Source organism: Actinomadura sp. 9N215 (genome assembly GCF_044326345.1).
In the GTDB taxonomy this organism is placed as follows: domain Bacteria; phylum Actinomycetota; class Actinomycetes; order Streptosporangiales; family Streptosporangiaceae; genus Spirillospora.
Genome location: NZ_JBIRBA010000025.1, coordinates 1 through 57,671, shown reverse-complemented (window position 1 = coordinate 57,671; position 57,671 = coordinate 1). Strand labels below are relative to the sequence as shown.

48 protein-coding genes are annotated in these 57,671 nt (G+C 70.5%); 27 read left to right on the top strand and 21 right to left on the bottom strand.

Annotated elements, in window-relative coordinates; all coding sequences use genetic code 11:
* Positions 1 to 24 precede the first annotated feature (24 nt).
* Positions 25 to 1,254, bottom strand: a complete 1,230-nt coding sequence (locus ACH34T_RS33260; protein WP_396024913.1) for a DUF222 domain-containing protein — start codon at positions 1,252 to 1,254, stop codon at positions 25 to 27.
* A gap of 957 nt (positions 1,255 to 2,211) precedes the next feature.
* Positions 2,212 to 4,467 (bottom strand): DNA helicase PcrA, encoded by a 2,256-nt coding sequence (gene pcrA / locus ACH34T_RS33255; RefSeq protein WP_396024912.1) that lies wholly within the window; start codon positions 4,465 to 4,467, stop codon positions 2,212 to 2,214.
* A gap of 688 nt (positions 4,468 to 5,155) precedes the next feature.
* Here pcrA and ACH34T_RS33250 point away from each other — a divergent pair.
* Positions 5,156 to 6,628, top strand: a complete 1,473-nt coding sequence (locus ACH34T_RS33250) for a hypothetical protein (protein WP_396024911.1) — start codon at positions 5,156 to 5,158, stop codon at positions 6,626 to 6,628.
* A gap of 41 nt (positions 6,629 to 6,669) precedes the next feature.
* The gene (locus ACH34T_RS33245; protein ID WP_396024910.1) at positions 6,670 to 6,993 is read left to right on the top strand and encodes a protealysin inhibitor emfourin; all 324 of its coding nucleotides are present in this window, start codon (positions 6,670 to 6,672) and stop codon (positions 6,991 to 6,993) included.
* 13 nt (positions 6,994 to 7,006) lie between these two features.
* Here ACH34T_RS33245 and dhaM read toward each other — a convergent pair whose 3' ends face one another.
* From dhaM to dhaK, 3 genes are read right to left on the bottom strand one after another with little or no spacing between them, the layout of a single operon-like run.
* Positions 7,007 to 7,390 carry a dihydroxyacetone kinase phosphoryl donor subunit DhaM gene (gene dhaM, locus ACH34T_RS33240; RefSeq protein WP_396024909.1) on the bottom strand — a complete coding sequence of 128 codons (384 nt, stop codon included), beginning with the start codon at positions 7,388 to 7,390 and terminating at the stop codon, positions 7,007 to 7,009.
* Between the two features lies 1 nt (position 7,391).
* Positions 7,392 to 8,015, bottom strand: coding sequence for a dihydroxyacetone kinase subunit DhaL (gene dhaL / locus ACH34T_RS33235; protein ID WP_396024908.1), 624 nt, complete (start codon positions 8,013 to 8,015; stop codon positions 7,392 to 7,394).
* The gene (gene dhaK, locus ACH34T_RS33230; RefSeq protein WP_396024907.1) at positions 8,012 to 9,007 is read right to left on the bottom strand and encodes a dihydroxyacetone kinase subunit DhaK; all 996 of its coding nucleotides are present in this window, start codon (positions 9,005 to 9,007) and stop codon (positions 8,012 to 8,014) included. The genes dhaL and dhaK overlap by 4 nt, the downstream gene beginning before the upstream one ends.
* A gap of 87 nt (positions 9,008 to 9,094) precedes the next feature.
* Between dhaK and ACH34T_RS33225 the strand changes: the two genes are divergently transcribed.
* From ACH34T_RS33225 to ACH34T_RS33210, 4 genes are all read left to right on the top strand, one after another.
* On the top strand, positions 9,095 to 10,081 hold the full coding sequence (locus ACH34T_RS33225) for a nucleoside hydrolase (protein WP_396024906.1): 987 nt from the start codon (positions 9,095 to 9,097) through the stop codon (positions 10,079 to 10,081).
* 108 nt (positions 10,082 to 10,189) lie between these two features.
* Positions 10,190 to 10,873 (top strand): PIG-L deacetylase family protein, encoded by a 684-nt coding sequence (locus ACH34T_RS33220; RefSeq protein ID WP_396024996.1) that lies wholly within the window; start codon positions 10,190 to 10,192, stop codon positions 10,871 to 10,873.
* 102 nt (positions 10,874 to 10,975) lie between these two features.
* Positions 10,976 to 11,485 carry an SRPBCC family protein gene (locus ACH34T_RS33215; RefSeq protein WP_396024905.1) on the top strand — a complete coding sequence of 170 codons (510 nt, stop codon included), beginning with the start codon at positions 10,976 to 10,978 and terminating at the stop codon, positions 11,483 to 11,485.
* Between the two features lie 119 nt (positions 11,486 to 11,604).
* Positions 11,605 to 12,516 carry a serine hydrolase gene (locus ACH34T_RS33210; RefSeq protein ID WP_396024904.1) on the top strand — a complete coding sequence of 304 codons (912 nt, stop codon included), beginning with the start codon at positions 11,605 to 11,607 and terminating at the stop codon, positions 12,514 to 12,516.
* A gap of 132 nt (positions 12,517 to 12,648) precedes the next feature.
* Here ACH34T_RS33210 and ACH34T_RS33205 read toward each other — a convergent pair whose 3' ends face one another.
* The 3 genes from ACH34T_RS33205 to ACH34T_RS33195 form a co-directional block, all read right to left on the bottom strand.
* Positions 12,649 to 13,350 (bottom strand): DUF4190 domain-containing protein, encoded by a 702-nt coding sequence (locus ACH34T_RS33205; RefSeq protein WP_396024903.1) that lies wholly within the window; start codon positions 13,348 to 13,350, stop codon positions 12,649 to 12,651.
* A gap of 452 nt (positions 13,351 to 13,802) precedes the next feature.
* Positions 13,803 to 14,444, bottom strand: a complete 642-nt coding sequence (locus tag ACH34T_RS33200) for a LuxR C-terminal-related transcriptional regulator (RefSeq protein ID WP_396024902.1) — start codon at positions 14,442 to 14,444, stop codon at positions 13,803 to 13,805.
* A gap of 70 nt (positions 14,445 to 14,514) precedes the next feature.
* Complete coding sequence (locus ACH34T_RS33195) at positions 14,515 to 15,678, bottom strand: PspC domain-containing protein (RefSeq protein ID WP_396024995.1); 1,164 nt, start codon at positions 15,676 to 15,678, stop codon at positions 14,515 to 14,517.
* A gap of 241 nt (positions 15,679 to 15,919) precedes the next feature.
* On the opposite strand from ACH34T_RS33195, the gene ACH34T_RS33190 reads away from it, so the two are divergent.
* The 3 genes from ACH34T_RS33190 (at position 15,920) to ACH34T_RS33180 (ending at position 18,642) form a co-directional block, all read left to right on the top strand.
* Positions 15,920 to 17,485, top strand: coding sequence for a PspC domain-containing protein (locus tag ACH34T_RS33190; RefSeq protein ID WP_396024901.1), 1,566 nt, complete (start codon positions 15,920 to 15,922; stop codon positions 17,483 to 17,485).
* A 16-nt stretch (positions 17,486 to 17,501) separates the two neighbouring features.
* Complete coding sequence (locus ACH34T_RS33185; RefSeq protein WP_396024900.1) at positions 17,502 to 17,720, top strand: hypothetical protein; 219 nt, start codon at positions 17,502 to 17,504, stop codon at positions 17,718 to 17,720.
* A 181-nt stretch (positions 17,721 to 17,901) separates the two neighbouring features.
* Positions 17,902 to 18,642: a TetR/AcrR family transcriptional regulator gene (locus tag ACH34T_RS33180; protein ID WP_396024899.1), complete on the top strand. Its 741-nt coding sequence runs from the start codon at positions 17,902 to 17,904 to the stop codon at positions 18,640 to 18,642.
* Between the two features lie 145 nt (positions 18,643 to 18,787).
* Here the strand turns inward: ACH34T_RS33180 and ACH34T_RS33175 are convergent, their stop codons facing one another.
* Positions 18,788 to 19,222, bottom strand: coding sequence for a cysteine dioxygenase (locus ACH34T_RS33175; protein ID WP_396024898.1), 435 nt, complete (start codon positions 19,220 to 19,222; stop codon positions 18,788 to 18,790).
* Between the two features lie 301 nt (positions 19,223 to 19,523).
* On the opposite strand from ACH34T_RS33175, the gene ACH34T_RS33170 reads away from it, so the two are divergent.
* The 9 genes from ACH34T_RS33170 to ACH34T_RS33130 all read left to right on the top strand — a co-directional run bounded on the left by ACH34T_RS33170 (position 19,524) and on the right by ACH34T_RS33130 (position 28,592).
* Positions 19,524 to 21,083 (top strand): alkaline phosphatase D family protein, encoded by a 1,560-nt coding sequence (locus ACH34T_RS33170; RefSeq protein ID WP_396024897.1) that lies wholly within the window; start codon positions 19,524 to 19,526, stop codon positions 21,081 to 21,083.
* 26 nt (positions 21,084 to 21,109) lie between these two features.
* On the top strand, positions 21,110 to 21,481 hold the full coding sequence (locus tag ACH34T_RS33165) for a hypothetical protein (protein ID WP_396024896.1): 372 nt from the start codon (positions 21,110 to 21,112) through the stop codon (positions 21,479 to 21,481).
* A 372-nt stretch (positions 21,482 to 21,853) separates the two neighbouring features.
* Complete coding sequence (locus ACH34T_RS33160) at positions 21,854 to 21,979, top strand: hypothetical protein (protein WP_396024895.1); 126 nt, start codon at positions 21,854 to 21,856, stop codon at positions 21,977 to 21,979.
* Complete coding sequence (locus tag ACH34T_RS33155) at positions 21,976 to 22,683, top strand: peptidoglycan-binding protein (RefSeq protein ID WP_396024894.1); 708 nt, start codon at positions 21,976 to 21,978, stop codon at positions 22,681 to 22,683. The genes ACH34T_RS33160 and ACH34T_RS33155 overlap by 4 nt, the downstream gene beginning before the upstream one ends.
* 335 nt (positions 22,684 to 23,018) lie before the next feature.
* Positions 23,019 to 23,510, top strand: coding sequence for a (2Fe-2S)-binding protein (locus tag ACH34T_RS33150; RefSeq protein WP_396024893.1), 492 nt, complete (start codon positions 23,019 to 23,021; stop codon positions 23,508 to 23,510).
* The gene (locus ACH34T_RS33145; RefSeq protein ID WP_396024892.1) at positions 23,507 to 25,951 is read left to right on the top strand and encodes a xanthine dehydrogenase family protein molybdopterin-binding subunit; all 2,445 of its coding nucleotides are present in this window, start codon (positions 23,507 to 23,509) and stop codon (positions 25,949 to 25,951) included. Before ACH34T_RS33150 ends, ACH34T_RS33145 begins: the two co-directional genes overlap by 4 nt.
* Positions 25,948 to 26,799 carry an FAD binding domain-containing protein gene (locus tag ACH34T_RS33140; RefSeq protein ID WP_396024891.1) on the top strand — a complete coding sequence of 284 codons (852 nt, stop codon included), beginning with the start codon at positions 25,948 to 25,950 and terminating at the stop codon, positions 26,797 to 26,799. The genes ACH34T_RS33145 and ACH34T_RS33140 overlap by 4 nt, the downstream gene beginning before the upstream one ends.
* Before the next feature lie 130 nt (positions 26,800 to 26,929).
* Positions 26,930 to 27,760: an SRPBCC domain-containing protein gene (locus tag ACH34T_RS33135; protein ID WP_396024890.1), complete on the top strand. Its 831-nt coding sequence runs from the start codon at positions 26,930 to 26,932 to the stop codon at positions 27,758 to 27,760.
* Between the two features lie 130 nt (positions 27,761 to 27,890).
* Positions 27,891 to 28,592, top strand: coding sequence for a class I SAM-dependent methyltransferase (locus ACH34T_RS33130; protein ID WP_396024889.1), 702 nt, complete (start codon positions 27,891 to 27,893; stop codon positions 28,590 to 28,592).
* Between the two features lie 33 nt (positions 28,593 to 28,625).
* On the opposite strand, the gene ACH34T_RS33125 is transcribed toward ACH34T_RS33130, so the two are convergent.
* The 4 genes from ACH34T_RS33125 to ACH34T_RS33110 form a co-directional block, all read right to left on the bottom strand.
* The gene (locus ACH34T_RS33125) at positions 28,626 to 29,840 is read right to left on the bottom strand and encodes a serpin family protein (protein ID WP_396024888.1); all 1,215 of its coding nucleotides are present in this window, start codon (positions 29,838 to 29,840) and stop codon (positions 28,626 to 28,628) included.
* A gap of 96 nt (positions 29,841 to 29,936) precedes the next feature.
* A complete protein-coding gene (locus tag ACH34T_RS33120) occupies positions 29,937 to 33,584 on the bottom strand; it encodes a CDP-glycerol glycerophosphotransferase family protein (RefSeq protein WP_396024887.1) in 3,648 nt (1,215 codons plus the stop codon).
* 35 nt (positions 33,585 to 33,619) lie between these two features.
* Positions 33,620 to 37,081, bottom strand: coding sequence for a CDP-glycerol glycerophosphotransferase family protein (locus ACH34T_RS33115; RefSeq protein WP_396024886.1), 3,462 nt, complete (start codon positions 37,079 to 37,081; stop codon positions 33,620 to 33,622).
* 214 nt (positions 37,082 to 37,295) lie between these two features.
* On the bottom strand, positions 37,296 to 38,240 hold the full coding sequence (locus ACH34T_RS33110) for a LysR substrate-binding domain-containing protein (RefSeq protein ID WP_396024885.1): 945 nt from the start codon (positions 38,238 to 38,240) through the stop codon (positions 37,296 to 37,298).
* 429 nt (positions 38,241 to 38,669) lie between these two features.
* Here ACH34T_RS33110 and ACH34T_RS33105 point away from each other — a divergent pair, with 429 nt between their 5' ends.
* Both ACH34T_RS33105 and ACH34T_RS33100 read left to right on the top strand, forming a co-directional pair.
* The gene (locus ACH34T_RS33105; RefSeq protein ID WP_396024884.1) at positions 38,670 to 39,224 is read left to right on the top strand and encodes a peroxiredoxin; all 555 of its coding nucleotides are present in this window, start codon (positions 38,670 to 38,672) and stop codon (positions 39,222 to 39,224) included.
* 67 nt (positions 39,225 to 39,291) lie between these two features.
* On the top strand, positions 39,292 to 39,834 hold the full coding sequence (locus tag ACH34T_RS33100) for a carboxymuconolactone decarboxylase family protein (RefSeq protein WP_396024883.1): 543 nt from the start codon (positions 39,292 to 39,294) through the stop codon (positions 39,832 to 39,834).
* Between the two features lie 40 nt (positions 39,835 to 39,874).
* Here ACH34T_RS33100 and guaA read toward each other — a convergent pair whose 3' ends face one another.
* Positions 39,875 to 41,458: a glutamine-hydrolyzing GMP synthase gene (gene guaA / locus ACH34T_RS33095; RefSeq protein ID WP_396024994.1), complete on the bottom strand. Its 1,584-nt coding sequence runs from the start codon at positions 41,456 to 41,458 to the stop codon at positions 39,875 to 39,877.
* A gap of 223 nt (positions 41,459 to 41,681) precedes the next feature.
* Between guaA and ACH34T_RS33090 the strand changes: the two genes are divergently transcribed.
* The gene (locus tag ACH34T_RS33090) at positions 41,682 to 42,737 is read left to right on the top strand and encodes a zinc metalloprotease (protein ID WP_396024882.1); all 1,056 of its coding nucleotides are present in this window, start codon (positions 41,682 to 41,684) and stop codon (positions 42,735 to 42,737) included.
* Positions 42,738 to 42,764: 27 nt separating this feature from the next.
* On the opposite strand, the gene ACH34T_RS33085 is transcribed toward ACH34T_RS33090, so the two are convergent.
* The gene (locus ACH34T_RS33085; protein ID WP_396024881.1) at positions 42,765 to 43,487 is read right to left on the bottom strand and encodes a DNA alkylation repair protein; all 723 of its coding nucleotides are present in this window, start codon (positions 43,485 to 43,487) and stop codon (positions 42,765 to 42,767) included.
* 169 nt (positions 43,488 to 43,656) lie between these two features.
* Here ACH34T_RS33085 and ACH34T_RS33080 point away from each other — a divergent pair, with 169 nt between their 5' ends.
* Positions 43,657 to 44,565 (top strand): zinc metalloprotease, encoded by a 909-nt coding sequence (locus ACH34T_RS33080; protein WP_396024880.1) that lies wholly within the window; start codon positions 43,657 to 43,659, stop codon positions 44,563 to 44,565.
* A 122-nt stretch (positions 44,566 to 44,687) separates the two neighbouring features.
* The gene (locus tag ACH34T_RS33075; protein ID WP_396024879.1) at positions 44,688 to 45,122 is read left to right on the top strand and encodes a hypothetical protein; all 435 of its coding nucleotides are present in this window, start codon (positions 44,688 to 44,690) and stop codon (positions 45,120 to 45,122) included.
* A gap of 104 nt (positions 45,123 to 45,226) precedes the next feature.
* Here ACH34T_RS33075 and ACH34T_RS33070 read toward each other — a convergent pair whose 3' ends face one another.
* On the bottom strand, positions 45,227 to 46,978 hold the full coding sequence (locus ACH34T_RS33070) for a GMC oxidoreductase (protein WP_396024878.1): 1,752 nt from the start codon (positions 46,976 to 46,978) through the stop codon (positions 45,227 to 45,229).
* A 9-nt stretch (positions 46,979 to 46,987) separates the two neighbouring features.
* Complete coding sequence (locus tag ACH34T_RS33065; RefSeq protein ID WP_396024877.1) at positions 46,988 to 48,568, bottom strand: succinic semialdehyde dehydrogenase; 1,581 nt, start codon at positions 48,566 to 48,568, stop codon at positions 46,988 to 46,990.
* Between the two features lie 244 nt (positions 48,569 to 48,812).
* Between ACH34T_RS33065 and ACH34T_RS33060 the strand changes: the two genes are divergently transcribed.
* Positions 48,813 to 49,460: a TetR/AcrR family transcriptional regulator gene (locus ACH34T_RS33060; protein WP_396024876.1), complete on the top strand. Its 648-nt coding sequence runs from the start codon at positions 48,813 to 48,815 to the stop codon at positions 49,458 to 49,460.
* 380 nt (positions 49,461 to 49,840) lie between these two features.
* On the opposite strand, the gene ACH34T_RS33055 is transcribed toward ACH34T_RS33060, so the two are convergent.
* The gene (locus ACH34T_RS33055; protein ID WP_396024875.1) at positions 49,841 to 50,404 is read right to left on the bottom strand and encodes a dihydrofolate reductase family protein; all 564 of its coding nucleotides are present in this window, start codon (positions 50,402 to 50,404) and stop codon (positions 49,841 to 49,843) included.
* Between the two features lie 210 nt (positions 50,405 to 50,614).
* Between ACH34T_RS33055 and ACH34T_RS33050 the strand changes: the two genes are divergently transcribed.
* From ACH34T_RS33050 to ACH34T_RS33040, 3 genes are all read left to right on the top strand, one after another.
* Positions 50,615 to 51,355: an IS5 family transposase gene (locus tag ACH34T_RS33050; RefSeq protein ID WP_396024874.1), complete on the top strand. Its 741-nt coding sequence runs from the start codon at positions 50,615 to 50,617 to the stop codon at positions 51,353 to 51,355.
* 266 nt (positions 51,356 to 51,621) lie between these two features.
* A complete protein-coding gene (locus ACH34T_RS33045) occupies positions 51,622 to 51,828 on the top strand; it encodes a hypothetical protein (protein ID WP_396024873.1) in 207 nt (68 codons plus the stop codon).
* Between the two features lie 3 nt (positions 51,829 to 51,831).
* A complete protein-coding gene (locus ACH34T_RS33040; protein WP_396024872.1) occupies positions 51,832 to 52,182 on the top strand; it encodes a DUF1036 domain-containing protein in 351 nt (116 codons plus the stop codon).
* An 18-nt stretch (positions 52,183 to 52,200) separates the two neighbouring features.
* Here ACH34T_RS33040 and ACH34T_RS33035 read toward each other — a convergent pair whose 3' ends face one another.
* The 3 genes from ACH34T_RS33035 to ACH34T_RS33025 all read right to left on the bottom strand — a co-directional run bounded on the left by ACH34T_RS33035 (position 52,201) and on the right by ACH34T_RS33025 (position 56,953).
* Positions 52,201 to 53,094, bottom strand: a complete 894-nt coding sequence (locus ACH34T_RS33035; protein WP_396024871.1) for an IS5 family transposase — start codon at positions 53,092 to 53,094, stop codon at positions 52,201 to 52,203.
* A gap of 105 nt (positions 53,095 to 53,199) precedes the next feature.
* Positions 53,200 to 54,933, bottom strand: coding sequence for a glycerol-3-phosphate dehydrogenase/oxidase (locus ACH34T_RS33030; protein ID WP_396024870.1), 1,734 nt, complete (start codon positions 54,931 to 54,933; stop codon positions 53,200 to 53,202).
* A 904-nt stretch (positions 54,934 to 55,837) separates the two neighbouring features.
* Entirely contained in the window at positions 55,838 to 56,953 is a 1,116-nt protein-coding gene (locus ACH34T_RS33025; protein ID WP_328374311.1) for a GuaB3 family IMP dehydrogenase-related protein, read from the bottom strand.
* Positions 56,954 to 57,671: the final 718 nt, after the last annotated feature.

Genomic DNA, 57,671 nt, shown 5'->3' with positions numbered 1-57,671 from the left:
GTCGACACTTGAACGCGAGTGTGGTCACGCGGCCTGGGCGAGTTCAGTGGGTGGGCCATTGGCGTCCGGTGGCGCGAGAACGCGGTAGACATATCGTCCGGTGGCGTCGCGGACGATATGTACCTGTTCGGCGTTCGTGTGTTTGAAACGATTGTGCCATCCGCAGCAGAGGGCGAGCTGGTCAATATCGGTGGGGCAGCCCATGGCCCAGCCGCCGACGTGGTCGACCTCGCACAGCGTGCCGGGCACTTCGCATCCCCGCACCGCACATGTCGAGTAGAGCGTTTCGAGGACCTGCCGTTGGCCGGGTGTGGCGAACCGGGCCCGATGCCCGAGGTACAGCGGCACATGCCCGCGCCCCAGAATCAGCGGCGAGACACCCGCATTGAGGGCAATGCGGCGGGCCTGCTCAGCGGGGATCGGCGTGCCGTCGGAGAGACGACCCGGGGTGGTGCCGCCCGTGAGGGTGTCCAGGTCGCAGATGATGGTGACCTTGGTGGCGCGGTGCCCGCCTGCCAGCACGCCGGTCAGGGCCGCAGCGGTGCGTTCCGACAGATCCCGGCGGTCGTCTGTTCCGGCGGGCTTGGCGAGCGGGCCGAGAGTGCCGTCCCAGACGGCGGCGTCCTCGGCGTTCAGCCAACCCTTCACGTAGCGGCCGCCGTCCAGTGAGCGCGTGGACGTGATCCAGGAGCGCTCGTAACCACGCTGGGAGTCTTCGTCTGCGGTCTCGGTGCCGTCGCGCTCGGCGATCACATCGCGGATGCGGCGACCGAACGAGGCGACTTTCCCAGCCGAGAAACCCTGGTCGACCATGTCGAGCAGTAGAGCCTCCGCCTTCGCGCAATCGTCGTCTTCAAGGCGAGCGACGGCGTCGGCCACGGTCGACGCATAGCCGTAGGTCAGTTCACCGGTCGCCAGGAGTTTGGCGACGCGGGGCAGCCGGTGCCGCTGCCGGGCGAGGGTGACCCGCTCCTTGGCCCGGGACTCCCTCATCCCAAGCCGCGACCGCAGCCACGCTTGCGTGGACGGCAGACCCCAGCGGCGCATTTCGCCGGAGGCGTCCACCCGGCCGACCAGTTCGGCGAGCGCGCTTTCCTGCCGATCAGAGGCCATTACCAGAGTCTCAGCAAGCTCCATGCAGGCCGCGGGAGAATCGGGCGCGCAACGTCCGGCGAGTTCGCGAGAGATCGCGGCAATAGCGCGCACCAATTCCATGGTGGACGCCACCCCCAGATCAACCTCAACTGAACCCATAACCCCAGAATACCAAACGACCACCCCACCCACCCCCAAATAAAGATGCACTTCTATCACCAAATAGACAGCCCGAGCCAAGCCAAATCAGACCCACACTCCAAACACCTCAAGGCCCCTAACCACCCAACCCCAGAACACAGGGAATTGGACGGTGGGGTGGCGCGTCGGGCAGGGGGCAGGCGGAGCCTGCCCGACGAAAGCTGCTCCCAGGGGCCGCAGAGGCTCCAAAGTCAAGGGTGGGACGAAGTCCCATCGCGAAGCGACGCGAAGCGCCCTTGACTTTGGAGGGGCGGCCCCGTACGCAGCGCCACCCCACCCGAACCTTAGAACTTAGAACAAGTCAAATTCAGCCAGGTTGACAGAAACAACGAGCCTCGGACTATCCCCATATCTCCTGCCTCGGTGCGGCCACGCCCCATCACCATTACCGCTAATAAGTAAGACGACCAGACTAAAATGTCGACCGCCAACCCAAGACAGGCACACGGACCAACGCATGGAATCCATGGCAACGCACAAGCCGCATGAAGCACACGGCCCCCGCACAGACACGCCGCGTGGAACGGACAAACCCGTCCCGTCGCCTCCCATATGGCCCGCACACACCGCATGCTCGCGCACACCACAAGGCCTACGCACCGCAAGGCCTATGCACTGGGTGGCCCGTGCACTGCGTGACCTCCGCAATGGACCGGGCACCGCGTGGAGCGGGCAGCGCATGGCCCGCGCACACTGCATGGCCTACGCAGCGCGTGGACCGGACAGCGCGTGGACCGGACAGCGCGTGGACCGGACAGCGCGTGGACCGGACAGCGCATGGGCCGCGCACACTGCATGGCTACGCAGCGCGTGGAGCGGGCAGCGCGTGGGCCGGGCAGCGGGTGGAGCTGGTGGGTCGCTGAGTTTTGGTTCTCGTTGTGCGGTGGCGGGTGGTGCTGGGGGGAGGGTGGTGCGTTAGAGCTTTTCGATGGTGGCGTAGCGGAGGACGAGGGTCCTTACGCCGTAGTCGCCGCCGAAGTCGACGCTGGCCTTCTGGCCGCCGTCGTAGACGGAGACGACGGTTCCGAGGCCGAAGGCGTCGTGGGTGACCTTGTCGCCGGGCGTGAGTGACGGAACAGGACGGTTGCCAGGCGACCGCACACCCGGCCGGGACGCCATTTGCGCCATGGCCGATCCGGACGTCGAAGATGCCTCGCGCTCCCATTCCACAAGCGTCTTCGGCACTTCCCCGAGGAACCGGGACGGCGGGTTGACCTGCGGCGCGCCCCAGGCGCTGCGCATCGTGGCGCGCGAAAGGTAGAGCCGCTGCCGGGCGCGAGTAATGCCCACGTAGGCGAGTCGGCGTTCCTCTTCGAGCTCCTTCGGGTTGCTCATGGCGCGGAGGTGCGGGAAAACGCCGTCCTCCATGCCCGTCAGGAAGACGACGGGGAACTCCAGACCCTTGGCGGTGTGCAGGGTCATGAGTGTGACGACGCCGCCCTCGGTCTGTTCGGGCTGTTCGCCGGGCGGTACCGGCCCGCCCTTGGCGCCGCCGGGAATGGAGTCGGCGTCGGCGACCAGGGCCACCTGTTCGAGGAATTCAGGAAGGCGGCCTTCTGCGGGCTCACCGTCCAACCGTTCCTCGAACTCGCGGGCGACGGCTTCGAGTTCGTGGAGGTTCTCGACGCGGGTCTCGTCCTGCGGGTCTTTGGACGCCTGCAGTTCGGCGAGGTATCCGCTCGCTTTCAGGATCTCGGCGACCAGGTCGGCCGGGGTGAGGGACTCGGCGGCGGCGCGGAGCTCGTCCAGCAGGACGACGAAGTCGCGGACGGCGTTGATCGAGCGGGTCGCCATGCCGGGCACGTCCTCTGGCACCCGCAGCGCCTGCCAGAACGAGATCCGCTCGCGGGACGCGTACGCCTCGACGCACGCCTCGGCGCGGTCGCCGATGCCGCGTTTCGGAACGTTCAGGATGCGGCGAAGGGAGACGGCGTCTTCGGGGTTGGCGAGGCAGCGCAGGTAGGCGAGCGCGTCGCGGATCTCCTTGCGCTCGTAGAACCGGACGCCGCCGACGACCTTGTACGGCAGCCCGACGCGGATGAAGACCTCTTCAAAGACGCGGGACTGTGCGTTGGTGCGATAGAAGACGGCTACGTCGGCAGGGCGTGCCTCGCCGTCGTCGCTGAGGCGGTCGACCTCGCGGGCGACGAACGCGGCCTCGTCGTGCTCGTTGTCGGCCACATAGCCGATGATCTTGTGGCCTTCGCCCTGGTCGGACCAGAGCTTCTTCGGCTTGCGGTCGGCGTTGCGCTCGATGACGGCGTTGGCGGCCGACAGGATCGTCTGCGTGGAGCGGTAGTTCTGTTCCAGCAGGATCGTGGTGGCGTCCGGGTAGTCGCGCTCGAACTCCAGGATGTTGCGGATGGTCGCGCCGCGGAAGGCGTAGATCGACTGGTCGGCGTCGCCGACGACGCACAGCTCGGCCGCGCCCACCCCCTCCACCGGGGCGGTCAGTTCCCGGACGAGCTCGTACTGCGCGTGGTTCGTGTCCTGGTACTCGTCCACGAGGACGTGCCGGAACCTGCGCCGGTAGTGCTCGGCGGCCTCCGGGAAGACCTGCAGCAGGTTGACCGTCATCATGATCAGGTCGTCGAAGTCCATGGCGGCGGCCTGCTGGAGGCGCGCCTGGTACATCTCGTACGCCTCGGCGAGCGTCTGCTCCATGTGCGTGGACGCCCGCGCCTTGAACGTCTCGTAGTCGATCAGCTCGTTCTTCAGGTTGGAGACCTGCGCGCTGAACGCCTTCGGCGGGTACCGCTTCGGGTCGAGGTCGAGCTCGCGGCAGACGAGCGCCATGAGGCGGTTCGCGTCGGCCTGGTCGTAGATCGAGAAGCTCGTCGGGAACCCGAGCCGCTTGGCCTCGCGCCGCAGGATCCGCACGCACGCCGAGTGGAACGTCATCACCCACATGGCGCGCGAGCGCGGCCCGACCAGCGCGTCCACCCGCTCCTTCATCTCGGCCGCGGCCTTGTTGGTGAAGGTGATCGCGAGGATCTGGCCGGGATGCGCCTCCCGCTCGCCGAGCAGGTAGGCGATGCGGTGCGTGAGCACCCGGGTCTTGCCCGACCCGGCGCCCGCGACGATCAGCAGCGGGCCGCCGGAGTGCAGGACGGCCTCACGCTGCTGCGGGTTGAGGCCGTCGAGCAAGGGGTTGGCTTCGGTCTTCGACATCATGTGCGAGTCTACGGCGCTGGACGGACGTTTTCGGCGTCTCCGCGAACCCGCGCCGCCTGCACGACCGCTCTCCTTTTCCCACCCGATGGCAACAAGTGGACGTCCCGCGGCTGCATGTGGACAGATGGCGAGCCTTTTGAGTCCCGTGGGTTGACTCGATCTCCTGACCAGCGCAGCGTTTGGCTGGACGGGGCGGACACGACTCGCCGAACCCGGCCCACCCAAACCCACCTGAACCTGACCCGGCCCCGGACCCCGGACCCCGGACGGCCTGGCCTGGACCCCCGGATCCCCGGACGGCCCGGGCCCAGCCGACCGACCGACCCGGAGCCAACCAACCCGGACCCCGGCCAATCGGACCCGGCCACCCCGGGCCCAACCCAGCCAGCGCCTGGTCAGCCGGGCCAAGCCGACCAGCGACTGGTCAGACCGGGCCAAGCGGGGCAGCGTCTGGATCAACCGGGGCCTGGTCAGGCCGACCTAGCTGGAACCAGCCGGCCCGGACCCCGGTCGGACTGGGCCAAGCCGGTGGCAGGGAGCCGTACGGCGTGCGCCATACAGAGAGCACCGCGAGAGCGGGGTAGGGCGAACGCCACGCACACAGGCAGGGTTCAGGCAGGCGTGTCCACCCTCGGGAGCGCAGGGTCAGCAGGGACTCGCGCACCGTAAAGGGGAGGTGGTTTCAATGAAGATCCACCAGCAGGACTTCCAAGAACGCCGAGACACGGGGACGACGCAGTTCGAGGTCCCGGCGCAGCGGCCCGGAGCGGGGTCCAGGACCTCGGCCGTGCAGGGGGCGGCCCCGGCGGCGTCGCAGCCTGTCCCGAGGCCGGTGCCCGTCCCGGTGCCGGCGCGGGCCGGTCACCGGTTCCTGATCTACAAGCAGGACCCGTCGGTCGTGGAGCTGGGCGCCCGGCTGACGTTCGTCCCGTCCGTGGTGCTGAACGGCCCGACGGACGCGCGGGTCCGGACGGAGCTGCAAGGCGTCACCCCGGTGGCGCGCAACGTCAACGGCGACTTCGTGTTCGCCGCGGGCAGCCCGCAGTTCGACTGCGCGCACACGTTCGCCGTCGTCCGGCAGGCGATGGCCATGTACGAGCGGCACAACGGCGGCAACCCGATCCCGTTCGCGTGGAACGTCGGCGGCAACACCGACCGCATCTCGGTGTTCCCGCGCGCCGGGGTGGGCGCGAACGCGTTCTACAGCCGGACAGCGAAGGCGCTGAAGTTCCTGTTCTTCACCCCGGAGGGGCAGCCGGAGACAAACGTCGTCCACACGTGCCGGTCGTTCGACATCGTCGCGCACGAGACGGGCCACGCGATCCTCGACGGCCTCAAGCCGGGCTGGCTGTCGGCGGACGGCCCGCCGCAGACGGGCGGGCTGCACGAGTCGTTCGGCGACATCACGGCGATCTTCCTGGCGCTGGCGCAGCCGGACCAGGCGGAGGCGCTCGTCGCGCTGACCAAGGCGAACCTGCACGACAAGTCGTTCCTGGCGGACGTCGCGGAGGAGTTCGGCCGGGCGCTCGGCATGCCGTCCGGGCTGCGCAACGCCGACAACGATCTCAAGCTGAGCCAGGTCGGCAACGAGGTGCACGCGATCTCGCAGGTGTTCACCGGCGCGATCTACGACGTGCTCGCGGACATCTTCGCCTTCGAGACGGACCGGCAGCGGCGCACCAAGGACCCGGCGGTCGTACTGATCGAGGCGTCCGCCGCGCTGTGCCGGCTGGTGTTCGACGCGATCGTCGCGTCCCCGGCGACCGGCGCGCGGTACGTGGACGTCGCGAACAAGATGCTGCAGATCTCGTCGGGCCGCGGCGACCCCGCGATCTACCGGACGTTCATCCGCAACCGGTTCGCCGTCCGGGAGATCACGACGGCGGCGACGCCGCTGACCGACCTGATGAGCGGGCGGATGAACATGACCGACGCCGACTACACCGGCGACGGACGGGACGTGACGGAGGTCGAGGCGCTCGACGAGCATTCGGCGAGCCTGCGGGCCGAGCAGGACAGGTCCCGCTGCTGCGGGACGATGCAGATGCCCGAATACCAGGTCATCGCACCGGAGAAGCTGGCCAAGCGCGGTTCGCTGGAGGACGATGACATCCTCCGGGAGGACCTCGACGAACTGCGCCGGGCCTTCAGCAAGTAGTCGTCCGGAGCGAACCGGCAGGCGGGGAGGTGTGGCGGCACATGCGCGTGAAGATCGAGAGCACCGGCGGGTTCGCCGGGCGGACCACGGTCGTCGCGCAGTACGACACCGCCGACCTCCCCGCAGGCCGGGCCGGACGCGTCCGCGCGGCGGTCGACGCCCTCGCCGCCGCGCAGGCCCGCGGCGACGAGGGCGAGATCGGCGCCGACCTTCCCGCCTACCGGATCACCGTCCAGGAACAGGACGAGGGCGCAGGCGCAGGCGAGGGCGCCGCCGAGGGGACGCGCGTGTACGAGGTGCGGGGCGATCCGACGGCGGGCGTCTCGTCCGTGCTCGGCATACTCCTCCAGGGCCCGTCCGAGTAGAGCAAGGCCGGGTTCAGGTTTTGCGGTGGTCGAAGGCGGACTCGGCGGCGGCGCGGACGGCGGCGAGGTCCGCGCCGGTCGCGGCCATGGAGGCGGCGGCGACCGCGCCCTCGACCAGCGGCGCGTCCGCGAGCAGGACGTTCTCGCCGTCGGCGTCCTCGATGAGCATCTTCGCGGTGAGGACGGAGCTGCCGAGGTCGGCGAGCAGCAGCACGCCGTCGCCGCCGTCCGCCGCGGCGACGGCGTGCTCGACGAGGTCGATGCTGGTGCCGAGCCGTCCTTCCGAGTCGCCTCCGGCGGGCTCGACGACGGCCTTGCCGACGCCCATCGCGCGGGCCACCTCGGCGACGCCCTCCGCGAGTGTCCGGCTGTGGGAGATGATGACGATCCCGACCATGTCATCCCTCCCCGGCGACGTCCGCGAGGGCGCGGAGGATCAGGGCGGTGGACGAGGCGCCGGGGTCCATGTGGCCGACGCTGCGCGGTCCCAGGTAGCTGGCCCGTCCTTTGCGGGCCTGCATCGGGACGGTCGCCTCCGCGCCCTCGGCCGCGGCCCCTGCGGCGGCGCGCACGCAGGCCGCGAGGCCGGAGCCGTCCGCGAGCGCCGCCTCGTAGGCCGCGACGGCGGGAGCGAGCGCGTCGATCATCGTCTTGTCGCCCTCGGCGGCCTTCCCCAGGTCCTGGACACCGTCGAGCGCGGCTCGGAGCGCCAAGCCGACACCAGCGGCGTCGACGGCGTCCGCGTCGGCGAGGGCTTTGCCTGCGCGGCGCAGTGCCGTCCCGTAGAGCGGCCCGGACGCGCCGCCGGTCTTGGACACGATGGCCCGGCCCGCCGCGATCAGCACCTTGCCCGGCGGAGCGTCGTCGGGGAGCGCCTCGACGGCGGCGCGGAAGCCGCGGTCGAGGTTGAGTCCGTGGTCGCCGTCGCCGATGGCCGCGTCCAGCCGGGTGAGCCGGTCGGCGTCGGCGGAGACGAGTTCGGCGGCGTGCCGGATCCAGGACGCGACGTCCGAGGCGTTCATCGGCCCCACCGGAGCCCGGGCGTGTCGACGGGCGCGTCCCAGAGGCGGGTCAGCTCGGGCGTCAGGCGGCACACGCTGATCATGCATCCGGCCATTTCCAGGCTGGTCACGTACGGCCCGACCAGGCGGCGGGCGACGGTCGCGCCGTGCCCGTCCAGCCATTCGGCCGCCGCCGCGTAGGCGACGTACTGCTCGATCAGCGGGGTCCCGCCCATGCCGTTGACCAGCACCAGCACCTCGGAACCCGACAACGGCATGTCGGCGTCGATCGCGCTCAACGCCGCGTCCACGATCTCCACCGCGGTGCCGATCTCAACGCGTTCGCGGCCCGGCTCGCCGTGGATGCCGATGCCGAGCTCCATCTCGTCCTCGCCCAGCTCGAACGTGGGCGTCCCGGCGGCCGGAACGGTGCAGGACGACAGCGCGACGCCGAACGACCGGCTGCGCTCGTTCACCTCCCGCGCCACCGCGGCCACGGCGGAGAGGTCCGCGCCCTCCTCGGCGAGCGCACCGGCGATCTTCTCGGCGAACAGCGTGGCGCCGGTGCCGCGCCGCCCGGCGGTGAACGTGCTGTCCTCGACGGCGACGTCGTCGTTCACGACGACGGACGTGACCTCGATGTCCTCGTCCTCGGCCAGCTCGGCGGCCAGCTGGAAGTTCATGACGTCGCCCGTGTAGTTCTTGACGAGATGGACGACGCCGGCGCCGCCGTCCACGGCCATCGTCGCCGCGATGATCTGGTCGGGCACCGGCGACGTGAAGACCTCGCCGCAGCAGGCCGCGTCGAGCATCCCGTGGCCGACGAACCCGGCGTGCAGCGGCTCGTGCCCGGACCCGCCGCCCGACACGAGGGCGACCTTCCCGGCGCGCGGCGCGTCCGCCCGCACGACCGTCCCGCCGTCCGGGTCGACCTTCAGCGAGGGATGCGCGGCGGCCAGGCCGCGCAGCGCGTCGGAGACCACGTCCGCCGGGGCGTTGATGAGTTTGCGCATGTCTCAGCTCTACCCCGGTGCGGCCCCACGTCCCAGGCCCAATCAGGGGAGCACCCTGGCAGGTACCCGGCCGGATAGGTTGCATCCGTGACAAAAGCACCCACATTTCTGTACGACTGCGACACCGGCATCGACGACGCGATGACCCTGCTGTATCTGGCGTCCCTCGTCCGGGCGGGCGAGGCGAGGCTGGTGGGGATCGGCACGGTCCACGGCAACGTCCATCCGCTGACCGGCGCGCTGAACACGCTTCGCGTGCTGGAAACGGCCGGGATCGAGACCGGCGAGCAGGGCGGTGTGCCCGTCGCGGTGGGCGCGGACCGGCCGATGGCGCAGGACGTCCACTTCGCGGTCGACTGGCACGGCACGGACGGCCTCGGCGACACGCACCTGCCCGAACCGGCGGGACGGCCCACTGCCGAGCCCGCCGCCGCGCAGATCGTCCGGCTGGCCCGGGCGATGCCCGGCGAGCTGACACTCCTCGCGACCGGCCCGCTGACGAACCTGGGCGCGGCGCTGCTGCTCGACGCGGAGCTGCCGTCGCTGATCAGGGAGGTCGTGGTCATGGGCGGCGCGTTCGACCATCCAGGCAACATCACGACGCACGCCGAGGCGAACATCTGGCACGACCCGGAGGCCGCCGACCTGGTGTTCGCGGCGGACTGGCCGATCGTGCTGGTGCCGCTGGACGCCACCCACCCGTCCGCCGTCCACGACGACTGGCTGGACCGGCTGGCCGCGCACGACACCCCCGTCGCCCGGTTCGCCGCCCGCGTCCTGGAGTTCTACATCGACGCGTACACGCCGACGCTCCGCCGCCGCGGCGCGGTCATCCACGACGCGCTCGCCGCGATGCTCGCCGTCGAACCGGATCTCGGCGAGTACGCGCATCGTCCGGTCCGGGTGGAGCTGCGCGGGGAGCTGACGCGCGGCACGACCGTGTGGGACGCCCGGTCGCTGCCCGCCGAGGACACCCGCCGTCCGGTCAAGGTCGCGGTCGGCAGTGACGTGCCGCGGTTCCAGGAGCGGCTGCTCGCGTCCCTCCAGTCCTTCCCGGGTCCTTCCCGGACGTGAGAGACCTCTCCTGATCTGGGGGTGTACCAGTTACCGTTCAGGGTCCTTATTGTTGAAACCGTGACCAATGTTCTGGACGACGGCGACCTGCGGCGGATCCTGGTCGTGATGGCGCATCCCGACGACGTCGACTTCGGCGCCGCGGGCACGGTGGCGGGCTGGACGGACCGGGGCGTCGAGGTCGTGTACCTCATGGTCACCGACGGCGACGCGGGCGGGTTCGACGACGGGATCACGCGCGCGGAGATGGCCGCGCTGCGGCGGGAGGAACAGCGCGCGGCGGCCAAGTGCGTCGGGGTGAGCGACGTCCGGTGGCTCGGCCGCCCGGACGGCCGGGTGGAGGCCACGCTGGACCTGCGCCGCGACATCGCGCGGGTGATCAGGCAGGTGCGGCCCGACCGGGTGCTGACGTCCAGCCCGGAGCGCAACTACGAGCGGATCTACCCGAGCCACCCGGACCACCGGGCGGTCGGCTCGGCCGCGCTCGACGCCGTCTACCCGGACGCGCGCAACCCGTACGCGTTCCCGGAACTGCTCGCCGACGAGGGCCTCGACGCCTGGACGGCCCGCGAGGTGTGGATCAGCGGCGGGCCCCTCGTGAACCACTACGTCGACGTCACGGAGCGGTTCGACCGGAAGGTGAACGCGCTGCGGGCGCACGCCAGCCAGACCGCGCACATGGGCGACGGTCTGACGGAGATGCTGCGCGGCTGGATGACGGGCAACGCCGTGGCAGCGGGGCTCCCGGACGGCCGGCTGGCCGAGTCTTTCCAGGTCATCGACACCGCCTGAGCCGCCTCGCACGGCAATCACCGTCCAAATACGTTTCCTCACAGGCCGTAATCGAGACTAGATCGGGCATGTACCCCATGTGACGGAACTCGGGGGGTTGACATGCCGCATGGGATCATCAGGGCACAGGAGGTCGAGGCCACGGCCACCTCCCGTGCCGCGCCGGAAGTGATCTTCAAGCATCTGTGCGTGGCGGAGGCGTGGGGCGAGTGGGGCGGGTTCTGGACCCGCGGACGCCGGGAGACCGCGGGCGAGGAGCATCCGAACGGGATCGGGGCCGTCCGGTACGTCCCGCCGCGGCGCGAGGAGGTCGTGGCCTGGGATCCGCCACGGCACTACGGCTACACCGCGCTTGTGCACTACACGGCGCTCGCTGCCGCCGTCGTCGTGCTCGCCGGGGCGCCGCGCCGTTTCCGGGCTGACATCACGCTGGAGCCGCACTCCGCGGGCACGCTGATCCGCTGGCGCGGCGCGTTCGACGGGTTCCCGGGCACCGGGCCGCTCACGCGCGCCGTGCTGCGCCGCCGGTTCGGCTCGTACGCCCGCCGGGTGGCGCGCCATTCCGAGCGCTGCGAACCCGGCTGCCCGGCCCGGCTGCCAGGCGCGCTCTAACCAGCGCCGCACCAGCCGCAGGGCCACTGGGCCCACTGGGTCGCTGGACGGCAAGAGCCGCGGCATCGCGGAAAGGCCCCGCATCTATCGCGGGAAGTCGCACGAATTCGGGGGGATCGATGCGACGTCGTCATATCATCGCGCTCGCTCTCGCGGCGGGCGCCACGGGGGCGGGGCTCACCGTCCACTGGCTCGTCGACTTCGACGGGCCGCAGCGCAAGGGCGTCGTCGTGGGCGCCACGGAGTCGATCGGCAAGCCGGGGGCCGGACAGGGGGCGGCCGTGGCCGGGGCCCGTCCGTTCGACGCGGCGCGGCTGCGGCAGGCCGTCCGGGCCTACGTCGGGACACGTCCGGGCAAGGCGGGGGTGATGGCCACCGATCTGCGCACCGGCCTGTCCTTCGGGGAGAACGAGAAGGGCGACTTCGTCAGCGCCAGCATCATGAAGGTCGACATCCTGGCCAGCCTCGTCCTGCAGCGGCAGCGCGACCGCCGGGGCCTGTCGGACGGCGAGCGCGACCTGGCGAGCCAGATGATCCGGGAGAGCGACAACTCGGCGGCGGACGCCCTGTACTCCGACGCCGGCCATGGCGCGGGCGTCCGGAAGTCCAACCAGCGGTTCGGGATGACGGACACGAAGCCGTTCGAGACGTCGTGGGGGTCGTCCTGGACGAGCCCGGCCGACCAGGTCCGGCTGCTCACCGGCCTGGCGTCGGACAGGAGCCCGATCGACGCGTCCGGCCGCCGGTACATCCTGGGCCTGATGGGCTCCGTCGTGGACGAGCAGGCGTGGGGGATCAGCGCGGCCGCGCTCCCGGGCGAGAAGGTGGCGCTGAAGAACGGGTGGACGCCGGTCCACGACCAGGGAAGCGGCTGGACGGTGAACAGCGTCGGCCGCATCACCGGACGCGATCACGACTTCCTCGTCGCGGTGTGCAGCGGCGAAAGCCCGACGATGGAGGCGGGCGTGTCCACGGTCGAGCACGTCGCGGACATGGTGGTGGACGCTCTGCGCGTCTCACGCCGCCCTTAGATTCGTAGGCTCCGGAGCGTCCAGAGGGGGTTCTGGGCTCCGGAGCGTCCGGAAGATCCTGAGGTTCCTGCGGATCCTGCGGGTCCTGCGGGTCCGGGCCAGGCGGCGGGCCGGCCGCCCAGCGAAGGGACGTCAGCCGCGGATCGGCCGGGTGAGCTTCTTGCCGTCGGTGGCGGACACGGCGACGCAGGTGACGTCGCGCTCGCCGGACGTCCACGACTCAAGCGTGGGGTAGTAATAGGAGGTGGCGAGCGAGTTGGCCGCCGGGTCGCGGCTGATCTTGCCCTGCGTGCGCTGCTTGCACCCGGCCGAGGCGAGCTGGCTCAGCTGGTTCTCGGACGGCAGCATGTCGTTGGGCAGCTTGAAGACGGCCAGCACCTCGCCGTCGTGCGGCCCGCCGCACGGGACGATCTTGACGGTCTCGACCTCGACCGGCGCGCCGGTCGCGGTGGTGGACGTGCCCTTGTTGTCGTTGATGCAGTCGCCGACCTTCATCTTCGTCACGTCCACCTTCTTCGGCTTGGTCTGGGTCACCGAAGGGCTCTTCCCGGCGTCGCCGGAGGACGTGGAGCCGGAGTCGCCGCCGGCGCGCAGCGCGTAGCCGACCCCGCCGCAGACCAGCCACAGGCACGACAGGATGATCCCGGCGATCGCGAGGCCGCGCCCCTTGCCGCCGCGGTCGCCGATCTGCCTGAGGGCGACGATCCCGAGGATGAGGCCGAGGACGCCGAAGCACCCGAGAAGGCCGGTGACGAAGGCGGCGATGGCCATGCCGTTGGTCTTACCGTCCTGGGACGGCGGCCCATACCCGGACGGGAGGGGCGGACCGGGCATGCCAGGGCCGGGCATACCGGGGCCAGGCATGCCGGGTCCGGGCGGGCCGGGCGGCGCAGGCGGGTAGGCACCGGGGCCACCCGGCGCGGGCGGAGGGTGGTAGGGAGAGTCAGGGGCGGGACCGGAATGTCCGGGTCCGGGGGGATAGGTCATGAAGAGGGACTGTCCCACAACCCGCGGCAGAGGCGATCATGATGCACCCAAAACTCATATGACGATTTGCTCACGCTTACCCCGAAAACGTTTACGCCATGTCACCGCCCGGGCATGCATAGTCGTTTGCCCCAGACCAGCCCGGTCGAGCGCAAGGCAAGGCAGGTCGACCGTGGCCAAGGCAAGTCGAGCGCAGGCAAGGCAGGTCGACCGTGGCCAAGGCAAGTCGAGCGCAGGCAAGGCAGGTCGACCGTGGGCAAGGCAGGTCGACTGCGGGCAAGGCGGGTCGGGTGCGGGTGTCAGACGAGGCGGCGGGCGGCGGCCCAGCGCGACAGCTCGTGCCGGTTCGACAGCTGGAGCTTTCGCAGGACGCTGCTCACGTGCGTCTCGACCGTCTTGACCGAGATGAACAGCTCCTTGGCGATCTCCTTGTAGGCGTAGCCGCGCGCGATCAGCCGCAGGACGTCCCGCTCCCGCTGGGTGATCTGGTCGAGCTCGGGGTCGACGGCGGGCACGTCCGTGGCGGCGAACGCGTCCAGGACGAACCCGGCGAGGCGCGGCGAGAACACGGCGTCGCCGTCCGCGACCCGGCCGATCGCGTCGGTCAGCTCGGGTCCGGAGATCGTCTTGGTGACGTAGCCGCGGGCGCCGCCCCGCACGACGCCGATCACGTCCTCGGCGGCGTCCGACACCGACAGCGCCAGGAACTTGGACGACACCGCGCCCTGCAGCCGCCGCAGCACCTCGATGCCGCCGCCGCCGGGCAGGTGCACGTCCAGCAGCACCACGTCCGGCTGCGCCGCCCGGATCACCGAGACGGCCTCGTCGACGTCGCCGGCCTCCCCGACGATCTCGACGCCGCCGCCGAGCTCCGCCTTGACGCCGGTCCGGAACATCTGATGGTCGTCGACCAGCACGACCCTCTTCAACGCCTCGCTCACACCCTGCTCCCTTGACTGGGGACGACCCCGTGAGCAGGGACGATCCGCCGCGCCCCCCGGTTCGCTCCGCTCACGACTTCTTGATCTCCAAGCGCACCTCGGTGCCCTCGCCCGGCGCGGTCCGGACGGTCGCCTTGCCGCCGTTGCGCTCCATACGTCCGATGATGGACCCTCGGACGCCCATCCGGTCGTCCGGGACCTGGTCGAGGTCGAATCCCTTGCCGCGGTCCCGGACGAAGATCGCGACCTCGTCGCCCGCCACCTCCGCGTACACCGACACCGACGACGCCTCGGCGTACTTCGCCGCGTTCACCATCGCCTCCCGCGCGGCCTGCAGCGTGGCGCCGAGCCGATCGTCCAGCGCCGTGTCGCCGACGCAGACGATCTCGATCGGGACGCCGTGGTCGTCCTCCACCTCCCCCGCGATCTCCCTGATCGCGGCGGCGAACGTCTGGTCGGGGTCGGCGCGCGGCTGGTAGAGCCAGGTCCGCAGCGTCCGCTCCTGGGACCGGGCGAGCCGCTGCACCTCGCGCGTGTCGTGCGCGTTCCGCTGGATGAGGGTCAGCGTGTGCAGTACCGAGTCGTGGACGTGCGCGGCCAGCTCGGCGCGCTCCTGCGAGCGGATGCGCTCGTGGCGCTCGGCGTCCAGGTCCTGCCAGAGCCGCACCACCCACGGCGTCACGATCACCGCGACCCCGGTGAGGATGATCAGCATCGCGATGACGACGGAGCGGGCCTGCGCGGCCTCGACCTTCTGCGCGACGAACCCGCCGATGCCGCCGACGACCAGCAGGAGGCCGAGCAGGCTGCGGAGCCATCGCTGGCGGAGCGGGAGCGTCCACCGCTGCCGCTGGTCGCGGTCGGCCTGCTGCCACAGGATCGCCGCGCCGACGCCGCCGACGACGAACGGCCACAGCGCCCACTGGACGACCCCGGCCTTCCCCCACGGCAGCACGGCCAGGCCCAGCGTGACCGCCCCGTACGCCAGCAGCTGCCCCCAGTCGCGGCCGCGCCGCCGGCGCTCCGCCCGCTCGGGCTTCTCGGGCGCGGGGACCAGGATCCAGAACGCGATGTAGGCGGCGATGCCGATCCCGCTCGCCATCGTCAGCAGGACGAACGCGGCGCGGACGATCAGCACGTCCACGCCGAGATGCAGGGCGAGGCCTCGGCACACCCCGGCGACGAGCTTGCCGTCCGCGGACCGCTCCAGGCGTCCCGCGGCGGCGGACGTCAGCGGCGCGGCGGGCGGCGGCGCCGTCGCACCTGACCGCCCGGCCGTCGCGGACGTCGCGCCCGACCGCCCGGCCGTGGCGGACGTCGCGCCGGGCTGCCCGGCCGTCTCTTCTCCCACGTCAACGATCGTCACACGCCGGGGCCGCGGACCGCATCAGGGGCGTGCCCCCGGCTTTCCTCAGGGTCGGCTCAGGGACGTCCCCGATACCGTTCGCGGGACGTCGCACGTCAGGATGGTCGTCATGGGGAGCGACCAGGAAGGCGGCCGCCGCGAAGGCGGGCAGCGCGACCACGACCGGCACGACGCCGATCACCTCGACGCCGGGCAGCGGGACGGCGATCACCCCGAAACCGGCCAGCACGACGAAGCCCAGCGCGACGAAGCCCAGCGCGACGCCGCCGAGCAGCGCGACGCCGAGCAAGGCGACGCCGAGCAGCGCGACGAAGGGCAGGGCTACGCCGAGCAGGTCGGCGAGGGGCAGCGTGACGCCGAGCAAGGCGACGCCACCGGGCGGCGTGACGCCGGGCCGGGTGCCGTTCGGGTCGCCGCGGGGTACCAGCGGCTCGCGCGTGACGGCGGCCGCCGCGTGCTGGCCGGCGTGTGCACCGGGCTCGGCCGCTACACCGGTCTCGACCCGGTCATCTTCCGTGTGGGGTTCGCGGTCCTGGTCCTCGCGCACGGTCAGGGGGTCCTCCTCTACATCGCGGCGGCGCTGCTGATGCCCGCGAACCCGGGCGTGTCGTCGTTCGCCGAGCGGCTGTTCAAGCGGTGGTTCGACGCCGGGGCCGTGCTGACGGTCCTCGGCGCGCTGCTGACCGCCGGCGTCGCGTTCAGCCTGTTCGGCGCCGCCGTGACCGACACGATCGCCCTGCTGGTCGTGCTCGGGCTGGCGCTGCTCGTCGCGCACTCGCGGGGCGTGGACCTGGTGTCCGTGGCGCGGTCCGTCCCGGAGCGGCTGGCCGGGCACACGCCGGAGCCGGCCGCGGAGTGGACGCGGGCCGAGACCGTCGTGGTCGGCGGCGTGTCCCTGTCCAAGGACGCGCCGTCCGCGCAGGGCGGCGGCGGCCTCCCCGAAGGCATGATCGACCTGGCCGCGTACTCGGCGGCGCAGGCCACGCCGTCGCCAGAATCCGACACGCTTCCGGCGGGGGCCAGCACGCTTCCGGACGACCCACCGGCGAAACAGCCGCGAGAGCGCCGGCGCTCCCCCACCACCACGATCTCGCTGCTGGCGGCCATGGCCGCCGGGGCCGCGATGATCCCGGTCGCGCAGGGCTACTCCTACCCGGACTCCTCGCTGATCGTCATGGCGCCCGCGCTCGCGGTCATCGGGATCGGCCTCGTCGTCGGCGGCTGGTTCCGGACGCGGGGCCTCGCGGCGGCCGGCACCGTGCTGACCCTGGCCATGCTGACCAGCACGGTCGCGGGCGAAGCGCCGCGAAACGCCGAATACGGCGAGATCGAGTGGCGTCCCACGGACATCACGCAGACGAACCAGGTGTACAGGGTCGGCGTCGGGCAGGGCGACCTCGACCTCACCGCGCTCCGGCTGGCCGCCGGGCAGCGCGTCACGATCGACGCCGAGGTCGCGCTCGGCGGGCTGGAGATCGTCGTGCCGCGGACCGCCCGCGTGCTGGTGGACGCGAAGATCGCGCTCGGCGATCTGCGCGTCGACCACCGGACGACCAGCGGGCCGCGGGCCAGGGTCGTCCGGACGCTGGAGCCGGAGGGCGAGCCCCGTAACCCGCCGGTGATCGTCCTGCGGATCCGCGGGAAGCTGAGCGACGTGAGCGTGCACCGTGGCTGAGACCGGGAGGACCGACATGCGCGACACGCCCAAGGGGCGCCGGCGCCGGTTCGACCCGGCGGGACCCGTCACTGGGCTGTTCTTCCTGGCCCTCGCAAGCCTGTTCTTCGCCGGCGGCCTGGCGGAGGAGAACGTACTTCCCGTGACGACGCTGCTGCCGGTGGTGCTGATCGGCCTCGGCCTGGTCGGCACGGTCCGCGTGCTGACCAGGTCACGCCGCCGCAACCTCCGCTGACCAGCCACGCCGCGCCGCAACCTCCGCTGACCAGGTCACGCCGCGACCTGCGCTGACCCACCGCGACCCGCGTCGACGCCGCCAGGACGCGCTCCGGCGGCGAGCCGGGGGGCTTGCGCTGACGGCCGTCCGGAACGGGAAGTAGCCTGGCCCCGACGGCAGGTGATCGAAACGAGGTCGGATGTCAGGTCAGCCCGGCGCGCGGGAGGCGAGCGACGCCGACGTGCTGCCCGGCTCCCGGTCCGCGCTCGACCCGGGCCGCGCCATCAAGCCGGGACGGCACGGGCTCTCCCCCGAGACCGTCGCCGGCATCCAGCGTGAGCGGCTCATCGACGCGTTCGTCCACGTCGTGTCCGAGCACGGCTTCGCGCACACCACGATCAGCCGGGTCACCGAGGGCGCCGGCGTCACGAAGAAGACCTTCTACGCGCACTTCGCCGACCTGGACGAATGCTTCCTCGCCGCCTACCGGCACGGCACGGACATCCTGCTCGGCCGCATGACGGAGGCGTACGAGGCGGCGCCGTCCTGGCCGGACGGGATCCACGCGGCGCTGCGCACCATGCTCGCCGCGCTGGCCGGGGAGCCGCGGTTCGCGCGGGCGTCGCTGGTCGAGGTGAACGCGGCGGGCCCGCAGGTCAGGCAGGCGCGCATCGACAACCTCAACCGGTTCCGCGCGTTCTTCGCTGACCCGCCGCCGCCCTCCTCCGGCGCCGTCCCCGGACGGGATACGGGGCCCCGCGGGGAGAACGTCCCGGTCGCGGTGGCGGACGCGATCGTGGGCGGCATCTACAGCGCGATCCACGTCCAGGTGGAGACGGGCGAGGCGGAGGAACTGCCGTCGCTGCTGCCGTCCCTCACCTATTTCGCGCTGCTGCCGATCATCGGCCGCCAGGCCGCCTCCCCCTACCTGTCCAGCTGACGCCGCGACCCGTCCTCAGGCGGACGTGCAGCGCCCTGACACCGAGACCGCGAGCCCCGCCTTCATGCGGGACGGGCGGCGTGACGCCGAGAGCGCGGGTGTCCTCAGGCGGACGGGCGGCGTGACGCCAAGGCCGCGGGTGTCCTCATGTGGACGGGCGGCCCGACGGGGTCGGCGCACCGGCGTGCAGGCTGACCGCGAACGCGGGGCCCGGGTTCGTCAGCGCGTGCGGCCCGCCGTGCACCCTGATCCGATTGGCCCGCAGCGGCCGCTCGGTGACCCCGCACTCCGCGATCGTCACCACCGCGAGCTCGCCCGCGATCAGCGTGCTGACCTGCCCGTGAACGGTCCCGCCATGGCCGGGCGGCCAGGTGGTGAGCCACACCTGGTCGTCCAGTTCGATGTGCAGGGGCCCGGCGGTGTCGAAGCCGACGAGCCGCCACCATTCCGCCGGGCGTCCGGCGAGGTCGCCGATCCGGGCGGCGAGCTGCCCGACCGTCGGCGGACGGACGCCGAGCGCGCGGTCATGCGGATCGTCCTGGCCACGCAGGGTGAGATCGGGAACCACGGATAGGTCCACGGGAGGTCCTTCGTGTACGTGTGTCGGCTGGAAGGGAGCGAACGGGTTCAGCGACAACACGAAGGACACAGCGCGCTGGCCACGCGGCCCAGGGCCGCGGGGCTGTCATAGAGGGTGCGCGCCGACATGCGTACAAGAAGACACTCGGTAACCGAACCTTGTCAAGCCGATCATCGCGAGTCCACCGGGTATCCGCCCGGCGCGCGGATCATGCGTCCGGAAGACGGGCTGGTCCGGAGGACGAGACTCGCCTGGAAGGCGGGACTCACCCGGAACACGAGGACTAGGGAACGGAGCGCTCATGGACCGTCGAAGCGTGCTGCGCGGTGGCCTCGCCACGGCCGGCGGGGCGACGTTCGCCCTGCTCAGCGGCGAACCGGCGGGAGCGGCGGGCGCGGCGGGGGCGGCGGGGGCGGCGCTCCTGCGCGGAGGCCGCCCGCGCCTCACCCACGGCGTGCAGAGCGGCGACGTGACCGCCCGCGAGGCCGTCGTGTGGGCCCGCTCCAACCGTCCCGCCCGGATGCTGGTGCAGGTGAGCCGCCGTCCCGACTTCCGCCACGCCCGGACGGTGCGCGGCCCCGTCCTGACGCCGCACACGGACCTCACCGGCAAGACGCTCCTGCACGGCCTTCCGGACGGCGAGGAGCTGCATTACCGCGTCCGGCTGGCCGATCTCGACCGGGGCCTGGCGTCCGAGCCGCTGACCGGCCGTTTCCGCACCGCGCCGACGGGCCGCAGGGACGTCCGGTTCGTGTGGTCGGGCGACCTCGCGGGCCAGGGCTGGGGCATCAACCCCGACCTCGGCGGCTACCGGATCTTCACGGCGATGGGCGCGGTCGACCCCGACTTCTTCCTGTGCAGCGGCGATCTCGTCTACTCCGACGGCCCGCTGACCGAAACGGTGAAGCTGCCGGACGGCCGGACCTGGCGCAACATCGTGACGCCGGAGAAGTCGGCCGTCGCGCAGACCCTTCCCGAATATCGCGGCCAGTTCCGCTACAACCTGCTGGACGCCAATCTCCGGGCCTTCAACGCCCATGTCCCGATGGTCTACCAGTGGGACGACCACGAAACCGTCAACAACTGGTATCCGGGCGAGATCCTCGACCTTCCGCAGTACACCGAGAAGCGCGTGGACGTCCTGGCCCAGCGCGCCCGCCGCGCCGCTTTCGAGTACACGCCGATCAGGACGTCCCGTACGGGCCGCATTTACCGCAGGATCTCCTACGGACCTCTGCTGGACGTCTTCGTCCTCGACATGCGCACCTACAAGTCGCCGAACGACGCCAACAACTCCCCCACCCAGAAGAACGCCCTTCTCGGGGCCGAGCAGTCGGCCTGGCTGAAGCGCGAGCTCCGCCGCTCGAACGCCACCTGGAAGGTCATGGCGGCCGACCTGCCCATCGGGCTGATCGTCCCCGACGGCACCGCCGCGCAGGAAGGGGTCGCCCAAGGCGACGACGGCGCCCCGCTGGGCCGCGAACGCGAGATCGCCGACCTGCTCTCCTATGCGCGGCGGCACGGCGTCCGGAACATGGTCTGGCTGACGGCCGACGTCCATTACACGGCCGCCCATTACTACGACCCGTCGAAGGCGGCCTTCGGCGACTTCGACCCGTTCTGGGAATTCGTCTCCGGCCCCCTCAACGCCGGCGCCTTCGGCCCCAACAAGCTGGAGAACACGTTCGGCGCCCAGCTCAAGTTCGCCCAGCCGGCGCCGCAGGCCAACACCTCGCCCGCCGACGGCTACCAATTCTTCGGCGACGTGGAAATCGACGCGCACACCGAGAACCTGACCGTCCATCTGCGTGACCTGAACGGCAAGTCCCTCTACAGCCAGACGCTCACACCCCACCCTTAACACCGGTTCATGGCACCATCGTCCGCGTGAAGCGCGTCCCCATCGTCCGCGTGAAGCGCGTCCACGCCTCGACGACCGTCCGCCTCCTGGCCGGCTGCCTCCTCGCCCTGGCGGCCGCGGCCGCCTGCTCGGACGGCGCCGAGGACCGCAAGGCCGACTGCGCGAAGATCTCGTCCGCCCTGGCGAAGACGTCCGATCCGACCGCCGACCAGGTCCTCGACGCGCTGCGCGCGATCCGTCCCGGCCTGAAGGACGACGATCTGGCCGAGCAGGTCGACACCGTCCTCGACTCGGGCGGCAAGGACACGATGTCCGACGAGGAGACCTTCCGGTTCGCCAAGGCGACCGAGGAGATCCGCGACACCTGCCGGCGGGAGCGCGGCGCCCTCACCGGCTGAGGATCAGATACGCGAACCACGTGAGCACCAGGGTCACGACCACCGACCCAAGGCACCCCAGCCGAGACGAGAAAAAGAAGAACATACGGCGCCTCTACCCCCGAACGCCCGGATCTCGCATGCTCCCGGAGCGGCGGTGGGCGGTGGGCGGCGGGGTTCTCGGCCGTCCTACCTGGTGTGTCTTACCTGGTGGGGAGGCAGATGCCGCGTTTGGGTGTGATTTGGGGCGAAACCCGGAGAAGGAGCAGCTCAGACCGTTACGGTCGGTGGGGAGCCGCCTACAGAACGGGACGGCGGAGACCGAAGCTCCAGGAGGAGCACGTGACCCCCCAAAACAGAACGGACAGCGCAGAAGCAGCTCATACCGACAAAGTGGACGTACATCCGGACGTTCACCAGCCCACCGATGCCGACGAGGAGCAGGTTCTCCGGGAGCTGTACGGCGAACCCGACCCCGACGGGTTCTTCCGCGGCGAGGGCGCGGAGGAGCCCGCGTGAGCGCCGCGGGGATGATCGCCGAGGCCCGCAAGTCGATCGGGATGTCGGGCCGGCCGAACAAGATCACCAAGGAGTACGCGTCCCGCCACGGGAATGAGTTCCTTGAGGCGTCGTGGTGCGACATGGCCATCACCTACTGGGCGCGGCACAGCGGGAACACCTCGGCCGTCCTGCCAGGCGGCGACCGCGCCTACACGGTGTGGCACGCACAGGATTTCCAGAAGGACGGGCGGTGGCACAGCGGGACCACTGCGAGTGTCAACCAGGCGAAGCCCGGGGACATCGTGTTCTTCGACTGGGGCGCCACCAACGACATCGGGGCGATCGACCACGTGGGCGTGGTGGAGAAGGTGCTCGGTGGGGGGCGCCTGCAGACCATCGAAGCCAACACCGGTGACGCGTGCAAACGCCGCGTCAGGAATTCCAGCGTGATCGCCGGTTACGGGCGACCCGCGTACGGCGGGGGCAACTGGACGGAGGACATGGTGAAGAAACTCCCCGAACTGAACAAGGGCGACACGGGTGAGCACGTGCAGAGCCTTCAGGGGCTGCTCCAGGCGCGCAGCCACCCGGAGGTCAAGATGACCGGCACGTTCGACGCCGCGACCGAGGCGGCTGTGAAGGCGGTGCAGCGGTGGGGCGGCGTCGACGCCGACGGAGTCGTCGGCCCGAAGACCTGGCCGGTTCTGCTTCGCGTGAACTGAGCGTCCCGCGTCCGTCGGCCCGCACCGGTAGGCCCGGTGCGGGCCGTTCGGGTTGAGGGCTGGTCATTCAGGCCGCCATGCATTGGCCACATATCGGTAAATAGCCCTCGCCAGGGGCTAGTACGGGATTCAACCGAGGCATACGTTCGTAGGGTCGCCTTCCACGGAGGTGCCCGATGGCCGCAGCGAAGCGAGGTTCATCGGGCCGCCGCCCCGGGGGTCTGGGGGTTCACCCCGGAAAGGCAGGACCCCGATGACGTGGCCGGATTCACGCGCCCCGCCCCGGGGACGTCTCTCTCCGAGTCCACCCTGAGACGTCCCTGGGAGGGAACCGCATGCCACGTATCCGTGTCGAGGTCGACGGAGCGACGTACGAGGACGACGTCGAACCGCGCCTCCTTCTGGTCCACTATCTGCGCGATCGGCTGGGGAAAGTCGGTACCCCGGTCGGGTGCGACACCAGCAACTGCGGAGCCTGCACCGTCCTGATGGACGGGATGAGCGTGAAGAGCTGCTCCGTGCTCGCCGTCCAAGCGGACGGCACCGACGTGACCACCGTCGAGGGCCTCGGCATAGACGGGACGACGCATCCGATGCAGCGGGCCTTCCACGAGGAGCACGCGCTCCAGTGCGGCTACTGCACCCCCGGCATGATCATGGCGTCGCTTGACCTGCTGCGGGAGAACGCCGACCCGTCGGAGACAGAGGTCCGCGAGGGCCTGGAGGGCAACCTGTGCCGGTGCACCGGTTACCAGAACATCGTCAAGGCCGTCCGGCGCGCCGCCAAGGAGATGCGGGAGCCCGCCGGTCAGGAGGTGACGCCGTGACGATCCAGGAAGGCCGCGCCAGGGCCGAGGTCGGCAGCCCGCGGAAGCGGTCGGAGGACGCCCGGCTCATCACCGGCCGGACGCAGTGGACGGACAACCTGACCCCTGCGGGGACGCTGCACGTGGCGTACCTGCGCAGCCCGCAGGCGCACGCGCGGATCGTCCGCGTCGACACGTCGCAGGCGAAGGGACGTCCCGGGGTGGTCGCCGCGTTGAGCGGCGCGGATTTCGCCGACGAGCAGGGTTCGCTGCCGTGCGCGTGGGTCGTCACCGACGATATGAAGCATCCAGACCATCCGCCGATGGCGGTGAGCGAGGTGCGCTACGTCGGTGAGCCGGTGGCGTGCGTGGTGGCCCGGGACAAGTACGCGGCCGTCGACGCCCTGGAAGAGATCGACATCGACTACGAGCCGCTGCCCGCGGTCGTGAACATGGACGCGGCTCTTGTGGAAGGCGCCGATCTCGTCCATGAGGATCTGGGGACGAACAAGTCCTATACGTGGGTGTTCGAGAACGGGGATCTCGACGCCGCGCTTAGGGACGCCCCAGTCGTCATCGAACGCGAGTACGTCCAGCAGCGGCTCATCCCGTCGGCGATGGAGCCGCGGTCGGTGCTGTGCGTGCCGGACGGGGACGAGTTCACCCTGTACTCGGCGACGCAGATCCCGCACATTCTGCGGCTGATGCTGGCCACCGTCACCGGGATCGCCGAGCATCGGATCAGGGTCGTCGCACCGGACGTCGGCGGCGGGTTCGGGTCGAAGCTCCAGGTGTGCGGTGAGGAAGTGCTGGCGCTGCTGCTGGCCCGCAGGCTCGGCCGCCCGGTGAAGTGGACGGAGTCGCGCAGCGAGGGCAACATGACCGTCCACCACGGGCGCGACCAGATACAGCGGCTCACGCTCGCCGCAGACCGCGACGGACGGATCCGCGGTTTCAAGGCGGATCTGCTAGCCGACATGGGCGCGTACCTGATGCTCGTCACCCCGGGCATCCCGCTGCTGGGCGCGTTCATGTTCAGCGGCATCTACAAGATGGACGCGTACTCGTTCACCTGCACGGGCGTGTTCACGACGAAGACGCCGACGGACGCGTACCGGGGCGCGGGTCGTCCAGAGGCGACGTACGCCATCGAGCGGATGATGGACGAGCTCGCCACCGAACTGGGTGTCGACCCCATCGAGGTACGGCGCCGCAACTGGATCGCGCACGAGGAGTTCCCGTACGAGACGATCGCGGGGCTCACGTACGACTCGGGCAACTACGAGGCGGCGACCGATAAGGCGCTGGAGCTTTTCCAGTACGACAAGCTGCGCGCGGAGCAGGCCGACCGGCGTGAACGGCGGGATCCGGTGCAGCTGGGCATCGGCGTGTCGACGTTCACGGAGATGTGCGGCATCGCGCCGTCGCGTGTCCTGGGCTCGCTGTCGTACGGCGCGGGCGGCTGGGAGCACGCGTCCGTGCGGGTGCTGCCGTCCGGGAAGGTCGAGGTGGTCACCGGTACGTCGCCGCACGGTCAGGGCCATGAGACGTGCTGGGCGCAGATCGCCGCCGACCGGCTCGGTGTGCCGTTCGAGGACGTGAAAGTCCTGCACAGCGACACCGCCATCGCACCGAAGGGAATGGACACGTACGGGTCGCGTTCGCTTGCCGTCGGCGGGGTCGCACTGTACTCGGCGTGCGACAAGGTGGTCGACAAGGCCCGCAGGGTCGCCGCGCATCTGCTGGAGGCCGCCGAACAGGACCTGGAGTTCGACGGCGGGCGGTTCAGCGTCCGCGGCGTCCAGGAGGAGGGCACGACGCTGCAGGAGGTCGCGACGGCCGCGTTCGCCGCGCACGACCTGCCGGACGGCATCGAGCCGTCGCTGGACTCCGACGCCACGTTCGACCCAGAGAACTTCTCGTTCCCGCACGGCACGCACCTGTGCGCCGCCGAGGTCGACACCGAGACCGGGATGGTGAAGCTCCGCAAGTACGTGGCCGTGGACGACGTAGGAAAGGTCATCAATCCGCTCATCGTTGAGGGCCAGGTGCACGGCGGGCTTGCGCAGGGCATCGCGCAGGCCCTGTTCGAGGAGGCCGTGTACGACGCGGACGGCAACCTGACGACGACGACCATGGCCGACTACCTCCTCCCGTCGGCCGCGGACCTGCCGACGTTCACGACCGACCGGACGGAGACGCCCGCTACGTCCAACCCCATGGGCGTGAAGGGCGTCGGTGAGGCGGGGACGATCGCGTCCACCCCGGCGGTCGTCAACGCGATCGTCGACGCGCTGCGCCCGTACGGCGTACACGACGTGCCGATGCCGTGCACGCCGGAACGCGTATGGCGGGCCGTACGCGGCGAACAGGGACCGGACGGCCCCGCTGGACCGGACGGACCGGACACGGCCGAGCCCGGCGCGGGCGGCGGCCTCGGATCGGCTGGAGGTGCGCGGTGATCCCCGCGGCGTTCGACTACGCACGGCCCGCCTCGGTGGACGACGCCGTCCGGGCGCTGTCCGACGCGGGCGAGGACGCGAAGGTGCTCGCCGGTGGGCAGAGCCTGATGCCGCTGCTGCGGCTCCGGCTCGCCATCCCCGACGCGCTGATCGACGTCGGCCGGATCGGCGCGCTCCGCGAGATCCGCGACGAGGGCGACGCGCTGGTCATCGGCGCGATGGCGACGCACCACCAGGTGATCCGCGACCCGCTGGTGCGCGCGCACGCCCCGCTGATCGCGGCGGCGGCGGAGACGGTCGCCGACCCGGCCGTCCGGCATCGGGGCACGTTCGGCGGGTCGCTCGCGCACGCCGACGCGGCCGGGGACCTTCCGGCCGTCGCGCTGGCCCTGGACGCGGTGTTCCTCGTCCGGTCCGTGCGCGGTGAACGGGAGATCCCCGCGTCGGAGTTCTTCGTCGACTGGATGACGTCGGCGCTGGAGCCGGACGAACTGCTCGTCGGTGTGCGGGTGCCGAAGCTGGGTTCCGGCTGGGGCGTGCACTACGAGAAGTTCCATCGGACGGCCCAGGCGTGGGCCATTGTCGGTATTGCGTGCGCGGTGCGCCGCAATGGGGACGCCGTCGAGGACGCACGTGTCGCGCTGACGAACATGGGTCCGGCTCCGGTGCGGGCCAGCAGAGTGGAGGACGCCGTCAGGGGACGTCCGGTGTCGGAGGACTCGTTCCGGTCCGCGGCCGAACACGCCGCCGAGGGCACCGAACCGCCCGCTGACCTGCATGGGTCATCCGAGTACAGGGCGCATCTGGCGACGGTGCTGACCGCGCGGGCGCTGAGCGCCGCCGTCTGAGCCGCGCGGCCACGGATTGTCCGTCGTGTGGCCGGGTACCCGGAATCGGGTATCCGGCCCCGACTGGCGACGAAACAATCGACCACCGTAAGGTCACGGGGTAGTTCTCCGGACGATAAGGACAACGATCATGGAACTCGACCACGATTTCACCGTCCCCGTACCGGTGGATCAGGCCTGGCCGGTGCTGCTCGACGTGGAGCGCGTCGCGACCTGCATGCCGGGCGCGACGCTCGACTCCGTCGACGGCGACGAGTACAAGGGCCGGCTGAAGGTGAAGGTCGGCGCGATGACCATCACCTATCGCGGCGCCGCGCGGATCGTCTCCGCGGACGACTCGTCCCGCACGGTGACGCTGGAGGCGTCCGCGAAGGAGGCCCGCGGCTCGGGGACGGCGTCGGCGACCGTCCAGGCGAAGCTGCACGAGGAGGACGGCACGACGCGCGTGACCGTCCACACGAAGCTGAACGTGACGGGGCGTCCGGCGCAGTTCGGCCGCAACATCCTGTCCGAGGTCGGCTCCAAGATCATCACCCGGTTCGCGAAGGCGCTGGCGGAGGAGCTGGAGACGTCCGGGGAGGCCGCGCCGGAGGCCGCAGCCGGGGTCGAGGCCGAGGCCGGGGCGGCGACGGCCGTTAAGCCCGAGGCCGAGTCCGCGCCCGAGCAGGCCGCCGACAAGCCCGAATCCGCCGACAAGCCGGGGCCGGTCGCTGCGGAGGCCGTCACGCCCGTGTCGGACATCGCGCCGGAGCAACCGGCCGCGGCGCCGCAGCGTCCGGCGCGGCCCGAGCGCCCTGAGCGGCCGCTGCGGGTTGCGCGGGAGGACGACGCGATCGATCTGCTGGAGGTCGCGGGGCCGTCGGTCGCGAAGCGGGCCGCGCCCGCGGTCGGCGGGCTGGTCGGGCTGCTGCTGGCCGTCCGCTTCCTGGTGCGGCGACGCCGCCGCAAGAAGAAGCGCTGACGACCGCAAAGCACTGACGCGAGCCGGACACGCGCTGACGTCCGGCGCGGGGTCAAGCGGCGGTCAACGATGCACCACCGGACGGCGACGTCGGTGGAACGTGCCACCGTCCATGCCGTCGGCTTGTCCCGTGGACACCATCGAGCTCCGGCGGATCGCGCGGATCGAGAACGACAACTGGTGGTACCGGGAGCGCCGGGAGATCCTGTCCGCGGAGCTGCTGCGGTTCAGCGTGCCGGGCGCGGCCGTCGACATCGGCGCGGCGGCGGGCACGGCGTCGCGGGTCCTCGCCGAGCACGGCTGGGACGCCACCGCGATCGACCTGAACCCGGCGGCCGTGGCGCTGGCCCGCGCGCACGGCGTCGAGGCGTACGAGGGCGACGCGCGCTACCTCCCGCTCCCGCCGTGCCGGTACGACCTGGCGCTGGCCCTGGACGTCCTGGAGCACATCGAGGACGACGAGCGGGCGGCGGCGGAGATCACGCGGGTGCTGAAACCGGGTGGGACGGCGCTGGTGTCCGTCCCGTCCGACATGGCGCTGTGGTCGGCGCAGGACGTGGCCCTCGGCCGGGTCCGCCGCTATCCGCGCCAGGCGCTCGTGGAGCTGATCGAGTGCGCGGGGCTGGTGCCGGAGCGGGTGTGGAGCAGGGGCGTCCTGCTCCGTCCGGTCCTGCGGCGGCTCAGGCACCGGACGGCGCGCCGCGAGGATCTGGCTCCGCTGCACCCGCTCGCCAACCAGGCGCTGCGCGCGGCGGCCGTCGTCGAACGGCGGCTGCCGGTCTGCGCGTGGCCGGGCACCAAGCTGTTCGCGCGGGCCCGCCGCCCCGGCTGACTCTTAGGCGGCCGTGCCCCGGCCGGTGGAGGTTCAGGGGCTTGTCGCCGGGTCAGGGGGCGTCCAGTCATCCGGTTCGGCGACCCACCCGGCGAGCAGGACGAGCCCGGTCGGCCGGTGCCAGACCAGGAACCCGAACGGCCGGTCGAACGTCACGTTCAGGACCTGCGCCTCCGCCATCGGGGCGCCCGTGGGCGACATCTTCATCGCGGTGACCGCCGCCGCCCTGAACCCCTCCGCGCTGAACGTGGCGTTGACGTCCTGGGCCGCCTGGCCGACCGCCAGCGGGGTCCGGCTGATTCCGGGCAGGTGGCCGCGGCCGTCCGCGGTGGACACGGTCGCCAGCCCGAGCACTCCGGCGTGGGCCAGCAGGTCGTGCTGGGCGGCGATGTCGAAGCGGACGGTGGTCGCGCTCAGCGTCGTCCGGGGCTCGAACGCGAGGACCGTGTCGACCCGCAGGCCGGGCGCCTTCTCGGCCATGGTCCGTTTGAGCAGCGTCTCGCCCCGGCGGAGGCGGTGCTGACCGTCGGTGGCCGCCATCGCCGCCGCGAGCACGTCACCGGCGTGACGGTCCGGTTCCCCCATGCAGAGGATCACGTCGACGTCGTCCTCGCCATGGACGGTCAGCAGAGTGACCGGTCCCGCCGGTGTCTCTTCGGCGAGGGTGAGCCGGTTGAAGTCGGGGCTGGTGTGCGTAAGGCCCGCCACACCCTGGGCTCGTCCCGCCCATGGGCCGTCCGCGGGGTTGAGCGGGACGTCCTGGAACGGCTCCTTCCACCGCGTGTCGACGGTCAGCGCGGTGGCGAGGACGAGCGCCGTATCCCGCTTGACCTGGACGGGCATCTCCGTCAACCGGCCGCTGGTCTTCCGCCGGACCCACTCGTCCAGCTTCTCTTGGTCGGCGGTGGTCTCACCGGTCAGCTCTCCACGTGCCTCAGCGGGGACGACCCTTTGCCACCACGGCTCTAAGGGGAGTTCCGCGCGCGCCCACACGCCGAACGCGCCGGTCGCCGCCGTCGCGCTGTCGAGCATGCCCAGTGCGACGCGTGCGTGCCGGTCGGCGCCGGCTGCGTCGACGCCGATGGCGCGCTGGAGCTCTGCCCGTCCCGGCTCCCGCGCCGCGGCGGCCAGGAACGCCAGCAGCGGCCACACCCCGGCGCCGGACAGGACGGTGGTGGAGCCGTCGCATGCCTCCTCGGCCCACCGTGCCGTCAACGCGTTGGACGCGGGGACGAGTTCACCGCTCATACGCTCGCTCTCCCTCTGGCATCGGTGGGCGAGGTGTTGATCTTAGTGAAGTAAGCGGTGTTTTGTCCCATGCCGCGGGCCGGGAGAGTCGGCGCCTTAGTCCCCGCTGATGACGCCGCCGAAGATGTGGTCGACGGCCCTGGACGCCGCTTGGCCGTCGTCGTGCGGGCAGTACTTCACGAAGAAGCGGTCGTAGGCGTCCGCATGGCGCTCTTCCGAGTCGGGCGCCTTGGCGACCGCTTCGGCGACCTCCGCGGTCGTCGTCGCGACCGGCCCGGGCGCCTCCGCTTCCAGATCGATATAGAAGCCGCGCAGATGGTCGCGGTAGCGGGCCAGGTCGTAGGTGTAGAGGACGATCGGCCGGCCCAGGATCGCGTAGTCGAACATGGCGGACGAGTAGTCGGTGACGAGCACGTCCGATGCCATGTAGAGCTCTGCGATATCGGGGTACCGGGAGACGTCGAGCAGGAAATCATCCACCGCGGGACGGTTCCGGTCGGTGATGAAGTGGTGCGTCCGCAGCAGGAGGACGTGGTCGTCGCCGAGCGCCTTTCGCAGGGTGTCGACGTCCAGTTCCAGGGAGAATCCGTACCTGCCGGGTGCATGGTGCCTGTCGTCCCGCCAGGTGGGCGCGTACAGGACGACTTTCTTTCCGTCGGGTATTCCTAGGCGCTTGCGTATGCGGGACCCGATGCTCTCCCACTCGGGCGTGCTGAGCATGTCGTTGCGCGGATATCCCGTCTCCAGGACTTCCCCCTCGTACCGGAACGCGCGACGCATGACCTGGGTGGCGAACGGGCTCGGGGACAGCAGCAGATCCCACCGGGGCACTTCCCGTTCCGTCCAGTCGAGCCCTTCGACGCGCTGGTACGGCATGTCCCTGAGGTCGTAGGCGAGCCGCTTCAGCGGGGTACCGTGCCACGTCTGGACGTAGGTCTGGCCGTCGCGCTTGACGTACCACGGCGGCAGCCCGTGATTGGTGACCACGTAGCGAGCGCGCGCGAGGACGCGGTAGTGCTCACGGCTTCCCGCCTGAACGGTTCTGGCCTTCCCGTCGACCGCGAATTGGCCGTCCTGGGAAACCCACACGCATTCCAGGTCGGACTTACGGCGGGCCAGTTCCTCGTAGATGGCTCTCGGGTTGCAGCTGTACTGCGTACCGCCGTGGCTGTCGAACACGGCGATGTCGGCTAGCGGGCTGCGTAGGTAGACGGGGTAGTCGTGCTGCTGGAGGAGCAGCTGCGCGTGTCCGCCGCGTTCGTCGTCGCCTAGGGCCGGACGGCTGCGAAGCTGCACCGCGTCCGTCTGGTAGACGCCGACCTCGAATTCGTGCGTTCCCACGTGCCGCCAGCCAGGCAGCTTCGGGATCGCCTCCCGTTCGGCGACGACGGCCACCTCTCCGGAACGCGCGCGCGCCAGCAGGTCCCATGTTCCGCTGCTCAACGGGAGGTCCGTTCCGAACACGGCCATCGTCACGGGCGTGAAAGCGGCGGTGAACCGGTTGCGCTCCCAGGTGACAGGAACACGGTGCTCGTCCCCCGACCGGCGCCGCCGCAGGACGAAGTGATCCGGTCGGTCCTCTGGAGCCGCGAAGTCGCCGGTGAGGGTGAGGAGCCCGTTCGCGTCCCACGCGGCCTTCGTCACGACGGGCCGGACGCTCCGCTCGACGCCGCGCAGATTCCCGAACGCCGTGCGCGTGAGCGCGAACTCCCGCGCGCGCTTCCGCGTGGACTCCCGCGTGGACTCCCGCGCGCGCTTCCGCGTGGATTCCCGCACGCGCTTCTGCGCGCCGCTTTCGGCGCCGGTCGGGAGGCCGGTCGGGAGGGGGTAGCGAACGGCGGCGACATTGCTCGCGACGGTGAGCCTCATCGGGCCGCCTTCGCCGGTCAGCCGGATGTCCCAGTCGATGGCGTCCCGCAGATGCGCGACGGGGTCGCGCTGGTCGGCGTCCGGGACGGAGGTCAGGCTCTCCAGCGGCAGCTTCGCCGTGAAGTCGAAACCGGTGCCCGCCGCCATCCGCAGCACGGACGACGGGCGCAGCGTCACCTCGCCGCGGACCTCCGCCCTGCCGTGGCGGCGCGCGACGATCAGGGCCGCCCCCGCGCCGAGGGCGAGCCGCGTCCATCCGGACAGGACGAGCATGCCGCCGTCACAGCGGATCCCGGTGAGGACGGCTTTGGCGCGCTTGACGTGGACGACGAACACGTCGTCGTCGCCCGCCGCCGGTTGGACGGCCACGTGTTCGTCCACCTGCCGCGCGGACGTCCATCGCACGGCCGGGACCACCGCCGTCAACCGCTGTACTGCCTTGCGCCCGGCCGTTGACACTTCGGCGTAGAGCTCGTAGGTGGCGGTGCGCCACTCGTCGCCGTCGAGGAGGTAGTCGGGCTCCACCCGCGCGGTGAAGCCTGACCAGTCGTAGCAGACGTTCAGGTGTTCGGCCTGGGCGGTGGCCTCCCGGCACCGGAGCCGTTCCACCTGGAGCCGGATCTGCTTGCCCGTCTTGACGTCGCTCATCCAGAGGCGAATACGGGAGTCCGTCGCCGACGACACGTCGAACCGGTCGAAGTGGGCGTGGCCTTCGACGATGAGCGTGTCGACGTCCCAGTCGACGCGGTCCACCTCCGCGTGCAGGCGAAGCTCGTCGGTGACGTCGTACACGTCCTCGGGGATGGCGCGTTCCACATCCCCGTAGAAGGGGTAGCGGGCGTACCAGCGCTGGCGCAGGCGGCCCTGCTGCACGATCGGGACGTTCCGCTGGGCGTCCTCCTCGAAGCGGAGCACGTCCAGGAGTTCGGGCAGCATCCGGCCACCGAGCAGGTGCGTCTCCAGCCGCCTGATCGACGCCAACCCGTCGGCGGCGGAACGGTCGGCTGAGTTGACCATCTCGGCGCCCAGTTCGACCAGACGCTCACGCTCCTGCCAGGTGGCCCCGGGCAGAGCGAGGATGAGCGCGCGGACGTCCAGGTCCAGCGCGTACCTGTCGTGGACGGTCAGAAGCTCCGGCGCGTGCTCGCCCACCAGTTTCCGGACGGTCGCGAGCGTGGCCATCCGTTCGGTGACGTCCGCCGGGTCGTGGCGGAGCCGTGTCGCCGTCGCCGGACGGTCCCGCCAGAAGTACACGGTCGCGTCGAGCACGTCCACGGCCTTGGCCAGGAGCTGGGTGTGGACGGCCGTGCACACGTCCTGTGTCGTCGGGAGCTTGAAACTGTGCGCATCCCAGAAGGCACGCCGGTACACCCTGTTGCACACCGTCCTGTCTTGGAGGAGGGCGGTGTGATGGGTGACGTGCGTCGTTTTCATGGTCTCGGCGTAGGGCTCGCCGTGCATCGGGGACTGGTGCACCTGTGTGCCGTCCAAGCGCATGACGTTTCCGCCGACGAGGTCGGATCCGGTCGACTCCAGCGTGCCGACCATGAGTTCATACGCGTACGGCGGAAGCACATCGTCGCCGTCGACAAAGGCGAGGTACGGGCTTTTCGCCTGCTCGATACCCGCGTCGATGGCCGGCCCACTGCCGGACGGTCGAAGGAGCGTGAAACGGTCGTCCCGGTCAGCGAAGTCTTTGGCGACGACAGCCGCGTCACCGTCCTCCGGGCCTTCGTGCAGTAGCAGCACCTCAAGGTCGCGCAACGTCTGCCCGGCGAGCGACTCCAGGCATTCCGCAAGATGAGCTCCAGCATTATGGAAAGCGTTGCGGAAGATATTGCGGAAGGGGACGACGACACTGATCCGAGATGACACGAGCGGCTCCGTGGTGGGGTTTTTCAGTGGGCGGGCTATACCGGAAGCTGGAGGACCCGGTCGAGCACACGGGAGGCGGCGTGGCCGTCGTCGTGCGGGCAGTACCGGGCCGCGAAAGCGGCACGCGCCTCGCGGTATCCGGCGTCGAGCGCGCCAGGCTCGCGCAGGGCGTCCACGACCTCCTGCGAGGTGCTCAGCAGCGGCCCGGGGGCCTCCGCGTCGAAGTCGAAGTAGAAACCGCGCACATGGTCGCGGTAGCGCTCCAGGTCGTAGGTGAAGAACACCATCGGCCGGCCGGTGACGGCGAAGTCGAACATGGACGACGAGTAGTCCGTGACGAGCACGTCGCTGATGAGGAACAGCTCGGAGATGTCGGGGTACACGGACGCGTCGATGACGCAGTCGCCCGGCCGCAGCTTCGGCCGGTCGGTGACGAGGTAGTGGGTGCGCAGGAGCAGGACGTGGTCGCGGCCCAGGGCCGTCCTGAACTGGTCGATGTCGAGCTCTAGGCGGAACGCCCGCTTACCGATCGCGTGGTGGAAGTCGTCCCGCCAGGTCGGCGCGTACAAGACGACCTTCTTGCCGTCCGGGATGCCGAGCCGCCGCCGTACCGCCGCCGCGATCTCCTCCCGGTGCGGGCTGCTCAGGACGTCGTTGCGCGGATACCCGCTGACGAGAACCTCACCGTGGTAGCCGAAAGCCCGCCGGAACAGCGGAACGGAGAACTCGTTCTGCGCGAGGAGCAGATCCCACTGGGGAACGTCGTACTCCATCCAGTCGACGCCCTCGGTGCGCTTGTACGGCATCTGCTTGACGTCGTATCCGAGTTTCTTCAACGGCGTCCCATGCCAGCACTGCACGTATGTCTGGTCTTCGCGCTTGGTGAACCATTCCTGCTGTGACCAGTTACCGAACACGTAGCGCGCGCGGGCCAGCGCCTCGTAGTGCTCTCGCGTACCGGCCAGGACGGTCCGGGCACCCGTCGGCTTACCGAATTGGCCGTTCTCGGTGACCCACACGCATTCCAGGCCGGTTTCGCGCCGTCGAAGCTCGTCGTAGATGCCGCGCGGGTTGCACGAGTACTGGCGTCCCTTATAGGCGTCGAACAAGACCAGTTCGCGGACGGGCAGATTCAGATGACGCCGGTAGTGCCCGGACCGAATCCGGCTCTGCGCGTAGGCGCCGCGTTCGTCGTCGTCCAGGGCGGTCTCGATCTGGAGCTGCAACTGGTCGGTCTTCTGGACGCGCACCGTAATGCGGTGCAGGCCCGCCTCGAACGGCTCCGGCAGGTCGCGAAGGGTGTGGCGCCTGACCGCGACCGGCTGTTCCCGTCCGCCGACGGCCGCGAAGACGTCCCACCGGCCGGAGACCAGCGGACGGGACAGCCCGAGCACCGGCATACGCGCGGGACAGAATTTGGTGCTGAAACGGCCGCCTTCCCAGCGCAGCGTGACCGTGTGCTCCTCGGACGAGCGTCGCCGCCGGAGAATCAACGCGTCGGGCCGTCCGACCTGGCTGGTGCACGTCCCTTCCAGATGCAGGGCACCGTCGGACGACCAGGACACCTCGTCCACGACCAGGACCCTGTCGCGGACGACGAGCCGCAGCGTGCTGCGCCGCGTCCTGGCGAGTTCGACCTCGCCGCCAGGGACCGGGTAGGCGGTACCGGCCGGATCGTTCTCCAGGTACGGCTTGACGCCGCCCGGCAGGGCGATCTCCCAGTCGCCGGGTTGCCTGACCAGCCCCGCGACCGGCAGCCTGGCGCGGAACCCGTCGCTCCCAAGGTCATCGGTATGGGGGCGCGGCTCGACGACGCCGACCACCGTGCTCCGTCCCGCCTTCGGCACGGCCACGATTCTCGGCTCGTCGCCGAGCGGGACGCGGCTCCAGCCGTCCAGCCACAGGTCGCCGCCCTCCAGGTGGCAGCCGACGACGGCCGCCGGCGTCCGCCGCACCTGGAGCACGAACCGGCGCTTCCCCGCCACGCCCTGCACGAGGACGCCGGGCGCGCACTCCCGGTCGGCCGGCCACTGCCGTCCGATCAGCCGCGGGTTCGAGAACGTGGTCCGCCTACGCAGCCCCCGGTTGACGATCTCGACGCACGGGATCCAGTCGACGTCCCGCCAGCGCCCGAACATCCGCAGCGACGACGGGTCGATGTCCGCGACGAACCCGGACCAGTCGTACGACACCGCCGACTGCCGCGACCGAGCGGTGACGTCCGGCCTCCGAACCCGCCTGATCGGGACGCGCATCAGGCCCCGCTTGTTCGCCGCCAGCAGCCACACCCGGATGCGGGAACCGTCCTCGGTGGACGAGTCCAGGTGCCGGATGTAGGCGTGCCCCTCGATGCGGAGCCGCCCGTCCACCCATTCGGCCCTGTCGATCGCCGCCGCCGGCCTGAGCTCGTCGGTCACGTCGTACACGTGCTGCGGGACGGCCCGCTCCTCGTCCTCGAAGTACGGGAATTCCGCGTACCACCGGTTCCGCAGCCCGCGCCGCACCCTCGGCGCGTCCGCCGCCTTCTTCAGCTGGACGAAACGCAGCACTTCCATCAGCTCGGGCAGCATCCGCCGGCACAGCAGATGAAGTTGCAGGCGCGTCAGCGCGGGAAGCCGTTTCAGGACACGCGGGCTGATTCGCTCCGCCAGGTCCGCACCGATCGCGACGAGTTCTTCGCGTTGCTCGTCCTGCGTCCTGGGCAACGCCTCGAACAGCACGCGAAGCTCGATTCCGACCAGGGCGTGCTCGTCGTAGGCGTTCAGGAGTCGCGGCGCGTACTCCGCCATCCCGTCCCGCAGTAGGCGCGCGGACGCCAACCGCTGGGTGATGTTGTCCCAGTCGTAGCGTTCCTCAGTGATGGAACCCGGCCGCCTACGCCAGTAGTAGACCGTCTCACTCAGAACGTCCACGGAACGGGCCAACGCATGCGCCCGCGCCGTGACGGGCGGGTCCTCGTAGTAGCCCTTGGGGAATTCCAGGCCTGCTTTGTCCCAGAACTCACGCCGGTACACCTTGTTCCACGGAGTCCGGTCGCGCATGAGCGCCGGCTTGGACGACACGTGCGTCCTCGAACACGACTCCACGAACACCCCGTCGTGCAGGTACGACTGCCAGTCCCGGTCTGCGTCCATCCGGTGGACGTTCCCGGACGCCATGTCGGACCCCGTCCGCTCCAGCGAGCCGACCAGCCGCGCGTACGCCTCGCGTTCCACGACGTCGTCGGCGTCGGCGAACGCCAGAAACTCGCCCTTCGCCTGCCGCACCCCCGCGTTCCGCGCGGGCCCGGGCCCCTCGTTGTCCCGCGCCACCAGCCGGAACCGCGAGTCCTTGGCGCACATCTCCTTGGCGATGACGGCCCCGTTGTCGACGGACCCGTCGTCCACCATGATCACCTCAAGGTCGCGCAGCGTCTGCCCGGCCAGCGATTCCAGGCATTCCTGGATGAACTCCTCGGTGTTGTGGAACGGCACGACGACGCTGAGCTTCGGGGACATGGGGCCTCCTCCTCGCCCCACCGAGCATGGTGACGTTCCGTCGCCACTTGAACGCGCATCGCGATTGCCAGGCCGTCCCCTGACGCAGACTTGACCTCACCTGGCCGCCATTTACCGCCGGATGACCGTACGGACCGGCGCACCCGCCGCCGGATGACCGCGCAGGACCGGCGTGTCTCCGCCGGATGAATGTAAGGACCGGCGCGCCGTCGCGTCAGGCGGGGCGGACGCCCGGGGCGAACCCCGACTCGGCGACCGCGGCGCGGACGCTCCCGGCCAGCGTCTCGAACTCGCCCGCGCGCGGCGACGACGACCGGAACCCGAGCCCGATCCGCCGGAACGGCGCGGGCGACGCGAACCGGTGCAGCGACAGGTTCGGGGCGCGGCGGGTCTCCACCGGCAGCGCGGTCTCCGGGACGAGCGTCACGCCGAGCCCGCCCGACACGAGCTGCACCAGCGTCGCCAGGCTCGTCGCGTACGTGGCGGCCGCGGCCCGCGCGCCCACCTCCCGGCACACGTCCAGGGCCTGGTCGCGCAGGCAGTGGCCCTCGTTGAGCAGGATCACGTCCAGGCCGCTCAGCGCCTCCCGCGAGACGCCCACGGGCCCGCGCCCCGCGCCGAGGTCGAACCCGGCCGGGGCCGCGAGCACGAAATCCTCGTCGTACAGGTCGAGCCCCGTCACGCCGCCGACGGACAGGGGCAGCGCCAGCAGGACGACGTCGAGCCGCCCGGCGAGCAGTTCCGCGACGATCTCGTCGGTCTGCTCCTCGTGCACCGACAGCTCAAGCTCAGGGAACTCCTTGGCGAGCCGGGGCAGCACGACCGGCAGCAGGTACGGCGCGACGGTCGGGATCACCCCCACCCGGAGCGGCCCCACGAGCGGCCCGCGGACGGCCTTGACCTCGTCGACCAGCCGGTCCAGCTCCGCCAGGACGACCTCGGCCCGCCGCGCCACCCGATGCCCGGCGGGCGTCAGCAGCACCTTGCGGGTCGTCCGCTCGACGAGCCGGGTCTCCAAGCTCTCCTCCAGCGCGGCGACCGCGCCGGACAGCGCCGGCTGGCTCATCCGCAGCGCGGCGGCGGCGTCCCGGAAATGCAGATGCTCCGCGAGCGCCAGGAACGCCCGCAGCTGAGCCACCGTCGGTCTAGTGATCGCCATCCCACCGGAAGGTTACCGCACCAGCCGTCACAGAACGTGAATCACCGCAGGTCACGAGCGGGTGTCGTACACCACAAAGATCGCCCGGCGCGAACCGGGCGGCCAGCGGGGAGCCTCGTCGCACGGCTGGACGACGAATGGTGTTCACGCTCGTCCGCTACACAGCGTGAGGCCCAGTTTGAGAGGGTCAGTGTGATTTGCATCTATTAATGGGATTGTGCGTTGTCTTAGCCTTCGTTGCGCCGCTGGTCATCTCAACCACTGCGCTATTGATAGGTAGCGCCTATCGGGTGTTCGACACAGATCGATTTCTCTTTCGGACGGGCCTGCGGCACGCTGAGTGACAGCAGCCGCCGAGGCGGGAGCACGGCGGCTTCCCGCGCCTCTCGTGGTGGAGGCGAACCCCTTTCTCATGACGAAGGAGCATGCGTGCTTACTGTCGGTGACCAGTTCCCCGAGTACGAGCTCACCGCCTGCGTTTCGCTGGACGCGGACAACGCGTTCCAGAGGATCAACCACAAGTCCTACGACGGCCAATGGCGTGTCGTGTTCTTCTGGCCGAAGGACTTCACGTTCGTCTGCCCGACCGAGATCGCCGAATTCGGCCGTCTGAACGAGGACTTCGCCGACCGCGACGCCCAGGTGCTCGGCGCGTCCGTCGACAACGAGTTCGTGCACTTCGCCTGGCGCAAGGACCACCCGGACCTGCGGGACATCCCGTTCCCGATGATGGCCGACGTCAAGCGGGAACTGTGCGGGGAGCTCGGCATTCTCACCGCCGACGGCGTGGCGCAGCGCGCGACGTTCATCGTCGACCCGAACAACGAGATCCAGTTCTCCATGGTGACCGCCGGTTCCGTCGGCCGGAACGTCAAGGAAGTCCTGCGGGTGCTGGACGCGCTGCAGAGCGACGAACTGTGCCCCTGCAACTGGAACAAGGGCGAGGACACCCTCGACGCCACCAAGCTGCTCGCCGGGGTCTGAGCAACGGACGACGTGGCCGGTCGCGCGACCGCGCGACCGGCCACACGCATGGAAAGGACGCACGACCATGAGCGTTGACGCGCTGAAGGGCGCCCTCCCGGGATACGCCAAGGACACCAAGCTCAACCTGGGCTCGCTGACCTCCACGTCGCAGCTCGGCGAACAGCAACTGTGGGGAACGGTACTGGCCTGCGCCCTCGCCACGCGGAGCACCGTCGTCATCCGGGAGCTGGCCGAGGAGGCGGGCGACCACCTGTCCGCCGAGGCGTTCGAGGCGGCCAAGGGCGCCGCGTCGATCATGGCGATGAACAACGTGTACTACCGCGCGACCCACCTGATCGGGGACGAGACGTACGCGACGCTGCCCGCCAGGCTCAGGATGTCGATCACCGGCAGGCCGGGCGTGGACAAGGTCGACTTCGAGCTGTGGTGCCTGGCCGTGTCGGCGATCAACGGCTGCGGGCGGTGCCTGGAGTCGCACGAGAAGGTCGTCCGGGAGGCGGGCCTGTCGCGGGAGCTGGTGCAGGAGGCGCTGCGCATCGCCGCCGTCGTGAACGCGACCGCCGCGACGCTGGACGCCGAGGCCGCCCTCGCCCCCGCCCCCGTCTGACACCCGGCCGCCAGAGGCGGGGCCGGGCGGGACTAGGGGGTCACTCCCACTCGATGGTGCCGGGAGGCTTGGACGTGATGTCGACCGTGACGCGGTTGATCTCGCGGACCTCGTTCGTGATGCGGGTCGAGATCCGCTGGAGCAACTCGTAGGGGAGCTTCGCCCAGTCGGCCGTCATCGCGTCCTCGCTCGTCACGGGGCGCAGGACGATCGGGTGGCCGTAGGTGCGGCTGTCGCCCTGGACGCCGACGGAACGGACGTCCGCCAGCAGCACGACGGGGAACTGCCAGATGTCGCGGTCGAGGCCCGCGCCGGTGAGCTCCTCGCGGGCGATGGCGTCGGCGTCGCGGAGGATGTCGAGGCGGTCGCGGGTGACGGCGCCGATGATCCGGATGCCGAGGCCGGGGCCGGGGAACGGCTGCCGCCAGACGATCTCGGACGGCAGGCCGAGCTGCTCGCCGAGCGCGCGGACCTCGTCCTTGAACAGGGTCCGCAGCGGCTCGACCAGCTTGAACCGCAGATCGTCCGGGAGGCCGCCGACGTTGTGGTGCGACTTGATGTTGGCCGCGCCGGTGCCACCGCCCGATTCGACGACGTCCGGGTAGAGCGTCCCCTGGACAAGGAATTCGACCGGTTCCGGCGCGTCCGCACCGACGATCTCGCGGGCCGCCTCCTCGAAGACGCGGATGAACTCGCGGCCGATGATCTTGCGCTTCGCCTCCGGGTCGGCGACGCCGTCGAGGGCGGCGAGGAAGCGGTCCTGGGCGTCCACGACGTGCAGGTTCACGCCGGTGGCGGCGACGAAGTCCTTCTCGACCTGTTCGGGCTCGCCCTTGCGCAGCAGGCCGTGGTCGACGAACACGCAGGTCAGCTGGTCGCCGATGGCGCGCTGGACGAGCGCCGCGGCGACGGCCGAGTCGACGCCGCCGGACAGCGCGCAGATCGCCCGCTTATGCCCGACCTGCTCCCGTACGGCCTCGATCGACTCGTCCGCGATGTTCACCATCGTCCAGTTCGGACGGCAGCCCGCGCCCTCGTAGAGGAACCGCCGCAGCACCTCCATGCCGTGCTCGGTGTGCAGCACCTCCGGGTGGAACTGGACGCCGAAGAAGCGGCGTCCGAGGTCCTCCATGCCGGCGACCGGCGTCACGTCCGTGCTGGCCGTGACGGTGAAGCCGGACGGGGCACGGCTGACGTAGTCGCGGTGCGACATCCACACCGGCTGCTCGTGCGGCAGCCCCGCGAACAGCATGCCGGGGGACGCGACGGTGATGGTCGCGCCGCCGAACTCGGCGACGTCGGAGTTCTCGACGGTCCCGCCGAGCGCCTGCGCCATCACCTGGTGGCCGTAGCAGATCCCGAACATGGGGACGCGCTGCCGCAGCGACAGCTCGAACAGGCCGTCCGGCGCGACGGGGGCGCCCTTCTCGTACACCGACGCCGGGCCGCCCGACAGGATGATCGCCTTGGGCCGTCTGGCGAGCATCTCTTCGGCCGGCATGGTGGACGGCACGATCTCGCTGAACACATGGCATTCGCGGACGCGGCGCGCGATGAGCTGCGCGTACTGTGCGCCGAAGTCGACGACGAGAACGGTGTCAAAGGACTGGTCTGCGGCCACCAAGAACGCCTTTCGCACGGGCCGGAACGACCCCCTCAGTCTACGGGCCCGCTGCCTGGGCCGATGCGGGCGCCCTCGACCCGGTCATCACATGGTGCGATCCGCCGATAACGGTCGGCATCCATTTACCTTGATCACACTCAGGGCAGGACTTCGCTCTGATACCTGTTGATGACGCCCTGTATTCGCATGGTTCCCGTCCGCAAGCGTCCTCCCTAGGAGTGCCGTGAAGCTGCTCGCCATCACCGCCTTGATCGCCGCCGTCGTCCCGGCCTTGCCCGCCGGTCCGCCGCCGGGCGGCGCCCGTACGGACGCCGCGCGACCAGGGGCTGTGCGTCCCGCCGACTGCGTCGACGCCCACGCCGACGCGCGGTTGAGGCCGGGCCACGCCGACGCGCGGTTGCGGCCGGGCGGGCATGGACGGGAGCCCAACGACCTGACTCCCGGGGAGGCCGCCGCGGTCGAACAGCAACTCAACCAAATTCTGGACCGCCTTGGCCTGGACCTCCGCCCCACGGACGGCCCGAACGGCCCGAACGGCCCAGGCAGTACGGGCGGCTCAGGCGGAAAGAAGGGCACGGACGGCCAGTCGACCGGCGACGACCTGCGCGCCGCCGCGCCCATCAGCATTCCCGTGTACTTCCACGTGCTGCACGACGGTTCAAAGGGCAACGTGTCCACGGCGGCGGTCGAGCGCCAGATCAGCACCTTGAACGCTTCCTACGGTGGACGCAATGGAGGCGCGAACACCCGTGTCACCTTCACGCTCCGCGCCGTGAGCCGTACGGACAACGCGTCCTGGTTCAGCGACCCCGAACGGTACGAGGAGACGTACAAGCCGAGGCTCCGTAAGGGCGGTAAGAGCACGCTCAACCTCTACAGCGCGCATATAGGCGGAGACCTGCTCGGCTGGTCGACGTTCCCGTGGAAGTACAAGTCCGAGCCGAAGATGGACGGCGTGACCATCCACTACGGCAGCATGCCAGGCGGCCCGATCGACAACTTCAACAAGGGTTTCAGCGCCACGCACGAGGTCGGCCACTGGCTCGGGCTTTACCACACGTTCCAGGACGGCTGCGGAGGCAGAGGCGACCGGGTCGCGGACACCCCGGCGGAACGCGATCCCACGAACGGCTGCCCGTCCGGTAAGGACACGTGCGAGTCCCCCGGTGACGACCCGGTGCACAACTACATGGACTACAGCTACGACACGTGCATGACGGAGTTCACCGCCGGGCAGGGCTCCCGCATCCACAAGGTGTGGACGGCGTACCGCGCCTAGCGCCCTCGTGTAGCAGCTAGCAGGGGCCTAGCGGCCGAGGATGCGGGCGGCGTCCTCGGCCGACAGCCTGCGGACGGCCTCCCTCAGCGTGACCCCGGACATGATGCCGGCGCGTGGTTCGACCCACGCCACCACCCATTCCGGGTCCTTCTTCGACAGCTCGCGCAAGACCCATCCGAGGGCCTTGCGGATGAAGAACTCGCGTTCACCGATCAGGGCGTCCCCGAACCGGTCGAGCCGCTCCAGATCCGGGTTTCCCGTCCGGACGCCTGCGAGCAGAGCCAGGACGGCCGTACGCCGTATCCACATGTAGGGGTCGCCGACCCAGGCGTCCAGTGCCGTGGCCAGCTCCGGATACCGGATGACCAGGGGGCCGACGATCTTTTCGGCGAGATGGTCCACGTACACCCAGCTCGCCGAATCGCGGATGAGCCGTTCGGCCATCCCGAGGTCCTGCGGTTCGAGCGATGAGGCCCGCTTGGCGAGGATCTCTATCGCGGCCATGCGAGCCTCATGCACCGGACGGCCTTCTTCGGTCACGTCCCAGAGTGCTTCGGCAAGAGCCACCAACTCGTCCCGCGCCGGTTTGGTCTTCACCGCCGGCAGCGCAACCTTGCGCAACGCCGGCATCGGCACGCCGATGTGCGTGAAGTCGCTCTTCAGATAGCGCTTCTCATTCGCGGCGCGCACCGGGTCGGCCTGCGCCCGCAGCTCCGCCAGGATCCGTGCCGCCTCGTCCTCGACGTCCATGCGGACACGCTACGCCGCCCGCGCTAGAGCGACGTATTCAGCGTTAGACCTCCTGATTCGTCCAGGTTTGCCAAAGACGCGATGGATGTTCGGATCCACTCTTGTTCCAGCAGTAACTCCGCTCCCCCGCGCGCGCCTCCCATGCTCGCGCCACCCCCCTAGGAGTTCCATGAAACGCGCCGGAATCGCCAGCGCCCTCGGCCTGCTCGCCGTCTTCACGGCGTACGCGCCCGCCCCCGCCATCGCCGGACCCGCGCCCGCGCCCGCCACCACCGCCGCCCCGTCCGCCGACTGCGCCGACCAGCCCGCGCAGGCCCGCGTCCGAGCCGGTTCCCACGTCATCGAGCGGAACCAGCCCGGCGCCGCCCAGGTGGCGGCGATGGAGAAGGACTTCCACGACCGCATCAGCAAGCTGCGGAAGAAGCACACCGCCGCCATCACCGTCCGCGTGCACTTCCACGTCGTGCACGGCAGCGCGGGCAACATCCCGGACGCGACGCTGAACAAGCAGCTCGACATCCTCAACGCCGCCTACAAGGGGAGCGGCGTCACGTTCACGCTCGCCGAGATCAAGCGGACGCAGAACGCGGCCTGGTTCTCCGACCCCGAAGGCAACGAGCGCCAGATGAAGAGCGCCCTGCACACGGGCAACGCGCAGGACCTCAACTTCTACACGGCCGACCTTGGCAGCAGCCTGCTGGGCTGGGCCACGTTCCCGAGCAGCTACCGCTCGCAGCCCGCGATGGACGGTGTCGTCGTCCACTACCAGAGCCTGCCGGGCGGCTCACTCGGCAACTACAACGAGGGCGACACCGGCACCCACGAAGTGGGTCACTGGATGGGGCTTTACCACACGTTCCAGGGCGGCTGCTCGGGCGAGGGCGACCAGGTCTCCGACACCCCCGCCGAGCAGAGCCCCGCCTCCGGCTGCCCCACCGGCCGCGACACCTGTTCCTCAGCCGGGGCCGACCCGATCCACAACTTCATGGACTACAGCTACGACGCCTGCATGACCGAGTTCACCTCCGGCCAGACCCAGCGCATGCAGGCCCAATGGACGGCCTACCGCAACGCATAGCCACCACCGTCCGGCGCCGGAGCGCTCCGACGCACGCCTCCCCTCCGGGCGCGCGGGAGCCACTCCGGCGCCGGACCTTTGCGCCCGCCTGAATGTCGGTGGTCCTGGCGAGGATGGGGCACGTGATCGAAGAACCCGGATCGAGTGAGCAGCGGCGCGGTGAGGACTTCGCGGATCTCGCGGCGGCCATCCGCGAGTTCCAGGCGGAGGGCTTTGCCGTCGGCGAGGTCACCGAATCCGTCTGCGGCCGGTGCGAAGGGCGCGCCTTCCGCGTGGTCGCGGACGACGACGTGGCCCGGCGGACGTGCACCGCGTGCGGGACGTCCGAGTTCATCGTGGACAGCGCCGACTACTGGGACGAGGCCGAACCGGTCGAGTGCGAGTGCCCGTGCGGCGGCGACAAGTTCGCCGCCGCCGTGGGCTTCTCCCTCCATCCGGACGGAGAGGTCCGGTGGGTCAGCGTCGGCCTGCGCTGCCTCGCGGACGGCGCGATGGGCGTCTACGCCGACTGGAAGATCAACTACGGGCCGTCGGCGCATCTGGTGAACCTGGCCTGATCGTCCCGGAGTTATCCACAGGATCGCGTTCCACTTCCGACCGGCCCGAGGCGGCCCGAGAATTCAGGCACGGGGTTCGCCACGGGATTCGGGGGGCGGTCGTGTCAGGTGATGTCGACGATCGGGAGCCGCAGGGCGGCGGGCGCGTCGGCCGGGACGGCGGGGTTCTTCGGCAGGACAGGGTTGAGGCGCTGGTACGCGTCGCCAAGGGCTGGGCGCGGGTCGTCCTCAGAGCGGTTCGGCCAGAACGACATGGCGCGTTCGGCCTGGGCCGTGATGGTGAGGGACGGGTTGACGCCCAGGTTGGCGGAGACGGCGGAGCCGTCCACGACGTGCAGGCCCGGGTGACCGTAGACGCGGTGATAGGCGTCGATGACGCCCGACTCGGGCGAGTCGCCGATCGCGCATCCGCCGAGGAAGTGGGCCGTCATCGGGACGTCGAACAGGTCGCCCCACGTACCGCCGGGCATGCCGCCGATCTCCTCGGCGATCAGCCGGGTCGCCTCATGCCCCTCCGGGATCCAGGTCGGGTTGGGCTCACCGTGGCCCGCGGACGCGCGGACGTCCCAGCCGAACAGGCCCCGCTTCGGGCGCAGCGTGATCGAGTTGTCGCGGGTCTGCATGACCAGCGCGATGACGGTCCGCTCCGACCAGTGCCGCACGTCCAGCAGCTGGAGCAGGTGCCGGGGGCGGCGCACCGCCTCGCGGCCGAACTTCACGAGCCGGGGCGTGTGCTTCTCGCCGGGCCGGTCGCCATCCACGAGAAGCGTCTGGAGGGCGGCGAGCAGGTTGGAGCCGCGGCCGTACCGGACGGGCTCGATGTGCGTGTCCGGGGCCGGGTGGAACGACGAGGTGATCGCGACGCCCGCGGAGAAGTCGGGGCCCGTCCTGCCGTTGGCACGGCCGCCGCCGAGGATCGCCTCCGAGTTGGTGCGGGTCAGGGCACCGAGCCGGTCGGACAGGCCCGGGAGGCGGCCGGTCGCCTTGAGCTTGTGCAGGAGTTTCTGCGTCCCGTAGGTTCCGGCGGCGAAGACGACCTGCCCGGTGGTGAGCGTCTTGCGGTCGCGTCCGAACGAGCCCGTCCGCACGATCTCGACCTCGTAGCCGGCGTCGGCGAGCGGCCGCACGACGGTGACGCGGCTGAGCGGCATCACCCGCGCCCCGGCCTTCTCCGCGAGGTACAGATAGTTCTCCGTGAGCATGTTCTTCGCGCCGTGACGGCAGCCGACCATGCACTCGCCGCACTCCAGGCAGCCGCGGCGCCGCGGGCCCGCCCCGCCGAAGTACGGGTCGGCGCTCTCGATCCCGGAGCCGCGCCCGAAGTAGACGCCCACCGGGGTCTGGACGTAGGTGTGGCCCTTGCCCATCCGGTCGGCGACCTTCTTCATCACCTTGTCGGCCTCGGTCGTCGTCGTGTTCTGGACGACGCCGAGCATGCGCTTCGCCTGCTCGTAGAAGGGCGCCAGCTCGTCCTGCCAGTCGGTGATGTGCGCCCACTGCCGGTCCTTGAAGAACGGCTCCGGCGGGACGTACAGGGTGTTGGCGTAGTTCAGCGACCCGCCGCCGACGCCCGCGCCCGCCAGCACCATCACCCGGCTCGACTTCGCGCCCCGGATCAGGTGCATCCGCTGGATCCCGGTGAGCCCGAGTGCCGGCGCCCACAGGTAACGGCGAATGCGCCAGTTCGTCTTGGGCAGCCCCGGATACCGCGACCCCGGCGCGCCGGACGGGTTCGTGTCGAAGCGCCGCCCCGCCTCGATCACCCCGACGCGATACCCCTTCTCGGTCAGCCGCAGCGCCGACACGCTCCCGCCGAACCCGGAACCGATGACGAGCACGTCGAAGTCATGCCTCACGAGCGATCCCTACTTGATTCGCAGCTTCTTCATGAGCTTGATCCCGGTCGCCATGGCGTCGGCGAACCGGTCGTAGCCGATCGCGCCCGGAGGTTCGAGGTCCATGATGTGCTGGCTCGCGACGGTCTGCACCTCGGTGAACTTCAGCAGGCCCTCCGACCCGTGGCGGCGCCCCACACCGGACTGCTTCATCCCGCCCATCGGCGAGTCGTACGACGCGTACGCCGCGCCGTACCCGTCGTTGATGTTGACCGTCCCCGCCTGGATGCGGGCGGCGAGGCGGCGGCCCCGCGCCGGGTTCCTCGTCCACACCGACGCGTTCAGCCCGTACGGCGTGTCGTTGGCGCGGGCGACGACCTCGTCCTCGTCCCGGTACTTGTAGAGCGCGACGACGGGGCCGAACGTCTCGTTCGCGCACACGTCCATGTCGCCGTTGACGTCCGCGAGCACCGTCGGCTCGTAGAACAACGGCCCGATGTCCGGACGCGCCTTCCCACCGGCGAGAACGGTGGCCCCCTCCTTGACCGCCTGGTCGACGTGCCGCGTCACCGCGTCCAGCTGCCGCGCGGACGTGAGCGACCCCATCTCGGCGTCGAAGTTCAGACCGGGCCCGAGCCTCATGCCTTTCACCAGCTCGACGAACCGGGGCACGAACCGCTCGTAGACGTCCTCGTGCACGTACATCCGCTCGATCGAGATGCACAGCTGCCCGGCGTTGGTGAAGCACGCGCGGACGGCGCCCCTCGCGGTGCGCTCGACGTCGGCGTCCGGCATCACGATCATCGGGTTCTTCCCGCCGAGCTCCAGCGAGTACGCCACCAGCCGCGGCGCGACCTTCTCCGCGATGGCCTTGCCGCCCCGCGTCGACCCGGTGAACGACACGTAGTCGGCGTCCTCCACCAGCGGGTCGCCGATCTCGGACGGCTCGCCGACGACGACCTGCCACAGCCCGCGCGGCAACCCCAGCTCGATCAGCAGGTCGAGAACCCACAGGCTGGACAGGCACGTGTGGGTGTCCGGCTTGTGGATCACCGCGTTGCCCGCCATCAGTGCCGGCGCGATGTCGCTCGCCCCCAGCGCGAACGGATAGTTCCACGGCGCGATCAGCGCCACGACGCCCTTCGGGTGCCGCAGCTCCCGCACGCGTGTCAGCCCCGGCATCATGCCCTGCCTGCGCCGCGGCTTCAGCAGCCTCGCGGCCCGCCGCGCGTAGTACAGCGAGCACATCGTCACGTCGAGGAACTCCTCCATCGCGTGACGGCGCGCCTTGCCGGTCTCCAACTGGATGACGTCGAGGATCTCCTCGCGCCGGTCGACGAGCGCGTCGGTGAGCCTGAGGAACGGCTTGACCCGCTCTCCCACCGGCAACCGCGCCCACGCCGCCTGCACCTCGCGGGCCCGCGCATAGGCCTTGCGGACGTCGTCGGCGCTGGACAGCGGAACGGTCGCGAGGGCCTCGCCGGTGAACGGGCTCGGGATCGTCGCGGTGTCGGCGCCGTCCGAGGCGACATGCGCTGCCAGCCGGTCGGTCAGGTTCTGAGGCAGCGTGCGCTCTGCCGCGCCCTTGGCGGGGACCGTCGGAGATGCCATGCACGCAGCGTATGACCCCTGACCGCTCTTGGCTACCCGCAAGTAACGGACGACTTGGGCGCTTTGCCGTACAGCTCCCGATTCATTGTCACCCGGCACCGAACGGACCGTTCCAAGCCAGTCGGAGTTGCGCAACTCGGGGACCGACCGTGTCCGACCGGTGTATTCCGAAGGACACGAGGAGAATCCCGGCGCGCGGTCCACCGCCTCGGACGCGCGTCCCCGCACACGGAGGGAACAACGCATGAGGGACACCCACGGCGGCCATCCCGAGGGTGACACGACGGTGCCCCGCCCCCCGCGACCGTCCGACGGCGCCCGGCAACGCCGGGACCGCCGCGACCAGACCCGCACCGCACTGCTCACCGCCGCCGAACGCCTCTGGGCCGAACACGGCATCCACGGCGCGTCACTCGACGACATCGCGGCCGCCGCCGGACTCACCAAGGGCGCCGTCTACTCCAACTTCGCCGGCAAGACCGACCTGCTCCTGGCCCTGATGGAGCGCTTCACCAGCGACCCCGCCCAATCCGACGTCTGCGAGGAACTCCGCGCCGCCGAAGAGGACGCCGACCCCGCCGGCCGCTCCTCAGCCCGCCACACCCCTGACGACCGCGCCCGCCAACTCGCCCTGCTCCTCGTCGAGTTCTGGCTCTACGGCATGCGCGACTACGCCGCCGGCTGGCGCATCGCCGACTGGTACGCCGAACGCCGCGCCCGCCTGGCCAGCCAACTGGACCCCGCCGACGGCATAGCCCCCGACGAACGCGCCACCCTCACCATGGCCCTCGACTTCGGCCTCGCCTTCCAGCACTTACTCGACCCCGCCCGAGTCCCCACCGACCTCTACAAAACCGGCAAAGCCCTAATGCAAGGCCACCCCAACCCCTAACCCAAGGCCCGGAGGCCGAACGGCCAGCCCCCGGACCAGAGGAGAACAACTGGACCGCCGACAAGTTCAGCCCCAGCCCCCGAGGGCCGATCGCTAAACAGCCAGCGCCGCCCCGGAAGTGAAGAGCTAGATCGCGCGCTAGGCCCGCCCCTAACCCCCAAAGCCGAACGACAAACAGCCAGCACAACCCCAGAAGAGAAGAGCGGAATCACGGACAAGCCCCACCGCCAACCCCCGAAAGCCGATCGGCGGACAGCCAGCACAGCGCCGGAAGAAGAGCGGAATCGCAGACGAAGCCCACTACCACCCCCCAAAGCCAATCAGCAAACAGCCAGCACAGCCCCGGTAGGGGAGGGATGGGTCGCGGACAAGGTCAGGTGTTAACCCCCGGAGGTTGGTTGGTAGGTGGTGAGGGTTGCGCCGGAAGGGAAGGGGTGGGTCGCGGTCAAGGTCAGTGGCATTCTGGATTTCAGGTCGCCGAACAGCGGGCGGCCCGAGCCGAGGGCGACCGGCTGGACGCACAAGCGGTATTCGTCCACCAGAGCGACCCGCGCGAAGGACTGCGCGAGCCGTGCGCCGCCGAAGAGCACCATGTCCTGGCCAGGGCGGGCCTTCAGCCGCGTCACCTGATCGACCAGGTCCGCGTCGCCAGTGACGGGGACGATGCGTGCGTTGGTCCACCGCAGGGGTTCGGGTCTGCGGGAGAAGACGAGTTTGGGCATGGCGTTGACACGGTCCGCGTACTCGCCCGACGCGGTGGGCCAGTACCGCGCCATCTCCTCGTACACGCCGCGGCCGATCAGTGCGGTGTCGATCGCGTCGAGTTGCTCCAGCGCCTCGGCCTGCCGGTCCTCGTCCGGCGAGATCATCCAGTCGAGGTCGCCGTCCGGCCCCGCGATGAAGCCGTCCACGCTGGTCATCATGGAGAGAACCACGCGTCTCATATCTTCCTCCTAGTCCGGGTTCCTTCACAGATGGCAGAGACCGGGGAGGAGGAAGAATCATCGGTCCACGCGGCGTCTCTTCGACGCGCGCGGCCGGCGGCCTAGGCCGTGTCTCGAAGTCTGGTGTGACGGTGTGTCGTGATCTCTAAGTAGCGAGGTCTCCGGTAGAGGGTTCATCGACCAAGAAGAACCAGAAACACCGGAGACCTCGTGGCCACCTTAGCGGTGACGAGGCGGTTCGACCTGTCCGACGAGCAGTGGGCGCGGCTGGAACCGTTGCTGCCCGTGCCCGTGCGGCCGGGTCGGCCCTCGAAATGGACCAAACGGCAGCTCATCGACGGTATCCGATGGCGGATACGGGTCGGTGCACCTTGGCGGGACGTCCCATGCTGCTACGGCTCTTGGCGGGCGGTGTACGGGTTGTTCCGCCGCTGGCAGCGCGACGGCACTTGGGCCAAGATCCTTTCTGGGTTGCAGGCCTGGGCCGACGCCGCCGGTCTGATCACCTGGCAGGTCAGCGTGGACTCCACCGTCATGCGCGCCCACCAGCACGCCGCCGGAGCCCGCCGGCGCGGCGAGTTGCAGGCCGAGCCGCCCGGAGGCATCGCCGCGCTCGGCCGGAAGGTCCGCGGCAGGCTCGGCCGCAGGTCCGCGGACGCGGAGATCCTGAGCGGCGCGATCGCCGACCCGACCGACGCGCGCATCGCCCGGCTGGCCGAGGCGCTCCAGAACGCCATGGAGGACGACCCTGCCTTCGCCGACGACCTCGAGGCGGCGCTGCGGCACGCCATGAGCGAGAACGCGCAGTTCCGCGCCGAGGTCGACGACCGGCGCGCGCGGACGCGGATCGACGCGACGGCCACCGACGGCGGCATCACCAACATCGTGAACGGTGACGTCAAGCACCAGATCACCATCAACGAAGTCCACGGCGGCATGAACATCAACTGAACCCGCCGCACCGCGCCCGGTAAGGGCGCCGCCTGCACGGCTGAGCGCCGAATGCGCCGCCGGCTCGGCTCATCCTTTTACCAAGTGTCGTTCAAGTCTGATTTTCGAGCGCGGATCCAAGGTCGCCGCGCTGTCGACTCGGCTCTCGTCCTTTCGCTGCACAAGCGTCGTTCTTTGATGCGGGTTTTGTGAATTAGTGGCTTTATGCGTGGCGCCTTCGGGCATCCGGCGACTGAAATCCAGAACGACCGGAAAAGGTGATCAAAATGGCTGAGCGCGAACCAGACCCGACGACGGAGTTCGCGGCCACGCCGCCGGCCGGCGCGGAGGAAGGCGGTCTGCGGGAGGCGCCCGCGCTGGCGCCGACGCGAGCCGGCACCGGCAGGCGCGCGGCGGCCGAGGCGGGGCCGCAGCCGCCCACCGCGCTCGACGACAGGCCGCTGGCCCAGCGATTCGCCGAGCCGACGGAGTAGGCCATGCAACTGCACTTCCGCAACGACCACGGCTCGCGGCTGTGGGTGGCGATCATGTTCTGGTCTCCGGACGACTGCGCGGACTACGGCCGCTGGGGTACCCGGGGCTGGTGGCAACTCGATCCCGGCCAGCAGAAGTACGTCCTCAACACGTCCGCGACGTTCGCGTTCTTCTACGCGGAGGCCGATGACGGCGCCACCTGGAGCGGCGGGCCGAGCGCCACCATCTTCATGTACGTCACGCAGGAGCCGTTCGACTCCTGCCATCTGATCGGCAGTACCGCCGCGCGGCTCGTCTCGGTGCGCCGTCTCGAACTCGGCACCGGCGGCGGAATCATCCAGCCGCTCAGCTAGGGCCTGTCTCAAAGTTGATCAGAGCCATTCGTTGATCGCAGCGATGTGGACGGTGGCCTGGTAGCGGACGGCGAGCTTGTCGAACCGGGTGGCGACTGCGCGATGGCGTTTGAGCCGGTTGATGCCGCACTCGACGGCATGGCGTTCGCGGTAGTCGACCGGGTCGAAACCGGGTGGTCGACCGCCGCGGGTGCCTCTGCGCTGCCGGTGACCGGCCTGGTCGGCCGGTTCGGGGATCGTGGCTGCGATGCCTCGTCGGCGCAGGTGGGCGCGGATCGCGCGGGAGGAGTAGGCCTTGTCGGCGCGGACCCGTTCGGGCCGGGTGCGGGGATGCCCGCCACCTGTACGGGCGACCCGGATCCCGGCCATCACCACCTCGAACTGCGGCGCGTCGGCCCGCTGCCCGGCCGTCACCACCAGCGACAACGGCTTTTGGCCCTGCTCGCAGGCCAGGTGCAGCTTGGTCGACAGCCCACCGCGCGAACGTCCCAGAGCGTGATCGTCGGGCTCGCACACGGTTCCTCCGGGCGGCTCGGCCTGCAACTCGCCGCGCCGGCGGGCTCCGGCGGCGTGCTGGTGGGCGCGCATGACGGTGGAGTCCACGCTGACCTGCCAGGTGATCAGACCGGCGGCGTCGGCCCAGGCCTGCAACCCAGAAAGGATCTTGGCCCAAGTGCCGTCGCGCTGCCAGCGGCGGAACAACCCGTACACCGCCCGCCAAGAGCCGTAGCAGCATGGGACGTCCCGCCAAGGTGCACCGACCCGTATCCGCCATCGGATACCGTCGATGAGCTGCCGTTTGGTCCATTTCGAGGGCCGACCCGGCCGCACGGGCACGGGCAGCAACGGTTCCAGCCGCGCCCACTGCTCGTCGGACAGGTCGAACCGCCTCGTCACCGCTAAGGTGGCCACGAGGTCTCCGGTGTTTCTGGTTCTTCTTGGTCGATGAACCCTCTACCGGAGACCTCGCTACTTAGAGATCACGACACACCGTCACACCAGACTTCGAGACACGGCCTAGGCCGTGGGCACGATGTCAGGGGCGCCCCGGCGATGGGCGTCGGCTTCCTGGTCGTCCTCCTGGGTCTGGGAGGCGCGTTCGGCCTCCACGCGCTTGCGGTAGTACTCGATCTCGCGGTCGCGCTGCTTCTTCGACCAGCCGAGGACGGGGGCGAGCAGGTCGGCGGCCTCCTGGGCGACGCCGACACCGCGGTCCCAGGTCTCGATGGAGATGCGGGTCCGGCGGGCGAGGACGTCGTTGAGGTGGCGGGCGCCCTCGTGGCTGGCGGCGTAGACGATCTCGGCGCGGAGGTAGTCGTCGGCGCCGGCGAGGGGCTTGCCGAGGTCGGGCTTCTCGGAGATCAGTTCGAGGAGGTCGTCCAGGAGCGTGCCGTGCCGGCCCAGAAGGTGCTCGATACGGGCGACGTGGAGCCCGGAGCGCGTGGCGAGACGGTGGCGAGCGTTCCACATGGCCTGGAAGCCGTCGCCGCCGACGAGCGGGACGCGGTCGGTGCAGGACTCCGGGATCTTGCCGTCGAGGCCGTGGGCGACGGCGTCGATGGCGTCCTTGGCCATGACGCGGTAGGTGGTGTATTTGCCGCCGGCCACCAGGACGAGGCCCGGGACGGGGTGCGCCACGACGTGTTCGCGGGAGAGCTTCGAGGTCTCTTCGGTCTCGCCGGTGAGGAGAGGGCGCAGGCCCGCGTAGACGCCCTCGACGTCGTCGTGGGTGAGCGGGGTGTTCAGGATGGTGTTGACGTGGTCGAGGACGTAGTCGATGTCGGCCTTGGACGCGGCGGGGTGGGCCTTGTCGAGGTCCCAGGCGGTGTCGGTGGTGCCGATGATCCAGTGGCGGCCCCACGGGATCACGAAGAGGACCGACTTCTCGGTGCGGAGCAGGATGCCCGTCGCGGAGTGGATGCGGTCCTTCGGGACGACGAGGTGGATGCCCTTCGAGGCCTTGACATGGATCTGGCCGCGGCCACCGACGAGTTCCTGGATGTCGTCCGTCCACACGCCGGTGGCGTTGACGACCTGCTTCGCGCGGACCTCACTGGTCGTGTTGCCCTCAAGGTCGCGGATGCGCAGGCCGGTGACGCGCTCGCCCTCGCGCAGGAAACCGATGCACTGCGTGCGGGACGCGATCTGCGCGCCGTACTCGGCGGCGGTGCGCAGAGCCGTCATCACGAAGCGGGCGTCGTCCACCTGGGCGTCCCAGAGCTGGATCGCGCCGACGAAGGCGTCCTTGCGGAGGGACGGCGCGAGCCGCAGCGCGCCCCGCCGGGTCAGGTGCCGGTGGTGCGGGACGCCGCGGGTGCTCCCCATCTGGAACGCGAGCGCGTCGTACAGCGCCACCCCGGCGCCGAAGTACCCGCGCTCCCACACGCGGTGGGTCGTCGGCAGGAGGAACGGGACGGGCTTCACCAGGTGCGGCGCGATCTGCTGCAGGAGGAGCCCGCGCTCGGTGAGGGCCTCCCGGACGAGGTCGAAGTTGTACTGCTCCAGGTAGCGCAGCCCGCCGTGGATCAGCTTGGACGAGCGGGACGACGTCCCGGACGCGAAGTCCCGCGCCTCGACCACCGCGACGGACAGGCCGCGGGTGGCCGCGTCGAGCGCCGCGCCCGCCCCGACGATGCCGCCACCCACGACGACCACGTCGAACTCTTCGCGCGCCATGCGGTCGAGCGCCGCCGCCCGTTCGGCCGGGCCCAGCCGGGAGCTGCCCAGGCCCGTCACAGGTGATCCCGTCATCGCGATTCCCCCCACAGCGGTTCGGTTTCCGAGCGTTACCTACCCCAGAGTAGGGACGGCTCCACCCCGCAAAGGACCGTTTCCGCGTGGCCTCGGTCTCAGACCGTCACCCCCAGGCACCACGGAAAGCAACAGCCTGAAACCAACGCCCCCGAAGACCGCGGAGAACAACCGCTGAAGACCCCTCAGCCGATGACGCTCAACCGGCGAGGCCGCCCAGGCACCAGGAACGCCCAGGCAGTGAAGCGCCCCAGTTGGTAGGACGCCCAGCTGATGGGACCCCCGGCCAGTGAAACGCCCAGCCGGTGAGACGCGGTGCCGGTGAGACGCCGTGCCAGTGGAGCGCCGTGCCAGTGGAGCGCCCAGCCAATGAAACACCCAGCCGGCGGAACCCCCGGCCGGTGGGACGCCCGGCCAGAGAAACGCCCAACCGGCGGAACCCCCGGCCAGTCGGACGCCCCGCCGGTGGAGCGCTCAGCCGCTGAAACGCCCGGCCAGAGAAACGCCCAACCGGCGGAACCCCCGGCCGGTCGGACGCCCCGCCGGTGGAGCGCTCAGCCAGTGGGACGCCGGGCCAGTGAAACGCCGGGCCAGTGAAACGCCGGGCCAGTGAAACGCCGGGCCAGTGAAACGCCGGGCCAGTGAAACGCCGGGCCAGTGAAACGCCGGGCCAGTGAAACGCCGGGCCAGTGAAACGCCGGGGCGGTGCAACGCCCGGACGGTGAAAGGCCCAGTTGGTGGGACCCCGGCCGGTGGAGCGCTCAGCAAGTGGGCCGCCCGGCCAGTGGAGCGCCCGGCTGATGAAACGCCCAGCCGGTGGGACACCTAGGCGGTGGGACACCTAGGCGGTGGGACACCTAGGCGGTGGGCGGCCAAGCAGTGGGTCGCCAGGGCGGTGGGACGGTCAGTCGGTGGAGCGGCGGGGGGCCACCACTACCTGGACGCGCTGGAACTCCTTCAGCTCCGTGTAACCGGACGTCGCCATCGCGCGGCGCAGGGCGCCGATCAGGTTCATCGAGCCGTCCGCGACATGGGACGGACCGTGCAGGATCTGCTCCATCGTCCCGATCGTCCCGAGTTCGAGGCGGGTGCCGCGCGGGACGTCGCCGTGGTGCGCCTCGCTGCCCCAGTGGTAGCCGCGTCCAGGCGCCTCCGTGGACCGGGCGAACGGCGAGCCGACCATCACGGCGTCGGACCCGCACGCGAACGCCTTGGCGATGTCGCCGCTGTTGACCATGCCGCCGTCGGCGATCACGTGAACGTAGCGTCCGCCGGACTCGTCCATGTAGTCGCGGCGGGCGGCGGCCACGTCCGCGACGGCCGTGGCCATCGGAACGGCGACGCCGAGGACGGTCCGGGTGGTGTGCCCGGAGCCGCCGCCGAACCCGACGAGCACCCCGGCCGCGCCGGTGCGCATGAGGTGCAGCGCCGCCGTGTAGGTGGAGCAGCCGCCGACGATCACGGGGACGTCCAGGTCATAGATGAACTGCTTGAGGTTCAGCGGCTCGGCGCGCCCCGACACGTGCTCGGCGGACACGGTCGTCCCGCGGATCACGAACAGGTCGACGCCCGCGTCGATGACGGCCTTGTGGAACTGCGCGGTGCGCTGCGGCGACAGCCGTGCGGCCACGGTCACTCCGGACTCGCGGATCTCCTCGATCCGGCGGCCGATCAGCTCCTCCTTGATCGGCTCGGAGTAGATCTCCTGGAGGCGCTGGGTGGCGCGGACGTCGTCCAGCGAGGCGATCTCGGCGAGCAGGGGCTCGGGGTTCTCGTAGCGCGTCCACAGCCCTTCGAGGTCGAGGACGGCGAGGCCGCCGAGCCGTCCGACCGCGATCGCGATGGCGGGGCTGACCACGCTGTCCATCGGCGCGACGACCAGCGGCATCTCGAACCGGTAGGCGTCGATCTGCCAGGCGACGCTGACCTCCTCGGGGTCGCGCGTCCGGCGGGACGGCACGATGCCGATGTCGTCGAAGGCGTACGCCCGGCGGCCGCTCTTGCCCCGGCCGATCTCCACCTCAGCAGCCACTGCGCCCCTCTTCTTCCTCACCCGGCGCCGTGCCGGTCGTCGTCGTCCTGCTCGGTGTCCCCGGTCCTGCGCGATGTTCCCGCCGACCGCGGGAACAAGCCCCGGAAGAGCTTACGTCAGCGTCCGACAAAGGCGAGACGCAGCCAGGACGCTCACAACCGTCCGCCGAACGCAGAAGACGCCAGGTCGCGCCCAGGCACGCCGGGCGAGACAGGCGAGGCCAAGGCGCGGAGTGACCCAGCCGGATCGGCACGCGGCGTCGGACCGCGCGGCAAACCCGAGGACCGGACAAAGCCAGGACACGCGGCCGCGCTGTGGGCCCAGGTCGCGGGCCCAGGTCGCGGGTCCAGGTCGCGGAGGCAGGTCGCGGAGGCAGGACGGCGGGCCGGGCAGCGGGGATAGGACGCGGGGCAAACGCAGGACCGGGCGGGGGGAGGCGCGGATCGGACAGTGGGAGCGGAGCCTGGGGACCGATCGCGGGCCAGGCGCGGGACTGGGGCCGTGGGACGGGACGCAGGGCAGCGCGAGGGACTGGGCGGTGGGGTCAGGCCGCCGGGGGACGGCGTGGGAACGGGGACGGGACGCGTAGACAGGACGGGGGCCGGGCGTGGGACCAAGGCGTGGGACAGGACGCGGGCCAGGCGCGGAGCCAAGGCGTGAGGACAGGACGCGGAGGCGGGGTGCCGGGGGCGGGGTGCCGGGGTGC

Bases quoted from the DNA above. Each gene is read 5' to 3' on its own strand.
- ACH34T_RS33100 (WP_396024883.1), top strand. From the start codon at position 39,292: ATGAGCGTTGACGCGCTGAAGGGCGCCCTCCCGGGATACGCCAAGGAC.
- ACH34T_RS33085 (WP_396024881.1), bottom strand. From the start codon at position 43,487: ATGGACGTCGAGGACGAGGCGGCACGGATCCTGGCGGAGCTGCGGGCG.
- ACH34T_RS33190 (WP_396024901.1), top strand. From the start codon at position 15,920: ATGGGGAGCGACCAGGAAGGCGGCCGCCGCGAAGGCGGGCAGCGCGAC.
- ACH34T_RS33060 (WP_396024876.1), top strand. From the start codon at position 48,813: ATGAGGGACACCCACGGCGGCCATCCCGAGGGTGACACGACGGTGCCC.
- dhaK (WP_396024907.1), bottom strand. From the start codon at position 9,007: ATGCGCAAACTCATCAACGCCCCGGCGGACGTGGTCTCCGACGCGCTG.
- ACH34T_RS33055 (WP_396024875.1), bottom strand. From the start codon at position 50,404: ATGAGACGCGTGGTTCTCTCCATGATGACCAGCGTGGACGGCTTCATC.
- ACH34T_RS33045 (WP_396024873.1), top strand. From the start codon at position 51,622: ATGGCTGAGCGCGAACCAGACCCGACGACGGAGTTCGCGGCCACGCCG.
- ACH34T_RS33180 (WP_396024899.1), top strand. From the start codon at position 17,902: ATGTCAGGTCAGCCCGGCGCGCGGGAGGCGAGCGACGCCGACGTGCTG.
- ACH34T_RS33260 (WP_396024913.1), bottom strand. From the start codon at position 1,254: ATGGGTTCAGTTGAGGTTGATCTGGGGGTGGCGTCCACCATGGAATTG.
- ACH34T_RS33080 (WP_396024880.1), top strand. From the start codon at position 43,657: ATGAAACGCGCCGGAATCGCCAGCGCCCTCGGCCTGCTCGCCGTCTTC.
- ACH34T_RS33205 (WP_396024903.1), bottom strand. From the start codon at position 13,350: ATGCCCGGTCCGCCCCTCCCGTCCGGGTATGGGCCGCCGTCCCAGGAC.
- ACH34T_RS33040 (WP_396024872.1), top strand. From the start codon at position 51,832: ATGCAACTGCACTTCCGCAACGACCACGGCTCGCGGCTGTGGGTGGCG.
- ACH34T_RS33220 (WP_396024996.1), top strand. From the start codon at position 10,190: ATGGCGCATCCCGACGACGTCGACTTCGGCGCCGCGGGCACGGTGGCG.
- dhaL (WP_396024908.1), bottom strand. From the start codon at position 8,015: ATGAACGCCTCGGACGTCGCGTCCTGGATCCGGCACGCCGCCGAACTC.
- ACH34T_RS33250 (WP_396024911.1), top strand. From the start codon at position 5,156: ATGAAGATCCACCAGCAGGACTTCCAAGAACGCCGAGACACGGGGACG.
- ACH34T_RS33170 (WP_396024897.1), top strand. From the start codon at position 19,524: ATGGACCGTCGAAGCGTGCTGCGCGGTGGCCTCGCCACGGCCGGCGGG.
- ACH34T_RS33115 (WP_396024886.1), bottom strand. From the start codon at position 37,081: ATGTCCCCGAAGCTCAGCGTCGTCGTGCCGTTCCACAACACCGAGGAG.
- ACH34T_RS33125 (WP_396024888.1), bottom strand. From the start codon at position 29,840: ATGAGCGGTGAACTCGTCCCCGCGTCCAACGCGTTGACGGCACGGTGG.
- ACH34T_RS33210 (WP_396024904.1), top strand. From the start codon at position 11,605: ATGCGACGTCGTCATATCATCGCGCTCGCTCTCGCGGCGGGCGCCACG.
- ACH34T_RS33215 (WP_396024905.1), top strand. From the start codon at position 10,976: ATGCCGCATGGGATCATCAGGGCACAGGAGGTCGAGGCCACGGCCACC.
- pcrA (WP_396024912.1), bottom strand. From the start codon at position 4,467: ATGTCGAAGACCGAAGCCAACCCCTTGCTCGACGGCCTCAACCCGCAG.
- dhaM (WP_396024909.1), bottom strand. From the start codon at position 7,390: ATGGTCGGGATCGTCATCATCTCCCACAGCCGGACACTCGCGGAGGGC.
- ACH34T_RS33065 (WP_396024877.1), bottom strand. From the start codon at position 48,568: ATGGCATCTCCGACGGTCCCCGCCAAGGGCGCGGCAGAGCGCACGCTG.
- ACH34T_RS33030 (WP_396024870.1), bottom strand. From the start codon at position 54,933: ATGACGGGATCACCTGTGACGGGCCTGGGCAGCTCCCGGCTGGGCCCG.
- ACH34T_RS33185 (WP_396024900.1), top strand. From the start codon at position 17,502: ATGCGCGACACGCCCAAGGGGCGCCGGCGCCGGTTCGACCCGGCGGGA.
- ACH34T_RS33245 (WP_396024910.1), top strand. From the start codon at position 6,670: ATGCGCGTGAAGATCGAGAGCACCGGCGGGTTCGCCGGGCGGACCACG.
- ACH34T_RS33110 (WP_396024885.1), bottom strand. From the start codon at position 38,240: ATGGCGATCACTAGACCGACGGTGGCTCAGCTGCGGGCGTTCCTGGCG.
- ACH34T_RS33135 (WP_396024890.1), top strand. From the start codon at position 26,930: ATGGAACTCGACCACGATTTCACCGTCCCCGTACCGGTGGATCAGGCC.
- ACH34T_RS33150 (WP_396024893.1), top strand. From the start codon at position 23,019: ATGCCACGTATCCGTGTCGAGGTCGACGGAGCGACGTACGAGGACGAC.